This window comes from Serratia sp. 14-2641, assembly GCF_001692375.1.
Classification (GTDB): Bacteria; Pseudomonadota; Gammaproteobacteria; order Enterobacterales; family Enterobacteriaceae; genus Chania; species Chania fonticola_C.
Genome location: NZ_LXKR01000077.1, coordinates 115018 through 172311, shown reverse-complemented (window position 1 = coordinate 172311; position 57294 = coordinate 115018). Strand labels below are relative to the sequence as shown.

Sequence of the window (57294 nt, the reverse complement as noted above, 5' to 3'; positions counted from 1 at the left end):
CTCCAGCTCTAATTGATAAATGTCCGGATCGGTATAGATCCGTGGCAGAACTTGCCCATTCCGGGTGTCGATCAGGCTATAAACATCTAATTTTGCGTTGGTGGTCATATTATTTGATCCTCATCCAAGAGATGTATTGACCTTCGTAGGGGTTACGCAAAGGATGTTGCTTTCCAGTTACTATTTTGTGAAATAGTAAAAAACGACCGTACCAGACATTTTTTCTATGATGGGAGAAAAAGGCATGGAGCTAAGACACTTACGTTATTTTGTCGCGGTAGCCGAAGAACTCAATTTCACCCGGGCCGCCGAGAAGCTACATACGTCGCAGCCCTCATTGAGCAGCCAGATAAAAGATCTTGAGGGTTGTGTGGGCGCGCCATTATTAATAAGAAATAATCGCCAGGTTTCGCTAACCCGCGCCGGAGAAGTATTTTTACATCAGGCGATCAATATTCTTGAATTGTCAGAGCAGGCAAAACAGTTGGCGCGTAAGGCCATGGAACAACAGGTTCGGCTGATCATTGGCTTTGTGCCCTGTGCGGAAGTGAACATCCTGCCTGACGTTCTGCCCCAGTTACGCCTGCGGCTACCGGCGTCCAGTATCGAACTGGTGAGTATCATTACCACTCAGCAAGAAGATAAGTTATTGAAAGGAGAGATTGACGTTGGTTTTATGCGCCGCCCGATTATCAGTAATCAACTGAACTACCGGGTAGTTTATCGTGAGCCCTTGGTAGTAGTGATGCCCATTGATCATCCACTGAGTAAAGAATCGCAGCTAGAGCCGCAACATCTTGATGGCGAAAATTTTATCAGCACCGATCCGACACACTCCGGCGCGTTGCACCAGATGGTGACTGCCTACCTCGCCGAATCCCACAGCAAGCCCAAGATCGTGCAGGCAGCAACCAACATTCTGGTCACCATGAATCTGGTAGGAATGGGGCTGGGCCTGTCTATTGTGCCGCGCTATGTCAGCCATTTTCAGTCATCGAACGTGGTCTTCCGCCCGCTACCGGCCAGTGCACCACAGATTGAATTATTGATGGCATGGCACAGAGAGAACAGCAGCCCGGCGCTGGCACAAATGATTGACCTGGTGGAAGAGCAACCTGAGGTTTAGCTGTATCGAGCCTGCTTCTCCTTCAAGTGGCCACCTCGGTTTTAGTGATTTTTGCCTCCCCCCTCCACAAGGTCACATAGTGACTTATGGCAAAGAATACAGAGCTCACCATTATGAAAATGGGTACTACACAGTGGTTACTCATCTAGCACTCGTTATCTCAGCTCATGTTTAGTGGCTGATTTTCGCCAAATCGTCTGCGGAGAGGCCGGTCAATTTCATCACCTGGGCACGATCGAAGCCATCAGCCAGCATGGAGCTCGCAATTTTCAGGACGGCCTCCCGACCTTTCTCAATACCTATCTCGATACCTATCTCAATACCTTGTTGTTTGAGATATTCTGCAATAGTCATCAATTCCTCCTCGTGCTGTGGTGCACGCCTCGCCAACTCATGGTATAGGGATAAGGCGTCACCTGACCGTGATAAAAGAGCATTGGGATCACCAGCGGAAGCTGGTCATGACTCGCTTCCAGATGGCGATGCATCGCGGCAATGGCATAGCGTACGAGTCGAAATGCCATGTGCTTATCGGGTGAGCTTTGATGCTCAAGCAAAACGTACACATAACCGTCCCCCTGCTCCGTGTGCAACGAATAGAGTACGTCGGAGTAGTAAGCACGCAGACCACTCTCGATAAAACTACCAGATTCTAGTTTTAGCGTATTCAGATCGCAAAATTGCAGCAAAGCAGGCGGCAAGTGCAATTCCAGAAAATCTCGGGCCGTATCTTGGTGAGTCAGAAACTGTTTAAATACCGCATCGTGCAGTGTAGGAGTGGTTTTTTTCATGTTGGTCATCCTGGACTTAACATAAAAAAACCTACCACAGGCATTCGCCCACTCACATTATGACAGTATTTATATGGAATTTGACTCGCATGCGGGCGCCCCTACGATGCCTCTTTGCGCACCACGTTGACCCGCCAGATACCAAAGCACACCAGCATCAGCGCCACGGCATAACGCCATTCCATGATGCTTTCCTGTAAGAAAATGGCCGATAGTACCGCACCGGAAACCGGGATCAGGAAGTTGAACGGCGCGATCATGCCCACGCGGTTATATTTCAGCAGCAGGCTCCAGAGCGCAAAAGCAACCGAGGACAGCAGCGCCAGGTAGCTCAGGATCGCCACCGATGCCCAGCCGTGGAACTCTAACCGGCCCCCCGCCAGATATCCTCCAACCGTCAGCATCACACCGCCGATGGCCAGTTGCCAGCCGGTCATGATCGTCGGATCGACGGTCTGCGAAATGCGCTTGCCATACAGCGTAGCGGCCGAAAGGATAAACGCGGCGATCACCACAAAACCGTCCCCCAGCCAGCTAAAGCTGAAATCCATCAGTTGACTGTTGAAGTTCACCACCATCACCCCGGCAAAACCCACCACGCAGCCGACGATTTTATTCATGCTAAGACGATCGTTTTTATAAATGAAATGCGCCAGCAACACGCTAAAGAAGGTGCCGGTCGCATTCATGATCGATCCTTTTACCCCTGTGGTGTAGGCCAGACCGATATAGAAGAAGACGTATTGCAGTGCCGTTTGCGTGCTCCCTAACACCACCAACTGTGAATACTGGCGTCGTGACAAACGGCCGATGGGCTTACCCTGCAAGATAGCAAACAGCAGTAATAAGGCCCCTGCAATCACAAAGCGGTAACCGGCAAAGACGATCTTGCCGGGGAGATCGTCGGTGGCGATCTGGAAAATGTCATAACCGTTTTTAATCGCCGGGTAGGCACTGCCCCACAGCAAACAGCAGAAAGCCGCACACAGCCAAACGAACTTCGGCTGGGTAAACAACGACAGGTTAGTCTTCACGCCCCTTTCCTTCCAAAAAATTAAAATCCCGTTTCATAATTACGTATTATCCGTAAAAACAAAAAAATAGCCCGTTGTTTAATCAATAATTTGGCTGAGCCATTCTCTGTCACAACGCGTTATGATAGGGGCAAGAAAAGCAAAACTCAGGAGAGCATGGCGTGTCTACCGCAACCTTTAGTCGTTTAACCTCCCTTCTTGACCAGCAGCAGGCGCGCTATCGCGTGGTTGAGCATCCCACGGCAGGAAAATCCGAAGAAGTCGCCAAGATTCGCGGCACCCAGTTGGGGCAAGGGGCCAAAGCGTTGGTGTGCCACGTCAAGGGCAACGGCATCAAGCAGCACGTGCTGGCCATCCTGCCCGCCGACCAACAGGCCGATCTCGGCGCGTTGGCACAGGGTGTTGGCGGTACTCGCGCCTCACTGGCCAGCCCGGTTGAAGTCGACCAACTGACCGACTGCGTCTTTGGCGCGATCCCGCCGTTTAGCTTCCACCCGGATTTGCTGCTGGTCGCCGACCCGCTGCTGTTTGAACGCTTTGACGAGTTGGCCTTTAATGCTGGCACGCTGGAGCGTTCGCTGATCCTCAACGCTGGAGATTATCAGAGGATTGCTCAGCCTAGATTGGTGAATTTCATTCGCATGGCGTGAGCTCCGGCCCCCTCACCCAGGAGAGGGAGCTGCTACGGTGTTGTCGTTTTGTGCAGAGATTAACTTTAATATATTGATATATAAGATAAATAAATTAGCCAACAGGTGGCACGTACGGTCCCCTCTCCCTTTGGGAGAGGGTTAGGGTGAGGGGAAATCGCTCAATTTTATTGATTCTGTAACAGCAGTTTGGCCATATTGATGGCCTCAATTAGCTGTGGCCGGTTAACCCGTAGCGACTGGCTGTCCAACAGGCGTTGCCATAAGCTTATCGCCTTGGCATATTCCGTATGCATAAAGGCATCGGCAGCCAGCAACATCAACGCCGAGACCTCATCCTTATCCAGTGCCAAAGCCTTTGCTATATTGCTCTCCACCTGCGGGGTAATACGCTGGCCTGCCTGGTAATAAAGCACCGTTGCCAACGCCGAGTAAAGTTCGGCATTCGCCCCCCGCAGAGCCAATGCCCGCTGATAGGCCGCCTGCGCATCGGCAAAATTATCGTTAAAAAGATAATATTCCCCCAGCTGCGCCCACAACACGCTGTCCTGCGGTGACTGGTCGATCTTCTGCTGTAACGTCTGTAACTCGCTTTCGGCCTGCTGATGAGGCGTGAGCGGTTGGACGGGCGAGCTGCGCTTATGCTGTTCGGCCAACACGGTAACCGGGCGGCCGCTGGCCACATACCAACCCGCGGAAAGGCCAAGCACCAGCACGATAAACAGCAGAGGGTAAGAACGCGATTTCATTCCGCTTTCCTCCGCCGCCATAACACCAGCCCAATCGCCCCTAACATCAGCGGTGGCAGCCCCCAGAGTAACAACGTCGAGGGCTCAAAAGCCGGTTGGTAGCGGACAAAGTTACCGTAGCGTGCAGTCATAAAACTCATGATTTCCGCCTGCGTTTTGCCTTGTTCGGTCATGGCAAATACCTCATGGCGCATGGCGACCGCCGCAGGGGCATTGGACTCCAGCAGGCTCTGATTCTGGCATTGCGGGCAACGGATCTGGCCTGCCACCGTCAGCGCCCGCTCCTGCATTTCCGGCGAGGTGAATGCCCAGGTATCGACGATCTGGGCCGCCAGCGGCAACGTGATGCTCCCCCACAACAACAGAGCAGTTAACCAGCGCATGCTTGCCTCCTTTGCCAACCGGCGGCCAACACGCCAATCATCATCAACGCCCCACCCCACCAGATCCAACGGATGCCGGTCTGCACATAAAAGCGCATGGCATAACGCTGCTCGCCACTTTTTTCGCCCATCACCACGTACCATTCATGGAAAGCGTTCCAGTCGATGCCTGGCTCAAACATCTGTTGGCGGCGGGCGGTGTAAAACCGCCTTTCAGGCGTTAACTGGGCCACGGGCTTGCCTTGCTGGGTAACCTCAATCATCGCCTGTTCACTGGTGAAATTAGCCTGAGCCTGTAGATCTACCGAACGCAACGTAAATTGGTATCCCGCGAGGCTAACCGTCTCGCCCACGGTGACGTTCAGGCTGATTTCATGGCATTGCAGCGCCGAACTGGCAATGCCTAATGCCGTCAGCAACACTCCGGCGTGAGCAATCCACTGGGCATAGCGCCGCCGCCTGAATCCGCCATAACACATCAATACCAACCCCAGCAGCCCAAACGGCAGCAGCACCAGATTGAAATAAGGCGCGCCAACAGAGATCTGCCCCCACCCCATTATCCGATAGAGCATCGGGTACAAAGTCCCCACCAGCACGATCAGGGCGGCGGAACTGAGAAGCAACAACGCGCCGAGCAATGCAGGTTTCACCGGGGACATAACGGCTTTCCCCCGGTTGGCACGTAATGCATAAATCAAAAACGATGAACCACTAAGGAACGCAAACAGGATAAACAGCGGCAATGCGCGCTGCTCATCCAGCGCAAAGGCGTGCACTGAAACCAGGATGCCAGAACGCACAATCAGGGTGCCCAACAGGCTGAGAACAAAGGTGCCTAATGTCAGCAATAGCGACCAATGCCGCAATCCTCCGGTACGCTGGCCGACCGCCAAACTGTGTAACAAAGCGGTCGCGGTCAGCCAAGGGAGCAGTGAAGCATTCTCCACCGGATCCCAGAACCACCAGCCGCCCCAGCCCAACTCGCTGTAAGCCCACCAGGACCCCAAAATAATCCCGGCAGTGAGGAAACACCAGGCCGGTTTGGCCCAGCGCAGGCACTGCCCGGCAATCTCGGCGCTAAACTCCCCTTGCAGCAAAGCAGCAAGCATCAGAGCACTACAGGTGGCAAACCCTGCATAGCCCAAATAGAGCAGCGGAGGGTGCAGGATCAGGCCGATATGTTGCAGCATCGGGTTCAGATCGCGCCCTTGAACCGCGGCGGGGAAAAGCCGAACGAAAGGATCGGAGAAGAACAGGATGAAAAGCAGAAAACAGCCGACGATCAACGCCAGAATGGCCAGCGTGAGCGGCTGTAGTGAGCGCATCGATTTAGGGCTGAACAAGGCAAAGCAGGCAGACCAACCGGCCAGGCACAGCAGCCAGAGCAGCAGCGAGCCTTCGTGGCCACCCCACAGCGCCCCGGCCTTCATCAGCGGTGGCAACTGGCTGTGACCATGTTGGGCTACGTACATGACCGAGAAGTCATTACTCAAAAACAGCTGTAGCAGAATGGCGAAAGACAGTGCGATTAACACAAAAATGCTCAGGCTCCAGCCACGCACTGGCAACAGCCCACCCCAACGGCGATCCATCAACGTCAACAGCGTAATGCCAGCCAGCAGCAGCGACGCCGTGCAGGCCAGCAATAACGCAATAAATCCCAGCTCGGGTAACCACAACACATCTACCGCCTTATTCTCTTCTATCTGTCCTGCTCTACCCTATGGATTTCAAGTCAGCCGCTCATGCGCATCCCTGCGCTCGCGGCATTCGTACATCCTTGTACAGCACTACCAGGCGACAAGCTTGTTCATCCCCAGGAGCTTACTTTTAGTAAGTGACCGGGGTGGGTAAGTGCAGGTAACAACGCTGCGGCTTGAAAGACGACGGGTAAGCACTCAGGCAACCGTCATCTGCCCGGCATACAGAATAAAATAACGCAGCAACAGCACGCCACACAGGCTAGCGCCGCTGATCAACAGGATATGGAAATGCGCTTTCCCCCAGCCCAGAGCTTTCAGCAGCAATGGCATAATCAGCCCGCAACCAACAACGCCCAACCAGAACCACCAGGACCAGAACCCACCGCCAAGCGCGGCCGACAAGGCACGGAGTTTGCCGTCATCCCCCAGCCACAGGCCGATGAAGAACGCCGCCAGCAGGAAGATCTCCAGCCACACCACCGGCGTCTCCAGGCGATGCAGGAAATGCACTTCCCGGCTGTGCAGATGACCTTTAGGTCCGAAGGCCGCCACCAGCAGTGCCACCGCGATCCCGGACGAAACGCCAGAGAACAGGAACAGCACCGGTAACAGCGGGTTATTCAGCATCGGGTACGACTTCAGCGCCGAAAGCAGGAAACCGGTATAAGCCCCCAACAGCACCGCCAACACCAGCATCACCGTTTCTATTAGCCGCAACAGCGGCAGCAAGCGCTGCAGCAGACGTGGGATTACCGCCAACTTGGGTAACCAACGCTGTTGCAGCGCCGCCACCTCGTCACGGAAGATCAGCGCCAGCCAGACCACCAGCACCACCATATAGACCTGGAACAGCATCACCCCCATCGACATCACCGAGGTGACGCTATAGTGGAACATCAGTTTCCAGAAGGTCCACGGACGGGTCAGGTGGAAGATCAGGATCACCAGCCCAAGCATGACCGAGGTTGGGGCGATAAACAGCGTGGTTAACATCACCCGGCTGTTTGAGGCCCCCTCTTCTGGATGATAACGGCGCAACAGGATAGCCAGAGTGACCAAACCGGCAGAGATGCCGATCAGGAACAGGTAAATCGCAATGGGCCAGTCCCAGACCAGAGAGTCAAAATGAAAGGCAGAAGTCATTGACTTGTCTCCCCATATTTAAACGGCACGCGATACATTTTTGGCCGTGTCCCCAAGGCTATCTTGTAGCGATAAGTGGTCTTTTGCTGCAACAGACGCGAAATATCACTGTGTGGATCATCGAGATTGCCAAAGGTTAATGCCTTGGTGGGGCACGACAATACACAGGCTGGCTGCTTGCCCTGCCGCAGGTTGGTCTTGCGGCAAAAATCGCATTTATCCGCCGTTTTGCTCACCGGATGAATAAAGCGTACCCGGTAAGGGCACGCAGCGATGCAGTATTGGCAACCGACACAGAGATCCGGGTTCACGTCGACAATGCCGCTGGCGGCATCGATAAACGAGGCCCCCGTTGGGCAGACATGCACACAGGGAGCATCATCGCAATGCTGGCACGAATGGCGGAAAAACCGGTATTTCACGTCCGGAAATTGGCCTATCGGTTCGCTACGGACGATCTCCAGGCGTGAAACGCCCACCGGCACCTGATTGACTTCGCGGCAGGCATCGATACAGGCGGTACAGCCGATGCAACGCGACTCATCGTGGATCATGCCGTAACGGATGCCATTGACGTTCATGGTGCGCGCCAGCAGTTTTTCCGCCAGAGTCGAGCCAGCCGCCAACACGCCAATGCCTACGATAAAACGGCGCCGTGAGCAGCTCATGGCTGCCCCTTATCCAGCCTTACGGACGCTGGATTAAACGCGGGATCATCCTGTTGTTGACGGTGGCAGTCTACGCAGAGCTTGATCCGCCCCTTGTCGTTCAGCCCTTGTACCTTATCTTGCTGCGGGTGCAAGGTATGGCAGCTGGCGCAGCTCACCTTGGCCAAATGCACATCATGTGGCCAGAAGGCTTTTTGCAATGTCTCTGGCAAATGGCAGGACAGGCAAACGCTGTTTTGCTGTTCCACGCCGAACATCGGCTCGTTGAAACGCATTACATCCTTCACGCCCTCACGGTGATGCAGCGAAGGTGAACCGTGACAATTGGTGCAGGTCAGTGGCAATTTGTTATTCGGGTTAATGGCTCCCGCATGTTTACCGTGCATCGCATTTTGTTGCGGCTTGTGGCAGCGCAGGCAGGCCTCATCCGGATTACGTTGCAAGGTGACTTCCGCCGATTTCTGTTGAACAGCGGGGCTGTCGGTCTGGGCCGATACCGGTAATACTGTCAGCCAAAGGCTACAGGCAAGCACCCCGGTAGTTAATAACGAACGCAGTACGCTCATATTGACTCCATTTGTTTACGCCCCGCACACGGGGCGGAGGGGTTATTTGCCTAACAGCCCGGTTTTACGTGCCTGTTCTTCCCACTGCGGTACCACCGTCTTGAGGAATTCCTGCTTTTCGGCGTTCAGTTGTGGCATATCCATACCCAGTGCCAACTGCGCTTTTTCCTTGGTGGAAATGTCCGGCAACTTGACTTCAGTGGTGATGCCCTTGGTCGCTAGCAGACGGATCAACTGAGTCCGAGCCTGTGCTGCCTGATCGAGCGCGGTACCCAAAATGCGCAATGCAACTTCTGGCGCATGCATTTGAATACCGTGGGAAGCAATGGAATAATCCCAGCGCCATTGCGCATGACGGATGTGGGTCAAGATAGGCTTCATCTCAGCTTCGGTGGCACCGGCATCCCAGGCTGCTTTCGCCTCAAAGTGCGCGTGAACCAGTTGGTCTTCTACCTTCAGCTTGATCTCGTTGATATCCTGCTTACGTTTTTCCACCACCGCCTGCATGCTGGCTTTATCCTGGGTGTGGCAGTTCTTACAGGTTTGTTCGTAGTTATCGAACGGGTTGCCAATTTTGTGATCGGTGTAGATCTTGCCTTGGGCGTTTTGCACTTTCGGCATATGGCAGTCGATACAGGTGACGTTGTTCTTGCCATGAATACCCGCGCTCCAGGTTTCGTATTCTGGATGTTGGGCTTTTAGCATTGGCGTCTTGGACAGCGGGTTGGTCCAGTCGGAAAACTCGATGTTGTCGTAATACACTTCCATGTCATCAACCGTGGTGCCCTTGTCCCAAGGGAATTTCACCGCTTTGTCTTTACCATCGAAGTAATACTCAACGTGGCACTGCCCACACACCATCGATTGCTGATCGAAGCGGCCTGCCTTGTCAAACGGCTTACCTATCGTTTCCATGGCTCGAGCCGCGTAAGGGCGGGACAGTTGCAGCGCAGGTTTACCGGCGGCAAAATCGGCGGAAGCGGTATTGTGGCAATCCGCACAGCCGAGGTTATTGACGATTTCCGGCCCGCCACGCGCCCATTTACCATGGAAATAACTCGCTTCGCCCTGTTCGGCGATCACCCTGGCAACGTCCGGGCTTTTGCAGCTCCAGCAGGCCATTGGCAACGGACCCTCTTCTGCCGTTTTCGGTGCACCGGTACGTAAGGATTCACGGATATCCGTGATGGCATAGGCATGCCCACGCGGCTTGTTGTAATCCTTGGCAAACGGGTATCCGGCCCAAAGAATGACCAGACGCGGGTCGCCAGCCAAAGCGTCTACCCGATCGGACTGCTCGGAAGTCGCCTGCCAGGACTTATATTGGTCAGGGTGAGGTGCAGAGAAGGTTTCATTCTTGGCTTCAACCTTCTGCGGCGTGGCGGCAGGTGTCGCATCTGCCTGTGCCGAGAAAGAGAGAAAAACCGCGTACATCCCTGCCAGAAATAGCATCAATAACTTGCTTACCTTATTCATAAGCATCCCATCCATTTTGCCTGCTTGAGAGCAGTGCTTTTATTAGTCGTTAAGTTCTTGTTAGAACAGATTTTCGCCATTACACCGTGCGTAGGGATACCATAGACCCCACAAAAAATGTTGTCTTTGGTCAAGTTCCGGCAGGTTGTTCAGTTGTTGATTGAATTTTGCGAGGCAGCGCAAACTCGAACTAACTCTAATTAGTTATTGAAAGATAACGAGTTGGATGGGGGAAACAAAATGATGACACATACTCGATGTTCCCCTCTCCCCCAAAAATGAGAGGGACTAGTTCAGAACGGTAGTCTGATACGGAAGGCAATCTGCGGAATGTCTACCCCGGCCATTGCGTGCAAAAAAACTGCATTTTTTTATTGACTGACCGTCAGTCAATTAATACCGTAGCGCTACTCCATACGAAAAAGAGGGATTTACTATGGTACGTACGGTGAAAACGCCAGAGGTGCGCCGGGCTGAAATTTTGCAGGCGGCCAGCGAGCTGTTTCAGGAAATCGGGTATGAGTCGACCTCTGTTGATTCCATTGTCCGCAGCGCTGGCATCGCCAAGGGGACGTTTTATTACTACTTCAAATCCAAAGATGAAGTACTGGCAGCGTTGGCACAGCAACTGTGTGCCGAGATGGTTGCCCGCTCACAAATCATTGCCGACGATCCGCAACTGGGGGCGATTGAAAAGTTCTGCGCCATCATCGCCGCGCAGAATCAAACTGTAGAAGCCGGGCAGGCTTTGGTTGAGGACTTACACCGCCCAGAGAACCGCGCATTGCATGAGCGCAGCAATATTGAAACGGTGTTGGCCTTTGGGCCGATCCTGGCAACGGTGGTGGAGCAAGGAAACCAGGAAGGCGTTTTTCAAGTTGATGATCCGCTATCGACGGTGCAGTTCATTCTTGCCGGTTCGCTGTTCCTGTTCGGCCACCAGATGTTTAGCTGGACGCCTGAAGAGCAAGCCGCGCGTATGCAGGCCATGCTGCTGCTGATTGAGCGTGCCTTCGGTGCCGTTGCCGGGTCTTTTGCCGCCGTTTTAGGGGCCAGTATTCAAGGAGAGGATTAAGCGATGATCCCGGTAATCCGTTATTCTCCGCTGCGCTTTTTTGGTCTGGTTTTTGCGTTTTCATGGTTAGCGTGGGCCATCGCAGCCTATCTGAGCCATTTACCGGATAGGCAACAGTCGGCGTTATTTGTGGCTCTGCTGGGATTACTTGGCCCAGCCCTGGCAACAGGGGTGATGATATGGACGGCCAAAGACCGGCGGTTGTGGAGGGATATTCGCTGCAGGGTATTTTCTTTGGCAGGGATAACGCTGGGCCGCACGCTAACCATGTTGGGATTAATCCTGCTGCCGTTACTGATGGCCATTTGGCTGTCAGTACGGCTAGGTTTGAGTACCACCCAGTTTGCTTTTTCCAGCGGTTTTCTGGCCATGCTACCGTTGGCACTGATCGCTTCAATACTAGAGGAACTGGGCTGGCGCGGTTATGGCGTCGATAGCTTAAGGGGCCGTTGGCCAATGTTGCTGCCCACCTCGTTGATATTTTTTGGGCTATGGGCACTCTGGCATTTACCCTTATTCTTTATTGCAGATACCTATCAGCATCAACTATGGCAGGCCGGGGGAATATACGTTACCAACTTTTTTATCAGCATGTTTCCTGCCGCCGTGCTGGCCAATTGGTTCTACTATCATTGTCAGCGTAGCATTCCGGCAGCCATTTTATTTCACTTTACCCTGGTGATGATGGCAGAGCTTATGCCGGTCGCACCGTTGACCAAATGTATCTGGACAGCCCTATTATTGCTGATAGCCACCTTACTGATTGCCATTGAACAGGAGCTGTTTTTCAAAGAGTAAGCAATATTAGTTCATTAATACCTTAATAAGAATGTAATTTCACTTATCGGCTCATTAGAAGCTGATGGCAACCTTTTGACCTAAATCTGGGATATCTATCATGATGGAATATAATTTTATATCTGTTCGCAAGCCACTATTTTCAGTTAATGCCCTTTCGCTGACAGCCATATTATTAACGGGTAATGCCTATGCTGGCGATTGGTCGGTAGGTGTTGGTGTACTGGCAGAACAGTTACCCTATCGCGACTATGATGCACAATATATACCGCTACCGATTTTGACTTATCAAGGAGAGCAGTTTTTTATTAACGGCCAAGGGATCGGCATTAATCTACTGAGTTCTGAGAAGCACAATCTGCATTTGGCGGTTAACTACTCCCCACTAAGCTTTAAACCTACGGATAGCGACGATCCGGCGATGAAGAAGCTGGATAAGCGGCGAGCGACCGCCATGGCGGGCATCGGGTATCAGTATCATGCCGATTGGGGGAGCATCAACGCTGATATTGCAACCGACGTGCTGGGCTATAGCGACGGCGTAATTGCCGATGTCGGCTATCAGTACCGCTTCCAGTTTGGCAAATTGCAACTGGTTCCCGGCTTCGGTATGCGCTGGCAAAACCGCGCCTTCAATAATTACTATTTTGGTATCAGCGAACGGGAGTCGCAACGCAGCGGGATGCAACAATACCAGGCGAAAAGCGGCGTCACATCTTACATTTCTCTCGCCAGCTATTATGCCATTAATAACGACTGGCAGCTGTTCCTGATGGGATATAATGAACAGATGAGCGACACGGTGAAAGATAGCCCGATGACCGATCGTGATTATAGTATCAATGCAGTGGCTGGCGTTTTATATAGCTTCTGATTGACCCACTATTTTATTTTATAAACCAGCGATGGATCCCAATAATCATTTATGGGAAGGGACTGTTTTGCCATAACCCACTGCACCTTAATTTGTGACTAGCCAGCGTTTAAGGTGCAGTTTACTTTCTGCCAGGGTAAGGGGATTTTAGGCACCAAGATCCCCGAGTCACTCCCGATAAAGCAAATCCCCATAAATCCCAGTCAGCACCCCACCCGGAGCGAACTGCTTTTTGATCCACTGGGTGACCTGCCCGGTTGCCGCATGCTGTGTCGCCAGCAACATGCTGGAATCCTGCCGTGGGTTATGAATGGCGCGGGTTGCCAACAGCCCCTCTGCTACCGGTTCACGCGCCATATATTCCGGTAAGAAACCAATCCCCTCCCCTAAAATCTGGCATTGGCACTTGGTGTTAAAATCCGGCACCAGGATCGCTTCCTGCCCGTGCAGCAACCACCCCACTTTCTTGTTGATGGTATGCGCGGTGTCTTCCACCATGATGTTGGGATAAAGCCGCAGCTGGCTCTCTGAGATCGGCTCTGGCATAAACGCCAATGGATGATCGGGCGCAATGGCGAATACCCAACGGATGGCGCCAATTTCGGTGTAATCAATGCCACCGCCGTCCAGCAACGTATCCGGTGCGCCAATAGCGATATTGGCCTGGTTGTTGATGATGGAATCCCAGACGCCATTGTATACCTCGGTGGTCACCGTAATGTGGCAGGTGGGGAATTGCTTCTTCAGCACCTGTAACAGCCGGGCGGTATGCCTTGGGGTGTAGAGCAACTGATTGATACAGATGCGCACCCGCGCCTCGATACCCTGCGAGATGGTATCAATACCGCGCTTGATGGCATGGAAGTCGTTAAGCAGATCGGTCGCTTTACGGTAGAAGTAAAAACCGGACTCGGTGAGTTCGATGCTGCGCGTGCTGCGGTTAAACAGTACGACGTCCAGCCCGGTTTCCATCCTTTTGATGGTATAGCTGATGGCCGAGGTCGTCAGATCCAGTTCCTTGGCCGCCTTGCTGAAGCTGCCAAAACGCGCCGTGGTGGTAAATGCCAACAGATTTTCTTCGGTAAAAATAGAATTCATGACCCCTCCTCCCCCCTGGACGCATTGTTGAATGTATTTGTAAATCCTATGACACGCAACCAGTATTGAACAAAATTTAACACTGCGATTACAACTGATTTGAAGACAATCACACTTCTGATTATTAGTTTAGAGCCTGATGTGGCGCGAGGTGAAAGCCCATTCCCCGCAGGGACGTTTACCGTGGCAAAAGGCGCAAAACATAAGAGAAAGATTGCGCCGCCGCACAGTTTGTCTTTATTGTTGAATTATTTTCAATAATTACACCCTTTGCGATGAATGATTCTTAAGCGGATGTTTTTATCCAGCATCTATTGCTATTCTCAGTAGCAATGAAAGCATCCAAAGCCCACTGGAAAAATAGGGAGCCAGAATATGTCTGATAAGGCGTTAATCACAGAATTTCTTTTTGCAGCGGAACAGGGCGACAGCGACGCGCTGAAAAGTTGCCTGAGTAAAGGGGCAGATATCAACGCCACCAACCGCCAAGGCCGCACCGCAATTACGCTTGCCAGCTTGAATAAACATTACGACTGCGTGGAATTATTAATCGCTGCCGGTGCAGACATTGATAAGCAGGATCAGACCTGTTTTAACCCCTTCCTGCTGAGCTGCCTGAATAACGACTTAACGTTACTACGTCTGGTATTGCCAGCAAACCCGGATTTGGACCGTTTAACACGCTTTGGCGGCGTGGGTATTACCCCAGCCAGCGAAAAAGGTCACGTCGATATTGTACGTGAATTGTTAACGCGTACCGAAATTAACGTCAACCACACCAATTTTGTCGGTTGGACGCCGCTGCTGGAAGCCATTGTGTTAAATGATGGCGGCGCGAAACAGCAAGAGATTGTCAAATTACTGCTCGATCACGGTGCCAATCCTCATATGACCGACAAATATGGTAAATCGCCTCTGACGCTGGCCCGTGAAAAAGGCTATCACGAAATTGCTGAACTGCTGGTTGCCGCCGGCGCTTAACCGAGGAGAAATGCCATCGCACAGCCGCAACGGCAGTGCATTACAGCGTTATCGGCGGAGGCGGCGTTCCCCCGCCAGAGGCTAAGTGGGCAGGTCGAACAGGTTTTTTCCCGCGCGGTAAACCTGTTCGTTCCCGAGCAGAACATGCTCTACACGTTATTAAGCGACGAGTACGATAACGCCCCCAATAGTTGCCGCATAGCGCTCAGGCACTGTGACCAGATATTTAGCCCAGGAGACCGCGTCGAGTTTTCTCAGGGCAGCATTGAAATAGGTCAGCATAGTTGGATTGATTTATCTCACTGCCAGACATGGCAGCAGCCTGACCTGTATTTAACCGAAGCAAGCAGAGCATCAATTGCTTGGCACCAATGGGGGGCATGCATTAATCAACAGGCTTCATCCGGTAATTCGCTGTTTAATTACCGTGGCGAGAATATATTTTATCGGGAAATGGCCAGATTATTACAACTTCATCGTGATGCGTTATTTCTAGCGATACGGCGCAATGAAGATCCCGACGAGGCCTTACATTCTCTCATTGGTTTGGGAATTGGACTGACGCCGTCCGGTGATGATTATCTGGTTGGGCTTTGCTCTATATTATTGCTACCCGGTCACCCGGCGCAAAAATATCGCGAGGTTTTTCTGGCGGTGCTGAAGAAAGCACAACATAAAACCACGCTGCTAAGCGCTATTACCTTAGAGACGGCAATCAATCAGCGTTACCGACAGGTGATTAGTCACCTGTTAGAAAAATTAGTACACGACGATCGTCACCTTATTATCGATACCATTAACAAGATTAAACAGATCGGTTCAAGTTCGGGTTGCGACATGCTGTATGGCATGGCCGATGCCTGTCTCTTGACCTCATATTTTGGAGAAAAATATGCCCATCAGGATCGTGGTAAAAAACAACACCTGGTTTGACTCAGTTTCGCTGATGTCTATTTCTACCAAAGCGAACAAACTTGAAGGCGTTGAACAAGCGTTTGTGGCCATGGCCACGGAGATGAACAAAGGAGTGCTGGAGAACCTGGGCTTGTTAACCCCAGAGCTGGAAGCCGCCAAAAACGGCGATCTGATGATCGTGATTAAGGGTGCCAGCGATGAAGCTAATGAGGCGACTCTGCAAGCGATCGAAGCCTTGTTCACCCACAAAGATAAAGGTGGCCGCCACGAAGCGCGTTACGCCACCCTCGCCAGTGCGAAAACTCATATCCCGGAGAGCAACCTCGCGGTGATCTCGGTAAACGGGTTGTACGCGGCACGTGAAGCCCGTCAAGCGCTGGAAAACGATCTCAACGTGATGTTGTTCTCCGATAACGTCTCCATCGAAGATGAATTAGCGTTGAAACAGTTGGCGCATGAAAAAGGCCTGCTGATGATGGGGCCAGACTGCGGCACCGCCATCATTAATGGCACCGCCCTGTGTTTTGGTAACGCGGTTCGCCGTGGCAACATCGGAATTATCGGCGCATCCGGCACCGGTAGCCAGGAGTTGAGCGTACGTATCCATGAGTTCGGCGGTGGTATTTCGCAGCTGATTGGCACCGGCGGGCGCGATCTGAGCGAAAAAATTGGCGGCCGGATGATGCTGGACGCGCTGGAGATGTTAGAGAACGACAACGGTACAGAGGTGATTGTACTGGTCTCCAAACCCCCTGCCCCTGCCGTGGCACACACCGTGCTCGAACGCGCCCGTGCCTGCCGTAAACCCGTGGTGGTTTGTTTCCTTGGGCGCAATGAGCCACCAGCCGATGAACCAGGGTTACAGTTTGCACGTGCAACCAAGCAGGCAGCGTTAAAGGCCGTGCTGCTTACCGGCATCAAAGAAGAGTCGCTCGACCTGCATCCACTGAACTGGCCGCTGATTGAAGAAGTGCGTGCCAAGCTGACGCCACAGCAAAAATACATTCGCGGCCTGTTCTGTGGCGGCACTTTGTGCGACGAAGCGATGTTTGCCGCGCTGGAAAAATACGACGATGTCTACAGCAATATTCAACCCGACCCGGCCATGCGCCTGCAAGACCTCAACCGCAGCGTGGCACACACCTTCCTCGACTTTGGCGATGACGACTTCACCAATGGCAAACCGCACCCGATGATCGACCCGACCAACCGCATCCAACGTCTGTTGCAGGAAGCGCGCGATCCCGAAGTCGGCGTGATCGTGATGGACTTCGTGCTTGGCTTTGGCTCTCACGAAGATCCGGTGGGCGTAATGATCGAGGCGATCAAAGAGGCCAAGGCCATTGCGGCCAGCGAGAGCCGGCAGTTGGAGATCCTCGGTTATGTGCTGGGCACCGACCTCGATACGCCGTCGCTACAGCAGCAGTGCCAGATGCTCACCGATGCGGGAGTGATCTGGGCGAGCAGCAGCACCAATACCGGATTGCTGGCGCGTGAATTTGTTTGTAAAGGAGGGAAAGCCTGATGAGCAACACGTTATTTAACCAACCGCTGAACGTCATTAACGTCGGTATCGCCATGTTCAGTGATGACCTCAAAAAACAACATGTGCCGGTAACCCAGCTCGATTGGACTCCGCCGGGCCAGGGCAATATGGCGGTGGTTGAGGCTCTCGATCAGATTGCCTCCCCTGCGCTTGCCGAGAAAGTGGCTGCCGCGAACAAACTGGCGCTGGAGCGCATTATTCAGTCGCATCCAGTGTTGGTAGGTTATGACCAGGCGATCAACGTCGTCCCTGGTATGACGCGCAACACCATTTTACATGCTGGCCCACCGATCACCTGGCAGAAAATGTGCGGTGGGATGAAAGGCGCGGTCACCGGTGCGCTGGTGTTTGAAGGACTGGCAGCCAACCTCGACGAGGCAGCAGAATTGGCAGCATCTGGCGAAATCATCTTCTCGCCGTGCCACGAGCATGATTGCGTGGGTTCGATGGCAGGCGTGACGTCCGCGTCAATGTTCATGCATATCGTCGAGAACAAAACCTACGGTAACCGCGCATATACCAATATGAGCGAGCAGATGGCGAAGATCCTGCGCATGGGGGCCAATGACCAAAGCGTGATTGACCGACTCAACTGGATGCGCGATGTGCAAGGCCCGATGCTGCGCGATGCCATGAAGCTGGCCGGTGAGATCGACCTGCGGTTGATGCTGGCACAGGCGTTGCATATGGGCGACGAGTGCCACAACCGCAACAATGCGGGCACTTCACTGCTGATCCAGGCGCTGACGCCGTGGATTATCCAGGCGGGCTACCCGGTTGAGCAGCAGCGCGAGGTCTTCGACTTTGTCGCCAGCAGCGATTACTTCTCCGGCCCGACCTGGATGGCAATGTGTAAAGCGGCAATGGATGCGGCGCACGGTATCGAGTACAGCACCGTGGTCACCACCATGGCGCGTAACGGCGTTGAGTTTGGTCTGCGCATCAGCGGGCTACCAGGCCAGTGGTTTACCGGCCCAGCGCAGCAGGTTATCGGCCCGATGTTTGCAGGCTATAAACCGGAAGACTCGGGGCTGGATATCGGTGACAGCGCCATCACCGAAACCTACGGCATTGGCGGTTTTGCCATGGCAACCGCTCCGGCCATCGTTGCACTGGTAGGGGGCACGGTGGATGAAGCGATCGATTTCTCACGCCAGATGCGTGAAATCACCCTGGGCGAAAACCCCAACGTCACTATTCCCCTGCTGTCGTTTATGGGGATCCCAACGGCGATCGATATTACCAAGGTCGGCAGCAGCGGCATCCTGCCGGTGATCAATACCGCCATTGCCCATAAGGATGCCGGGATCGGCATGATCGGTGCCGGGATTGTGCACCCGCCGTTCGCCTGTTTTGAAAAAGCAATACTGAGTTATCGCGACCACTACTGCCAATAAAAAAAACGGGGCTAACCTAGCGTTAGCCCCACCTGACACCAGAGAGTTGTTCACCTGCAGGACCAATGGCGATCCCGTTGATCGTCGAGAGTTGTTAAACGACCTGTGAAGGATTTTCCATGAACAAAATGAAATTAGAGTGGAAACGCGGTGACTGGGCAGCCTACTTCGGGCTGATGACCAATAACCTGACCAACCTGCTCACCATGATGGGGTTACTCATCTTTGTGGTGGGTATTCCCAAAGAGATTGTCTACGGGCGTATAGCCCCGGCCTTTGGCCTGGCCGTGATGATGGCCAGCATCTGTTACACCTGGTTCGGCCTGCAAATGGCTCGCCAGACCGGGCGGAGCGATGTGACCGCGCTGCCTTCTGGCCCGAGTGCGCCGTCTATTTTTACCGTGACCTTCCTGGTGCTGATGCCGGTTTATCAGTCGACCGGCGATGCGGACTTTGCCATTGCGATCGGCCTGGTGTGGTGCTTTGTTGAAGCACTGATCCTGGTGGGCGGCTCTTTCCTCGGTGAAACCATCCGCAAGATGATCCCGCGCACCGTGCTGCTCTCCTGCCTTTCCGGCCTGGGGCTGTTGCTGCTGGCGATGAACCCGATGCTACAGGCGTTTGAAGCGCCAACCGTTTCGTTCATCGTGCTACTGCTGATCTTTATCAACTGGTTTGGCAAAAAGCCAATATTCGCCCGCATTCCGACCGGTTTACTGCTGCTGATCGCCGGTACCGCGCTGGCGTGGATCTCCGGCCTGCAAAGCCCAGATGCGATTAAAGCCTCGATGTCTTCCTTTGGCTTTAACCCGCCTGGGTTCCATGTCGACAGCTTCATGCAGGGCCTGCCACACGCGCTGCCGTATCTGGCCTCTGCCGTCCCGCTGGGGCTGGCGAACTACATCTTTGACCTGGAGAACATCGAGAGTGCGCACGCCGCCGGGGATGAATACAACACCCGCAAAGTGATGATGGCCAACGGCCTCTCCTCCATGTTCGGCTGCCTGCTGGGCAACCCGTTCCCGGTGACCGTGTATGTTGGCCACGCCGGCTGGAAAGCCATGGGGGCCAGCATTGGTTACACCTTGGCGTCCGGCGTGACGATGTTCCTGGTTCCGCTGTTCGGGCTGGGTGCCTTTATGTTGGCGGTGATCCCGATGACGGCGATCGTGCCTATCCTGGTGTTTATCGGCGTGGTCACCGCCAACCAGGTGGTGAGGGAAACGCCAAAAATTGAGGTCCCGGTGATCTTCATCTGCCTGTTCCCGTGGATCGCCAACTGGGGATTAACCATGGTTAACAGCGTGCTGGGGGCGGCGGGCACCTCGGGAGCCAAGCTGGGCGCTGAGTTGCTGCATAGCAAAGGCGTGTATTACCAGGGGCTGGTGCATTTGGGTAGCGGTGCGCCGCTGGCCAGTATGCTTTGGGGATGTGTCGCGATTTTCGCCATCATCAACAAACCGCTGCGTGGTGCGGTGGCGGCGGCAACCGGTGCTCTGCTGGCGCTGTTCGGTGTGATCCATGCGCCAGCCGTGGGCTTTGCCGAGGGAAGCTCATTGCTGTTCACGCTGGCTTACCTGATGATGTCGGCCATGTTTGTGGTGAAGCATTTTCTCGATAGCCGTGAAACGGTTACAGCTCCAGTGCAAGAGCCAACCAAGAGCGCCTGACCCCTACCCTCTCCCACAGGGAGAGGGAGCTGCCCCGAGTGCACAACCAGCCCGGACAGTAGGGAGTAATAAAAACAAGGTATTACACCGAATAATCAACGAACTCGATCGGTTCCCTCTCCCTGTGGGAGAGGGTTAGGGTGAGGGGACATTCATAGGCTCCCGCCCCTATTTAAACGGCCTTTTTAATCGGAAGACCCAAATGAAAGAACTCGTCGTCGTCGCCATTGGTGGCAACAGCATTATCAAAGACAACGCCAGCCAGACCGTGGAACATCAGGCCGAGGCGGTGAAAAAGGTCGCAGACTCGGTGCTGGAAATGCTGGCATCGGATTACCACATCGTACTCACCCACGGCAACGGCCCGCAGGTGGGGCTGGAATTGCGCCGTGCAGAAGTGGCCCACGAACATGAAGGACTACCGTTAACCCCGCTGGCCAACTGCGTGGCGGATACCCAAGGTGGTATCGGCTATCTCATTCAGCAGGCACTCAACAACCGTCTGGCACAGCATGGCGGGCAGAAAGCGGTAACCGTCATCACGCAGGTTGAGGTGGATAAACAGGATCCCGCCTTCACCACCCCCACCAAACCGATTGGCGCTTTCTTTAGCGAACAACAGCGCGATGCGTTATTACAGCAATACCCCTCCTGGCGTTTTGTAGAAGACTCCGGGCGCGGCTATCGCCGGGTGGTCGCCTCACCGGACCCCATCAGGATCGTGGAAGCCGACGCAATCAAGGCACTCACGCAACAAGGGTTTGTGGTGATCGGAGCGGGTGGCGGCGGCATCCCTGTCGCACGTAATCCACAAGGGGATTATCAAAGCGTCGATGCGGTAATCGATAAAGATCTGTCCACTGCCCTGCTCGCCAGGGAAATCCGCGCCGGCGTACTGGTGATCACCACTGGCGTGGAGAAAGTGTGCATTCACTTTGGCAAGCCGAACCAACAAGCGTTAGGCCAGGTGAACGTGGCCGAAATGACCCGCTATATGGCAGAGGGCCACTTCCCGGCAGGCAGCATGTTGCCGAAGATCGTCGCCAGCCTGGCGTTCTTACGCGACGGCGGCAAACGCGTCGTCATCACCTCGCCGGATTGCCTCCCCGCCGCACTGCGCGGTGAAACGGGCACCCATATCGTTAACCTCTGAGAGGCAACAACAGATGAATGAGAACAAAAGCCGCCGTGAGTTTTTGAGCCATAGTGGCAAAGTGGCTGCGGCCTGCGCACTATTGGGGGCAACCTCCTCCGTCGGTTATGCTGCTAACCCGGCAACCGCGAACTGTGAGGCAGATCGGCGCATGAAAATTACTGACAAGCACTATTATCTGGATAACGTTCTGCTAGAGGCGGGTTTTGAGTTTGACGGAGCAACCCCGGTCAGCACTCATACCGAACTGAAAACGCTGGAGATCAATAAGGGCAAGATCGTTGCCTTGCGCGATAACCGCCAGCATGCGGACAGTACGCTGCCGGTTTACGACGCTGGCGGCAAACTGATGCTGCCCGCCATGCGAGATATGCACATCCATCTGGACAAAACCTTTTACGGCGGCCCATGGCGTTCGCTGAATCGCCCGGCGGGCACCACCATCAAGGATATGATCAGGCTGGAGCAGAAGCTGCTGCCGGAACTGCAACCTTACACCCAAGAGCGGGCCGAAAAGCTGATCGATCTAATTCAGTCCTACGGTTCCACCACCGCCCGTAGCCATTGCAACGTTGAGCCAACTTCGGGGCTGAAAAACCTGGAGAATCTGCAAGAAGTGCTGGCACGCCGCAAATCTGGCTTTGACTGCGAGATTGTCGCGTTCCCACAGCATGGCCTGTTGTATTCAAAATCAGAGCCGCTGATGCGTGAGGCAATGCAGGCAGGAGCGCACTATGTCGGTGGTCTGGATCCGACCAACGTCGATGGCGCAATGGAAAAATCGCTCGATAGCATGTTCCAGATCGCGCTGGATTATAACAAAGGGGTGGACATCCACCTGCACGAAACCAGCCCGGCAGGCATTGCGGCGGTGAACTACATGGTAGCAACCGTCGAGAAAACGCCACAGTTAAAGGGCAAGCTGACCATTAGCCATGCCTTTGCGCTGGCAATGATGAATGAACAGCAGGTGGATGAGATTGCCACCCGTATGGCAGCACAGCAGATTACCATTGCCACCACGGTCCCTATCGGCACTATGCACATGCCGCTCAGCCAGTTGCGTGAGAAAGGCGTGTTTTTGATGACCGGCACCGACAGCGTGATCGACCACTGGTCGCCGTATGGCTTGGGCGACATGCTGGAGAAAGCCAACCTTTACGCTCAGCTTTACGTACGCCCGAATGAGGGAACCCTGTCACGTTCGTTGGCGCTCGCCACCGGTGATGTCTTGCCGCTGAATGACAAAGGGGAACGCGTATGGCCGAAAGCCCAGGACGATGCCAGTTTCGTGCTGGTTGATGCCTCCTGCTCCGCCGAGGCGGTAGCACGCATTTCCCCAAGAACCGCTACGTTCCATAAGGGCGAGATGGTTTGGGGCCACGTTGGGCAAGGTAGTAAGGCCTGATAGATGTGGTGACACCAGGGGTGCAGCACGCTGCGCCCATTTACATCATCATTGGCTTAACCCGTACTTGCATTAACAATCCACCAGCAGAACAGACCGAGCAATGCCAAAAATACCAATAAGGTGATTAACACCCGTCTTCGCGTGCGCCCTTTGGTAAAAGAATAAATGAAGTTCACAATTTCGTAGATGGCTTCCAGTATCCCAAAAATAATTCTGAATACCAGGTTCACCAACTCACCGATACTTTCAAGCATTCCCTGCCCCCTTGCTATCCATATTAGGGCATACCGTACCAGCTAGGCACATGATAAGCCACTGACCTGCGCTGGCAGGCCAACTGATTGCCCACTCTTACCAGCGCATTGTGGCTTACACGGATCATAGTCCGCATCCCCGTGTAAACTTATCGCTCTTCACTCAGGCAAATCGTTTAAAAACCGTGGATCGGTGGGAAATAATGCCTTTGCTTCCTGATGTAAACGCCGGTAGGTGGCGCTATCCTGTTGATAATGCGTGATAGCCAACCATGAGGCATAAACATTTTTATCGATCCGCTGAGCAAGATAGCCCTGTGCCCATTGAGCATAGTTTTCAAGCAAGCGGGGGTCGCGGGACTGGTTATACATTAGCAACGCATGGGTCTGTTGATCGTAATGCCAACGTTCGGTATTCACCCAGGGGTCAAACGCCATCGCACGGCGAGCGGGTTGAATATCCGCAAAATGATTACGTTCAAAGGCGGTTAAAGACAAATTGGCATATAGCCCAATACTGGCCACTATGCAGATGGCGGCTGAAGCCATAGGCACTACAGTTCTTAAAAATGAGTGAGTTACTGAAGATAAAATGGTGCGCTCTGTGGCCTTATCGGTTTGGCAATCCCACTGTGCCAGCAGCAGTAAAAAAATGGCCCAATGTGCGCTAGACAGCATAAACGGGTATTCCGTTTGGCTGTGTAACAGCAAAGGGAGCAGCACGATGGCCAACGCCAGGCTTGCGCCTTTTTTTCGCCAGGATAGCAGGAGCAACCTGATACCGGCACACAGTAAGACTATCATGCCAGCCAAGGCAACCATGCCCCCTTCAACCCACCACAGCAAGAGTTCATTATGCGGATGGCGCACCACGCCAAGACCCAATGTGGATAATCCGGCAGCCAGGCGATAGTGCTGAAAACTATATTCGAATCCACCGTAACCCCAACCCAGCCAAGGCTTTTCGGCAATCATCTTTATGCTATCCTGCAACATGATCAACCGGGCCTGGTTTGATGTGGTGTGTTCAATCGTTTCAACTCCTCCATTTATTTGAAAAATGAATGCGATAGTGATACCCAAAAGCATTAGGCCTGTTGCGGTACCCGTGAGCTTTTTTGCCTGCCGCCATCCCAACCAGAGCAACAACGCCCCGCTAATACCGCCGCCAAGCCAGCCGATCCGTGACTGTAACCACACCAACAATGCGGGAAACAGCACCAGCACCAACCCCAAGGCATAACGTCTGTATCGTTCTGCTTTTGGCTGGGTTAAGGAAAAATCAGGCAACAACAACAGCATCAATGCCAGTGCCAATCCGCAAGCGATAAAGCTGGCCAGAACATTCACCTGTTGGAAGACCCCATAAGGCCGGCCGTTTTTCATTGGGTAGTCAAACCAGGCTGGTACGACTTCCGGTAAGGCCAATTGCAACAGAGCAATAAGCGCCTGGAATACAGCGGCCAGCAGAATGGCGTAAAATAGCCAATGCCGGGCAAAGTGCGGTGGGCGATATTGCATCCATGAGACGTAAAAAACCCAACCGCCAGCTAACCCAAGCCAGCGTGCCATTCCCGCACTCTGCCAATGTGGCGAGGTATATAATAGGGGAATTGCCAGGATCACCACGGCCAGCAGCAGCCAACGGGCAGTTACGCTAAGCGAGATGGGAGAGTTGGCCGATAGTGTCAGCCAGAGGGTGGCAGTGACGGCAGCCATCACCGCCCAAGTCAGGATATTATGCGGCAGTTTCAGGCCACTTCCGCCCATATTGGGCAAGGCAAGCGGACTAAGAAATATCAACCAAATCAGTAACAGCCCTAGAGGCAATAAGGATAGTCCCACCGGGCTAGCCAATGGTAAAGGACTTTGTGGATGATGCATTTTTCACCTGATAAAATAAGCTTCAGTGTTGAGAGCGATGGTATTACTTTTTTATGCCTATCACTCTTCAAATTACGGGGGAATAATAAATTTAACGTCAATTATAGTCATTGATGCATAAGAGTCTACAACATCGTGGAAAAACCAATCAATTTAATAATTGACAATTAAAAAAACATAATATCTTTAATTTTTTATAGCAAAAAATTAAATGTTGGCTTAAAAGCAGAAATCGCAAACTCAATAGCAATATTGCTGAATTTGCAGGGGGATGTATACATGCCAAGCTTTAGTTAAATAATTGATTAATTGAGAGATATGAAATATACGGCGCCCGTTTTAGCGTAGCCGCTTAGGAGTGTCTGGCCCGGTAAACCGGGCCATCGTGTGATGAGAGTATTAAATCAACCAAAAACAAGTTAAAACAAATTAAATCAGCTTAAATCAACATCTTTACTGCCAAACAACCAGGTCAGAATAAATCCAGCGATATAGGAGATCAATATACCGGCGACATAAACCAACATGCCGGCGAAAATTCCCTTGGCTGAGGTCATTAATGGAATCGACACCAGACCCGAAGGGCCAAACACCGTATTCAGCCCCACCGGCAACCCCATCCAGGCAACCAGACCGATAAAGAAACCACCGACCGCGCCCCCCAGGCAGGCGGTAACGAAGGGCTTCAAACGCGGTAAGGTAACGCCGTAAATCAGCGGCTCACCAATCCCCAGCAAGCCGGGGAAAATGGCACCTTTAATCTGGGTACGCAGCAAAGAACCTTTAGGTGACCGAGCAAACAGCGCCAGCGACGCCCCCACCTGCCCTGCACCGGCCATCGCCAGAATAGGGAACAGCGAGTTAAAGCCCTGCGCATCCATCAAGGCAAAGTAAACCGGCACAAAGCCCTGATGAATGCCAAACACTACGGCGATCAGGAACAACCCGGCCAGAATGGCGGTGCCAAACGGGTTGCCGTTCAGGTGCATAAACAGCCATGACATGCCCTTAAACAACTCACCGCCAACCGGCATAATCACCACAAAGGTAATGGCGCCAGTGATCAGCAGGGTAATTGACGAAGTCAGGATCATATCCAGATTATCGGGGATCACCCGGCGCACCTGCCTTTCGATCCATGCGCCCAAGATACAGGCCAGTAGAACCCCAATAATGTTACCGCGTGGGTCGATCGCCAACCCAAAAAAGTCGCTCATCCCTGCGTAATAGCCTGTAGTTCCTTCAGGGACATAGCGTAAAACAAACAGTGAAGCGATGATCGCACCGTTAACCCCGGTGCCACCAAAGGCCTTCTGAGTGTTAAAGCCGATCAGAATACTGAGGAAGGTAAACAAACCGATGCTGAACACTTTCATGTAAGCGATCAGCCCTTTGAGCCATGCGGCCGGTGCCACGCCCTCCACGATCAGCGTTTGCTGCATCAGGGTAGCGATCCCCAACAACAGCCCTGCGGCAATAAAACCTGGGATCAACGGCGTAAAAATCGTGGCAAACTTCGTCAGGAAATTATGTACCGCGCTATTTTGCTTGGCTTTCATCTGCTGCTTGTTTTCACTTGCCAGGGCCTGCAAGTCAGCTTGCTCGGCATTCCCCCGTTCCTGCTGCGGCTGCGCCGTTAACAACGCATTCATCATCTCGCTGGCAGTTTGAGCTTTGCCAGGGCCGAGGATAACCTGCAGTTGATCGTCGCCGTTAACTACCCCCATCACGCCAGGGATCTTCTTCAACTCATCGAGCCGTATCTGCTGACGATCTTTTAACGTCAGACGCAGCCTGGTCATGCAGTTACCGCAGATAATGATATTTTTACTGCCGCCGACCAGAAGTAAAATTTGCTCTATCATAGGAACGGTTATTTTCGCCATGGTTATGCCTGTATCCCTTGCAGTGCTTGACGGATAAATCCTTTGTTTTTACTCAAAACCGCGCTGGCCTCAGGGGCAGACAAGCCGCCGAGGATCATCACAATCGCGGTTTTGCAGTGACGCTGACATTGATTAAGTGCCTCTTCCGCCTCCTCTGGGCTGCACTCGGTGGCTTCAACCACGATATTGACCTGGCGCTGTATCAGCTTGGCGTTGGTGGCCTCTACGTCGACCATCAGGTTGCTGTAAACCTTGCCACTGCGGATCATCGCGCCGGTGGTGATCATATTCAGAATTAACTTCTGCGCCGTTCCCGCTTTCATGCGCGACGACCCCGTCACCACTTCTGGGCCTACTACCGGTTCAATAGCAATATCGGCTGCCTGGCTCATTGCGCTATTTGGATTGCATGAGATGGCCACAGCTGTCGCCCCAACGCTACGGGCATACGCCATTGCCCCCAGTACATAAGGGGTGCGGCCACTCGCCGCGATGCCAACCAGCACATCACGCGCATTGAAATCGAGATTACGCAGATCCTGTTCGCCCATTTGCGGATTATCTTCGGCATTTTCCACCGCCTGCAAAATCGCGGCATGCCCCCCGGCAATCAGCCCAACGACCTGTTCACGCGGCGTACCGTATGTTGGTGGGCACTCACTGGCATCCAGGATCCCCAACCGACCAGAAGTACCCGCACCGCAATAAATCAATCGGCCACCGCAGGCAAAAGCCTCTACCACCAGATCTACTACCTTGGCGATTGCTGGCAAGGTGGCAGCTACCGCCAGCGGCACTTTTTGGTCTTCGCTGTTGATCACTGCGAGCAAATCCAGAGTGGGCAACGTATCAATTTGCGAACTGGCCGGATTGCGGCTTTCCGTCACCATCTGGCTTAAATTTATCTTCATAGGGGCTTCCAATGGGTTAAGATTTTCGACAATGTTAAGGAATTATTTATTCGGCAAATGTGATAATCGTCACGGTAAATCTATTCTCGCCGATGGGTAAATCAGGAATAAAACGGAAAAATAACCGCCATTTAAACTTTAATTTTCAACAATTTCAAATAAATAAGTCAAAGGAATGAAAAACCCCCTAACTGGAATAATCTATTACACACAGTGGAGATATTGTTGATGTCAGTCCTGAACGAAATCACCTGGTTGTTGCCAAGCCTGGCCGAAAACCAGCAAAAGATCGCTAAATATATCCTTGAGAACCCGGAAGCCGTCCTGAGTATGTCTTCTTCCCAGTTTGCTGAAGATGCGGGGGTCAGCCAGTCAGCCATCGTCAAGTTTAGCCAGAAAATCGGCATGAAAGGCTTCCCTGCCCTGAAAATTGCCATCAGTGAGGAGCTGGGTAGAAATAACCTGTTCAAGTCCTATCCGCACAAGGCCTTGCATAACGCCATCTCGTCGGAAGATTCATTGATGGTGGTGGCACAAAAACTGGCCCATGAGAAAAATGCCGCGATCGTCGAGACGACAAAAAGGATCAATTTCGCCATTTTCCAACAGGTGGTCGATGCCATCGATAACGCGCAACGCGTACAGATCGTAGGCATTTGGGGCTCGGGTCTCACCGCCAAAGATTTGAGCTACAAATTACAGAAGATCGGTATCCTGAGCCTGGTGGAAGCCGACCTTCACGTCCAAATTGCCACCGCGCAGGCGCTAACCGCCAAAGACGTTCAAATCGTTATTTCTTTCAGTGGCCGCAGGAAAGATATGCATATCGCCGCCTCGATGGCCAAAGCACAGGGAGCGACGGTGGTCGCCATAACCGGCAGCAAGGACAATCCTTTAGCCAAAATAGCCGATTATGTATTGGAAAGTGTCTCTGATGAAAACGAGTGGCGTAGCTCTTCGATTTCGTCCAGAACCGCACAAAATACCCTGACGGATTTGATTTTCCTTGCGTTAATGCAACGACGCAAAGAGATTGCCAAACCTCTGGTGCTGAATGCGAGCATGACCATTAATAACCTGGACGACTGACCCCCAGAAAAAACCGAATACCATTAAAACAATGATAAGAATTATCTTAACTTTTTATGACGGGATTAAAATAATTACCGCAAGATATTCTTGCCCTTAAAGGGTTATTCTTTGCTCGCCCCCTTTACCAATCAAGCTGCGCGATACAATGCTGGTATAAAAAACCGGCATTATTCCTTTCCGCGCCACAAACACGAATCGATCAACTGTGATAATTATCACTTTATTACCTGGTTTGGAATGTACAATCGCCGGAAATTGATACCTCGGAGTCATCCCATGAAAAAAATAATACCGGCCATCTTTTTATTTAGCGCCGGAAGCTATGCTGCCGCTATTCCAGAAGCCCAACTAAAAGAGATGTGGCTTTCCCCCAAAGGTGCAGCTGAAAAACTCATTGCCGACATGAGTTTGGCAGAAAAACTCGGACAAATGTTGATGATTGACATTCGTTCCTGGGATGAAAATAGCAGCGAAAGCAAAACGCCTTTTATTGAGATGAATACCCACGTCAGTAAAATGATGACGGACTATCATTTGGGTTCGGTGATCCTGTTTCGGGAAAACCTGATTAACACTCCACAAACGGTTGAGTTGATTAATAATTTCCAGCACGCACGGACTAATTTACCGCTGTTTATCAGTACCGACCAGGAAGGTGGCTATGTTACTCGTCTGCGTGTGGGCACCGAGATGCCGGGTAATATGGCGCTAGGCGCTACCGGTGTGGTCGATTTAGCCAAACAAGCCGGGAATATCCATGGCTATGAGTTAACCAGCCTTGGGTTTAACTTTAACTTTGGTCCGGTAGTGGATGTGAATAACAACCAGAATAACCCAGTCATCGGCGTTCGCTCTTATTCGGACGATCCCATTCTGGTAGGACAATTAGCCCGCAGTTATATTGAGGGTATTCATCAATATCCGGTACTCACCTCTTTGAAGCATTTCCCCGGGCACGGCAACGTCGCCTCGGATACCCATTTTGCCCTCCCCAGCGTCAACACGGATAAGGCTTCATGGCAACAGACCGAACTGAAACCCTTTGTCGACGTGATGCCCGATACCGATGCCATCATGACCGCCCATGTGGTGGTGCCAGCGCTTGATAGCACCATCCTGACCAACATCAAGGGAGAGAAAATCGGTACCCCGGCCACCTTATCCAAAGCGATCCTGACCGATACCCTGCGTAATCAACTCAAGTTTGACGGGCTGATCCTGACGGATGCCATGGACATGGGGGCCATTACCGGCAATTTTGATCGTCATTGGTCCATCAAGCAGGCTATTTTAGCCGGTAATGATATCGTCTTGATGCCAATAGGGATTAAAGACAGCGCCAGCATTGAACAACTCGGCGAACTGTATGCTTATTTGCAGGCAGAAGCGGAAAAAGACCCGGTGTTGAAGCAACGCATTGAAGATTCTGCGCAGCGGGTGATTTATACCAAGCTCAGTAAGCGCATCTCCCCTGCGCCTCATGATGCTGCCACGGCTGAAAGGATTGTCGCCTCCAAGGCGCACAAGGATCTGGAAAACGCCATTTCAGAGCAGGCCATTACGCTGATCAAAAATGAGCAGGTTCTACCTTATGCGCTGAAACCACAAAACAACATCATGGTCTTTTCGGACGAAGGCCCACGCAATGAGTTAATCAACAAGCATCTGGGCCAGATTGCCAATGAGTTGAAAGTGGGATTAAACGTAAAGGATCAGGTGGTTAAGCTGGATCAGGATACATTAACGACAGAAGAAATTGAGCAGCAACTTCAAGGTCAGCAGTTGGTTATCCTGGCCACCTACAACCTGAAGCTCAACCCAGTCAATGCCCAGCGCATCATCGACGTCGCCAATAAGCAAAACATTCCTCTGGTAGTTATTGCTACGCGCAACCCGTATGACATTGCCTATTTATCTGACGTAAAGGCCAATATTGCGATTTATGGCATCACCGGTTTTGATGTGACCAATAACGTCCGCAACAGCCTGGAAACTAACATTCGCAGTGGTTTAAGAACGCTGTTCAAGGGGCCTACAGGGGATAGCCTTGCAACGCCTCACGGTAAATTGCCGGTTGATATTAAAACACCAGATAATAATAACGTGCTCTACCCACGCGGTTACGGATTAACAGCATTATAATATCTTTGAAGGTAAAACATGAAGATCTTAACAGGGCTAGTGATTTTCAGTGCTATTCTTATGGCACAACCAGTATTAGCTGATGAGTCTGAGACCGATTATGATCAGGAGATCATCAAACTCAATAAACGCATTCAGCAAATAGAAAAAGAAAAGAAAGAAGCACAGGATAAAATTAAACAACAAACCTGGCGCTTCGATACCTATATTGGCACCGAGCAGGAGATAGACAGTGACGACCGCTGGAAATATATCCGTGGCAGCGTAGCAACCTCGCCTTATGTCGGTGCCTTTATTTATCAGAATGATTCATTGTGGCTGTATGATGTCCAATTTTTGAAAACCTATCTGGACAATACGCCAGAATATGACCGCACTCGTTGGCAGGCAGGCGTCACCAGAACGTTTCCCTTCACTTTGGGAGGAAAAACTGGCAACACCAAATTACGCCTCGGTTATCGTAACGACAACTGGCATTATCCTTCCATCAGCAACCCAGCGCTGGCAGCACCGGAATACAAAGGGGATATCCGCAAGGGCGAGGAGCGGCACGAGATCTGGATCCGTCCGCAAGCCTATTACAAATACTCTGATAGCCTGAGTTTTAATGCCAGCCTCTCCTTCCGCCTGATTGACCGCAAGTTGGATTATGCGCGGGCAAAAGGAGATTATGGGGTTTACAAACGCGATTGGAGCCAGATCAATGAGCACTTTGCGGGAGCAAACCTGACGTTTAACCAGAAAAACTCCCTCTGGCTGAACTATCTGTATATTGATGAGCAACTGGTTAATACGCTGTATAACAAGGAACATTTCCTGTGGGCGATTTACCGTTACAAGTTCGACAGTGGCGTGATGTTAATGCCTTATACCCGCCTGGCACTGACTAAAGGGACGCAAAGCTTCCGCGACTCCAGAAACCAGGAAACGGTTTATAAAGAGAAAGACCGTAGCCGTTACGGCTTCCAGGCAATCTATCCGTTTAACAAACAAACGTCGCTGTTTGTCGACAGTTATTACCGCCCGGAACAAACCTGGATGAACGGTGATAAAACCAGCAACAACTTCTGGTTCTGGGCGTTGGAACTGCGGCATAACTTCTGACGGGTATTTGACCCTATTAATGGAGGGAAACAAGGAATGAGACACCTGCTACTGACGGTATTATTCCTGTGCTCGTCGTTGGCTATCAGCGCTGGCCATGCCAGCGCTGGACCAGGCATAGTGCTCGGCGTCGATCAGGAACACATTTATGGGCCGCTGCTTAAAAACCAGCGCGTCGGCCTGATGGTGAACCAAAGCTCAATCAACAGACAGGGCCGCCACACCATCGACAAATTGCTCTCCGAGCAGGATAAATATCAGTTTACCGTGACCACCCTGTTCTCGGTAGAACATGGCATTCGCGGTAATGCCGATGCCGGGCTGGGCGACGATAATCATCTCGATAAACATAGCGGCCTGCCGATCGTGTCTTTGTATGGCCGGGATGAGGATGGGCGGTCTCGAGCCCATCCCACCGAGGCACAGTTAGCCAATGTCGATATCGTTATTTACGATCTGCAGGATGTGGGCGTTCGCTTCTTTACCTACACCATTTCCCTGCACCACATGCTGGAAAGCCTGCAAAAATACCACAAGAAAATGATGGTATTCGACCGACCTAACCCGCTCGGCAGCCATGTATATGGCCCTATTCTCGAGGAGGCAAACATCTCGGGGATTGGTATGCATCCGATACCGATGGTGCACGGGCTCACCTCGGGGGAGTTTGCCCGCATGATCACCGGCGAGGGTTGGCTGACAAATTTCAACGATACCAACTGGCAAGCCTTTGGCATCAAAGACTATCAGTTCCCCGCTAAAGACCTGATGGTGATCGGCATGGCTAACTATACCCATGACACCCCTTATTCACTGCCAGTACGGCCATCGCCGAACCTGCGCAGCGATCTGGCCATCCAGCTCTACCCTTCTTTGGGCCTGTTTGAAGCCACCAGCGTTAATATGGGCAGAGGTTCAGACCATCCATTTGAACAACTGGGTTTTCCTACGCGCCAGTTTTACGTCAATACCTGCTATCAGGTGGATATCAACCAGCAGAAAACCGGCTGGCCACAGGCCGGAAAGGAAGTGTGCGGGGAGATTTTGACCGCTACCGACATCGGCCAGGTTAAGCCAACGATACGTTATCTGGTCGACTGGTGGTTCAAGTTCAAGACTGCGGGCTATGAGATGGTGATCCCTGCAGCAAAAGAAGCGCAGTACCTCGATTATCAGGAGGAGTTCTTCTTGATACGCCCCCAGTGGCTGGCCAAGCTCACCGGCACCAGCAAACTGGTTACGTTGCTGAATGACGCAAGCGAAAGAAAGCTGTCTGTTGATGAAACGGTTAAATTCATCGAGGCCCAGTGGCAACCCGGTGTGGATAGCTATTTGCAGCTGCGGGAAAAATATAAGCTTTACCCTTAACGAGGCTGCGATGGCGCAAGGGGCGCCACATGTTGCGCCCCCTACAAATTCAGTCATTGCCACGTTGTCATTAACCCTTCCCTTTTCCTATGACTTTGACTTTTGGTGGCGGTAGTCTTTGCCACCTCTTTTTTTGTGAGCCAGTTATGAGGCGCAGCATGCCGCTGAGATGAGGTTTCTATAGCCTCCTCTCATGTTCTACTCTCCTTAACCCAGCTCAGCGCCAGAACGGACGGCTGTAGTCTCGCTTGATATCATCCCGGCGTAGACCGATATCCTTTAGCTGATCGCCATTCAGTCTTGCCAGCGTATTGGCTGCTTTGCGCCTCTCATTCCAACGCTTTACCCATCTGTATGCTTTTAGCCATAAACGGACAACAATATTACGGCGTTTATTTCCTGTTTCCTCAGCTGACAAGCAGCCGCCATCAATTTGATTTTCAATAACATTACTCATAATCAGCTCCCCGTCAGTCGATGAGCCATTAGCATGATGCTTCGGTGAAAAACATTACAGATGCAAAAGCTGGCTATTATTTCCATACAGATATGTGCTAAACAGTCTGAATGGTAAAAATCAACGCCATCTGTACTGGTCCCTTCTCTTTATCAGGTGATATCCATGACTCGCTACCAACAATTGGCCAATATCCTTAGCCAACGCATCAAAGAAGGGCTGTATGTGCCCGGAGAGCGGCTGCCTTCCGTTCGGGTGCTGAGTGACGAACACGGGGTCAGTATCAGCACCGTACAGCAGGCCTATCGGCAACTTGAAGAATGCCTGCTGATCGAGGCGCGGCCGAAATCGGGATACTTCGTGCGTTGTAGCTCAAATCTGCCTGCTCTCCCCGCGCTATGCAGCCATGCACAAAGGCCGGTCGAGATATCTCAGTGGGAAAATACGCTGGAGTTTTTAAAGGCTAGCGCTCAGGACAATGTGCTACATCTGGGCGTCGGCACGCCGGACCTGTCTGGCCCAGGCCTGAAAATACTCAACCGTTTGCTCGCCCGTATCAGCCTGCATCAAAGCGAGGAAGTGCTGGATTACGACAGTATTTACGGCACTCTGGCGTTGCGTGAGCAGATTGCCCGCCTGATGCTGGACAGCGGCAACCATCAATCGGCAGACAATATCATCATTACCTCTGGCTGCCATGGCGCACTGGCGATTGCCTTAGGGGCCGTTTGCCAGCCTGGCGACATTGTGGCTGTGGATTCCCCCAGCTTTCATGGTGCAATGCAGACGCTGAAAGGCATGGGGATGAAGGTGATTGAAATCCCCACCGATCCGGTGGTGGGTATCAGCCTGGAGGCGTTGGAAATGGCGCTGGATCAGTGGCCGATCAAAGCCATCCAGTTGACACCGACCTGCAATAACCCGTTGGGTTACAACATGCCGAATGAGCGCAAGAAAGCGCTGTTGACGTTGGCTCAACGCTATGACGTAGCGATTATTGAAGACGATGTGTATGGTGCTCTCGCTTATCAATACCCACGCCCGCCGACCATTGCCTCCTTTGATGAGGATGGCCGCGTATTGCTGTGTAGCTCCTTCTCTAAAACCGTTGCGCCCGGCCTGCGGGTTGGCTGGATTGCACCAGGCCGTTACTTAGAAAAAGCGTTACATATAAAGTACATTTCCGCCGGGCGGGTGCCCACCTTACCGCAGTTGGCCATGGCTGAATTCATCAAGCAGGGGCATTACCTGCAACATTTACGCCGCATGCGCCGCCAATATCAACGTAATCGCGACATTATGACGGGTTGGATCATGAAGTATTTCCCGCCGAATACCTGCCTGAGCAGGCCGCAAGGGAGCTTTATGTTATGGGTAGAGCTGCCTTATGGGTTCGATAGCCTGCGCCTGAACCGCTGTTTGCTGCCGCAGGGCATACAGATTGCCGTCGGATTTATCAGTTCTGCGGCAGGAAAATACCGCAATTGCCTCCGGCTCAGCTACAGCAAGCCCATGACCCGCGAGATTGAACATGCGATCCAAAAGGTGGGCAAGACGATTTATGAATTGCTGGAGGTGGAACAAGCCTCGCCGGAGATTCAGGTTCTCAGCCCCTAGGCTCTTTTTGGCAGGAACAACTCCGTTCTGACCCAGTTTGTAACTAAGGTCAAATAACGGACACGGCCCCTTCTCAACGACTACACTTGTAAAATTGGTTTGATCGCGTGTGATCTCTTGATGCTACGTTGCTTACCAACAACGTTCTCCCTACGATCCCACTAACGGACTTTGTATGAAGATTGAAATTCTTAAACAGGCAGTTATGGATTCACGAGACGGCATCACTATCTCTGACAATACCATAGACGACAATCCTTTGATTTTTGTCAATCCGGCTTTTGAGAGAATGACCGGCTACTCCTTCGAAGAAATCACCAACATCAACTGCCGATACCTACAAAATAACGATCGGGAACAGCCAGAACTGGAGATTGTGCGCAACGCCGTTAAAAAAGGCGAGTACTGCCTTGTAACCTTGCGAAACTACCGCAAGGATGGAACCATGTTTTGGAACGAGTTAAGCATATCGCCAATTCATGATGAGAGTGGGACTGTAACCAATTTTATCGGGATCCAAAAAGACGTAACACCAAGAATGATAATCCAGCAACAGCTTCGTGATGAGCATCGGTCCCTCGAGGAAATGAAAATACACTTCGAGCAACTCTCCATAAAGGATGGACTCACCGGGATTTATAATCGTCGCTTTTTTGATACACAGTTCGACATTCAATGCAAAATTGCCATCCGTAATGGCGACTCATTGACGCTCGCCATGATCGATGTCGATCACTTCAAATCATTCAATGATATTTATGGACATCAGGCAGGCGATGAAGCGCTAATACGTGTCGCGGATTGCTTGAGTAAGTCCTTCAAGCGGGGTTCTGATTTTGTAGCCAGGTATGGCGGCGAAGAATTTGTCATTCTTTCCAATGGCATGACGAAAGGTCAGGCAACGCTGTATGTGCAGACGCTATGCCAACTGGTGCGAGATTTGAGAATACCGCACTCCGCTTCCAGTACAGGATACTTGACTATAAGCATAGGTTTTTCAGTTCATACATTTGGCCAACTGCCCTCGCCTAACGTACTACTGACACATGCCGATAAAGCTCTCTACGTAGCTAAAGCCCGGGGCAAAGATCAGTTTTTCAGTCTTTAGGTTCTGTACGAAAATCTGAGGGGCATGGAGATGAACTGGAGATCTCCTGGCATATTGCAAACGCAACCGGGGTTTTACGTTCACCTTCAGCCATTGTGGAATGCCGCGATGCGCGGAGAGGTAAACCGGGAAAAATCAGCAAGGGGCAATTTTTTAGTCTGGATCACGAAATGATGAAACGAGGTACAAAAGTTGTAGCCCGGAAGCGAGCGCCACCGGGCGAGGGAAATTAACCCACCCGCATTTTCACAACCACTTTACGCACCTTCGCGGGAGTCCCCACAGCGCACAGCGGCTTACGGATGATTAATCCTATTGCAAAATAACCCGCGTCGCCTGGTTTGCCAGGCTCAGCCACGCGAACTTTTGCAAATGTAGTCATACAGGCGCTGGGTGTCCGCCAGTGAACAGAGCCGCGTTCCAAGATTAAGCGTGGCTGCACTGCCCGCTGCGACGCCGAACCGAACCATATCCACCAGGTCTGCCCCGTTCGCCAATTTCAGCACCATCGCGCCTACCATGCTGTCACCGGCCCCGACGGTGCTAAGTTTCTTCACCGGTGGCGGGACTATCTGTATACAGGTGTCACTATCAACGGCGAGAGCTCCTTGAGGGCCGAGTGATACAACAACCCGCTCAGCTCCCCCCTGTTGCACCAACTCCTTAGCGGCAGCCCGGACATCATCAGGGTGCTCCAATGACCGCCCGATAAGCGCAGACAGCTCATTCTGATTCGGTTTTACCAAAGCCAGCCCCCCTACATCCAGGCAGGCCTGTAAAGCATCCCCAGAACTGTCGACGATACAGTGCAATCCCATGGCTTGCGCCTGCTTAATCAGGTCGGTTAATTTTGCCAGCGTGGTGCCCGGTGGCAAGCTGCCACTAATCACCAGAATCGAACCATGAGGGATCTTCTGCACCTGCAACAAAATCTGGTCAAACTCGGCATCATTAACCCTTGCCCCTGGCATAACAAAGCGAAACTGTTCACCGCTATTATCCACATGGACATGCAGGTTCTGCCGTGTCCAGTCCTGAGCTTTCAGGGTTTCTGTAACAATGCCTTCCCGATCAAGCAACTCTTTTAAATGCTCGCCCGTTGGCCCGCCAATTGGAAAGATCGCACTGGCTTGCCCACCAAGATAAACAACGGCACGGGCAACATTGATGCCACCCCCACCAGGTTCAAAAATGGGGGTGGTGCAGCGTAGTTTCCCTTCAGGGTAGATCCTGGGAGTTGTCGTCGCGCTATCGAGAGAAGGAGAAAGTGTTAAAGTAAAAATCTGAGTCATGATGGTCAAATCCTCTTATTTTGATTTTACTTTGTTGATTTGGTTGAGGAAGAAAAGGGAAAATGTTGGTCATGCACCGAGACTGGGAGAATTTACCCGAGCCAGAATATATCCGTACACCACAAGTATATACCCTTGTTCTCTTAAGCAGCAGGTGGGCGGGAAACGCTGTTTGAAGAGGCGATATCATCATCTCTTTTCGGATCCACCAGGGCATAAAAAAGACGTCGGTTGACGTCTGTTTACTTCGAAATGATCCCGTACAGGAATAAACACTACGGCGTCATCTTATTGGGCTTGGCGGTGTCTACTTGGCGGGCATTTAACTTCATTGGGGTGCCCACTTCGTTGAGCCTGGACATACCACCAGATATACCCCCACATACATGTAGATTTCAGTAGAACCAGGTAGACGTTGGGATACGGTGATATCAGCTGTAATAGGCAGCCTAAGAGTATTTGGTAGATTTTAATAGACGTTGGGAGAAGTAAAACCCTACAGGAGTCGATAAAAACTCATAATAGAATGATTTATATTAATATTTTTATATTCAATTTCATATCATACCCCCAATCATACCCCCAAATGTTTTTGTGCCCGCCTAGATTGCTCACTTTTCACCCTACGGTGTCACTGATTGAAACCTGAGTACCTTGAACGGGGATCCGGCCACAGGGGCATTTTTGTCCTCTGGTACATACGGGATAATCCCGCATCATGGAACGGTTAACCCCTACACAACATCTTCGGATAGCCGCTCCCTGAGGTATAAAAAACCGCCCGTAGGCGGTTGATTTAAGATTTCAGAATTTGTTCATAATTAGTCGGGAATTCCACCCCGGGCTCGACCTTCAAAGATTCAACCTTTTTGATGATTAGCGCCTTAACTTCTTCGTTACCGTTTTTATAGTATGGTGACATAGCATCGAGTATCGGCTTGCTATCCCACCCGGTAAGCTCTTGCCCACGAAGGATTGAATACAGCTCTTTATTTAACTTTTCCATGCCTTCTCCAGTCTTGTTTTTGAGAGCGCATTATATCACCACATTCACATCGAGACTGAACAACACGATCAGCTTTACCCGCTCACGGTCATGTCGACATGGGTTGCAACGTGACAATCTAAATAAAACTAATCAGGTCAATTTATTTTAGACAAGCATAATCGTTTATCAAGGCATGAAAACAGCTCAAAGCCAGAGGGGGCGCGGGCTAGTAGTAATTGATGTTGCTGCGCTTGGTGCTCATTCCGTCCATAACTGTCTAGTATTTAGCTGCCCGAAGTTGCCACGCTGAAACATGTTTTCGGCAATCCTCAACGTGGCTGCTGCCCGCAAAGCCCCATTCCACCGTTTGAAAGCGTTTTCCCCCTGACATTTCTCTATATATAAGCAAAAGTATGTTGGTTCAGTCGGTTCAGTTGGTTCAATTTGTAAAGATGCTTGTTTTATAAAGCTTTATTTTCAAAAAGTGAACCAACAAATGCCAATTTTGAACCAACAAACGGGTTTTATGTGTTGGTTCAGTTCCAATTCAGCTCTTTGGCAACCAATGTCACAGATCTCTTCAGAAAATCAGATTACTGAGGCCGATCACTGTCTACATCTCTGGATAGTTAATCGCAAATATGGAGATATATCTATGAAAGCAGCAATTGGGAAACAACAACTCCTGGCAATGGTGCCTTTGAGCTGGTCAACGATCGAGGCGCTGGAGAAAGCAGGCGAATTCCCTGAACGTTTTCGCATTACCCCACAACGCGTAGCCTGGAACCAAGACCAGATTGAGCAGTGGCTTGATGAACGGCAGGCTAAATTTTCTGGTGTCGCCATTACCAACCACCCTCGTGCCAACATGAGGCGCCACGATAGTTTCGCTGAGTTGACCACAAAGGAGGTCAACGATGAAAACAGCGATTGATAAAAAAAAGCTCCTGCAAATAGTACCGCTGTCCTTTTACACCATCAATGCACTGGAGAAGGCAGGGGAGTTCCCTAAACGGTTCGCTATCACCGAGGGTCGCGTCGCTTGGAATGGGGACGAGGTTGAGGTGTGGCTTGATGCCCGCCAAGCGGCAGGCACAGGGACGCAGCCAGTAAACATGCCAGATGTTAGGTTACGTAAGACGCGTCCGGTAACTAAAGGGATTGCAATACAAGCCGCGGTAAGAGGTGATCCAGGCTTTGCTCTGTGAGGAGCATAATTTGTAGATCATCGCCATGGTAGATGACTAGGCAGATAATGGTAACCGACCAACTCATCAAACCATGGCTCTCTGTTGTCTAAAATCTTGCGGAATTAGCCGCAAGGAGATCAACGATGAAAGCAGCAATTAATAGGAAAAGGCTTCTGCAAGTGGTGCCGCTATCTGATTCCACCATTGGCCGCTTGGAGAAACAAGGCAAGTTCCCGGCCCGGTTCAACCTCGCAGGCGTCGTCGCCTGGAACCTTGAAGAAGTCGAAACCTGGCTAGACTTGCACCAAGAGCAGGGGACCGGCATGGAAACCAACAGAAAGCCTGACGTTAGGCTGCGTAAGGCGAGGCCTGTGCCTTTATAGATGGCAATGTGAACCAGATCATACAAGCCTCTGTAAAATTTGACCACGCCTGCTCCGTGAGACCCGCAACTTTCCCCCCTAGCGGATAAGTTGGCAGGTAATAGTCACTATGCAGCTGGTGTCGTCAATGAAGTTGAGGTGATGTGCTAGCCAAGTGCATGGCTAAAATTGCGACACTACAGAACAGAGTTCATCGAACAACAGACAAAGATCAGCTACCACTTATTGCCGCTAGCGCTGCATTGGTTGTAAGTCTTCTGTCTGCTAAAGAATTCTGTACACATTACATGTTTTGTGGCCGGGGCAAAAAAACGCATGTGGATTTTTGGGAGAGATTGAGCAAAAGAAAGCACTTTCTAACAGATAAGAAAAAGCCCGCATCATGCGGGCTTGCTTCTATAAGCTGCTTACAAAGCCTAAAATTAGGCAACTTTGCGCTGACGGCGCGGCCCTTGAACTTCGCGTGCTGGTGCTTTCGCGCGTTCTAACAGGGTTGGAGCGGCTCTAGTTAGAAGCTCGATAGATGCACCAATGCGAGCATAAGTGTCGACTGTATCGAACTTAGCTTCTTTAGCATATGACATGTGACATCTCCTTAGCGTGTGGGTAACCCCACGTGACTCTCTTTACAAGAAAAACTGTAAAACTGGTTGTAGCCGTTCCACAGTGATGATGATAGTAGTTGTTGTGTCGACAAAGATCCACCGTTTTTGTCACCATAAAGGTAACTACTTGTTGTGCTGTCGACAGGTAAAACCTAGAAAGCATTCTCCGGATTACCAAGTGCCGCCTGGAGTTCCTCAATGGTGCATATCATGCGGTATGCGCATGTAGGATCATCCTTAAACCCGAACTTACCGTAATAGCCTCGGAGTTCTTGGTCTGGTTCTGACACAACTACATTGGCTCCATGGACAGCATCAGTAAATATGTAGGCTGCCATGAAGGTAAACAAGGCCATGCGTTTGTAAAGAGGGTGACCTTCATCGTCCCTAACGAAATTCTCTATCATGTAGACTTCAAAAGATTGAGTATCTGTGCGGTATGCACAAAGAGATATCCCTGCTGGGTAACCTTCTGATTCAGAAAGTATTTTGAAACATAGATCGATACTATTTTCTTTCCCCGTGTACTGACCTATACCCCATTCCCAATTCAGATCACCGTACATCCCCGATGCAAGAAGCTTGTAATCAGCATCTTTCAGTGGGCCAACAGCCAAACCCAGTTCCATTCGGTCTATCAATAGTTGTAGCGCATTTCTGGTCTGTTCACCGACTTCTTGTAAAGTAAGCATCGATAACATCCTTTTTTAGCAAGTCATCCATGGTAACTTTTTTGTGAGAGAATGAAAAATGCAGAAGTGCCTTTCATACGGCCACTCCAAACCAGGTGAAGATGTTGATCGGCGATGCGGTTGTGGATAACTGGGGAGCAATGGACTATTGAGGCTTGATCATGAAAATAAGGAACATCCACGCCCCGAAGCGGGACAATAATTTATTAGCACTACCGCGACCAGCCAAAGGTAATGACCAGATTAAGAATGCTACAATCATGGGGATGGCTCGTTATAGCCAAGCGATGAAAGAGCTTGCAGAGGTGTAAGCCCGCCTAGCGGGCTTTTTGTTGGATTGTAAGCAACTAATCCACCATAGGACCGGCGACCGCAAGCAACGTCAGGACGACTGCAACGGCAAATTGCCCATCATCAATAATCCCTCTTCTTTCCATAATCCCAAGGGCAATAATAAAAATTACCCCCAGACAGAAAAGCACCATTTAGTACTCCTTACTGCGGTAACCTATCCTGCGGCCGCCACCAGTACGTCTGGTTAAACTCTTTCTTGGATCTTTTCTCCATTCGGCGCAGGTAGCCGGGAGAAAAATATTCCTGCATCTGATTGAATATCAGATGATCCAACACAGCTTTTGTGTACCACAGGTTTTGCCCAGGTATCAATCCTTTGCCAAACTTCACCAGATCCCCACCAGTTTGCTCTGGTTTCCCTTCTACAGCATTCAGCGGGATACCCTGAACCAATTTGACCGCATCGTCAACAAGACCAGCCACAGGGCCAAGAAGTGATGCCAGCGCACCGCCACCGTATCGAGTGTGATCAGATAGAAGGAAATCCCCGTACAGTCCCAAACCACCACCTTTAAGCAAAGCGTTAATCCAGAATTGTGGTGCCTTATCTCCGAAAGCTTCGCGAGGGTTGCGACCAGAAAGCATATCGTTTATCTGCTGCGACATTGCGCCAAGGATGGTCGTACTGGCCAGGAACGCAGCAAGGTAAGCGGCACGGCCGCCAGCAGATGGCATTGCTGCTGCTCGCGCCCAATGGCGCATTACTACAGAGATAGGGAACGATTTAAAAAGAAATACACTGCGGTGTAGTTCGCCACTAATTGAGCCACGTTGCTTGTAAGCACCGGTGATCATGCGATCCCTGGCTCCAGGTGATATTACCGCCATATCCACCTCTTCTGCCACTGAACCCAGCAGCTTACGCATTGCCTCGAACCTGACGCGCTCCGGGTTACCGAACGCCTGCAGTTTGCTATCCGGTATGCGCATAATACTTTCAGGGGTAAGCATGGTTGAGTTGCCGTTGCCCCAATCCTCCTGGTCTGCCAAACGCCATACAGTCCAGTCTCGTTCGGATATACCTTTGCTCTTCAGGATGCGGGCATCATCATCTGCGATCCTGGCAAGGTCAGCGTGCTTGCGAACTAGGTTACCGATCCCGCCCATCATCGTAACGCCGTAGGCACGCTTACCCGCGTCACTCCATGCAGCCAAGCCGCTGGCACGCATTACCGCTGTTGCCGCCCACCGGGACGCTGACGGCCCCATATTATCCGTGGCCCATCGATTGACGCTGCCTATCAACGTATCCATAGAAAGACCGGCACTGCGGGCAAGTTGCAATTCCGTAGCATTAGCCGGGTTTAATGCCGCCAGTTGATTACGTAGCAACTGGGCCATTGGCAGGTTGTTAACCTTGGCCGTCAAATACATGGTGCCGTTATCCGATAGTGACGAGATCAACGCAGAGCCAAGACGGGTAGCAATGAGCCAATTCCTAACATGATTAGACCAACGGGCGATATGGGGGTTAGCTACCGGCTGCGTTTTTCCCGCGATAAAGTTGTAAAGGTTTTCGGTGCCATCCCTTAGCTTTCCTATGCTCGTTGCCTTTTGTGGATCCGCCTTCGCTGCCGCTCCTGACAACTCATCAAGCAGAGATCGGAAAACATGGTCCGGGTTTGGCCCGTAGGTTTCCACCAGGGCAATATCCTTACTGATCCCCTCAAGGTGGTTAACCATCACATCCCACATTGATTTTTCACCAAAGCGCTGCTGGTACTCCAGGTACGTTTCAGCATCACGAAAATGGATCTGCCGCTCGGCGTTACCACGATTGGCACGTGCACCAGAAATACGCATACCTGAATCGCCAAGTTTATTCATGCCGCCGGTAGCTATCGTTTCATAGGCATTCCCCAGGAATGCGGTAACTTCGGCGCCATTCATCAGTTCGCCGTTTTCTTTCACATATTTATTTCGGTCGAGTTTACCGCTGACAAAGCTAACCCACTCGCCCTGAGTGGCCTTTGCCACTTTGGCCATAGAGTGGTGCTGCGGTAAGCCCCAATCCTCTAGGCGCCCTATGTCGCCGCCCATATCGTTGAAGCGCTGGCGCAGTAGTTCCGACACATCCCGCCATGCTTTAGCGCCTTTTTTCGCTCTCGCGTTTAATGTGTCCTGCCCTCGAATTTCATAAACCAGATCGCGAACACCCTGAGCATCTTCAAAAAGTTGGAAGAAGCGAGGATCGATGGCTTCGAATAACTCATCAAGCTGGCTCAGCGAATAATCGCGAGTTGCTTTGGCTCTGGACTCGACAGAAAGAAAGTTAGCTCTCCCGTCAGCATGAAAGGCAATAGTGCGGTTTAGAGCTTCTAGTTTACCACCCTTCCCCTGATAGCTGTTGATGTAGGAATCAAGACGCTGACGGGCAGCTATCGTGAGTGCCACCCTGCGCTTTTTCAGGGCCGCCTCTGCTTGGAGTTCATCGGCGGCAGCCTGGCCAGCGCGTTTCATACGCTCAGCAGCACTGAGGCTTTGCCAAGCGGCCGGGTCATTGCGAGCCAAATTGCGCATGTTTTTAACAATGCGATCCTCAATCCCTTTAATCTCTGCCATGGTCAGCGATCTGTTTGCTGCATCTTTAACGGCTTGAATACAAGCATCTTTCATTATTATCCCCTCAAGAAACAGCTTACGGCCACGTCAAATAAACTCGCGTCATGCTTGGCGTTTTCTACATCGCGGTTTGCCTGCTCCAGCAACTCGGATGCCCTCACCGAAGTAATGGTGTCGTCCGGATTTAAGACATGAATTTGCAGATCGGGATTTTCAGCAACTGCGCGCTCTGCATCGCGAATATCCGTTTCAACATTGGTCGTTTCATCAGCACCACGAATCAGCCGCTCAACTGCGGCAATCTCATCTTGCTGGATTTGTTCGCGGGATCTTGGCTTCGGTGTGGAAAAGAGGGAAAGCCCATGAGCTTCGGTTTGCTCAATTGCTTGGCGCTGGCGCTCCAGTGTTGACCGTGCATCATGGAATCGTCCACCTGGTGAGCTATCAGCAAGCCTGGTTTGACGGGCTGTAATGTCTGAACGTAATGCCTCAATCTCCTTGGTAAGCCGCTGTAGCTCGCCCTGGCGCTCTTTGCGTGCCTCCGCCAACTTGCGACCGCTTCCCGACAAAGGTTGCTCCTGCAGGCGTTGCAGTTCGGATTCCGCTCGGGTAGCTCGGTGTGATAGATCATTTATTTCGCGGGACAATACCTGCCGTTCGCCGCGGGGAATAACCTGCGAGGCCAGTTCCGAAAGATCCGTCGTTTCCCTGGCGCGGGCGGTAATGCCTTCATCGACAAGGCCCAACGCTTCACGGACAGAAAGCGATGCCATGTCTACGCGCGGTGTTCTCTGTAGAAACTGTGCCCCATCCATCAGCGCCCCAACATCAACAGGATGCCCGGCCAGAACGTCAGCCATTGCTTTGTTCATGGCGTTATAGTGCGCATTGCGGGAAAGCACGCTGACAGGAACACCAGGGGAAGCTGTAACTTCATAATTGAGATGTGAGCTGGTTGTCAGTGCTGCTGACACCTCATCAGAAGTAACAGTACGCGTGGGGACGTTTTCACCGCGGCTATTGAGGAATCGGCCCAGGCCACCAAAGGCAACGCCCAGCACTGCATCTGTTGCCAGTGCGTGACCATCCAGGATGTCATACTGCCTGGCCATCTCATCATACCCGCCACGCCGAAGGGTTTCGGCAGACAAGCCACGTTGCGCCATGCCGAGGGCAACGCTGGTACCGGCTGCGTAGAACATATCAGGGGCAGCTCTTACGCCTGCCGCCGCGATAGCTCCAGCCCTACCGCCTGCGCTGGATAATGCCGCGCCAGCACCTTCAGCTACAATCCCACCCGCACGTAATCCCAACGACATTGGAAGCACCGCCCCCAGGGCAGATGTGCCGCCAGTAACCAGAGCTTTTTCAACTGCGGTACCATAATCAACACCATCAGCGCTGGATTTTTCATAATCGGAAAATCCCTGCGAAGCGCCCACCGTTGCCGCGGCGCCTGGTAGCCCCCCCACCAGCGAACCAGCAACAGCTTGGCCGCCGATCTCTGCGAGTGAAAACAACACCTGCCCGGCGGTGCCGGTGGTACCACGATCGGGGGTCAGCGCTCTAACCTGCTGCTCGGCCAGCCTGCGCTGTTCCTTTATGAAAGATTCCGATGTGTCGTTAATGCCGAAGGTGTCATTCACCGCACTTGCAATCGGTGAGACAACAGCATCAACGCCAGCCCAAGCAACTTGATCGGCCTGAGTTACCCCGGCATACAACCCTTTGAACGGCGCTGTGAATGCACCATCGAAGAAATCTGCATCGGAACGAGAGGAAGAACCAATCAAATTTTCTGCTGCGGCCGCCAGCTCTTTATTCGTTTGCGCCTGATTGAAGCCAAAATAACTCATTCCGGAATACCTCCATGCCCAAAGCGCACGCGCTCGTTGTTCAGACGTAGTACAAATGGGTTTCCGTCTTTTCCTGGCAGATAAGCTCCACCATTTTTAATAAGATATTGGCCATCACCAAGGCTTTGTAATCCATACTGACCAGGAGAGGCTTTAATGCCAGCATCAACTATTTGCTCTTTCCATGCCTTATCCACCTCCTGATCAAATTGGCTTTCAGACATCCCCCAAGGCAAGAAAATATCGCCCATTCCGTTGTAGTCATAAACCCCACCAGTCGCGACGTTGATAGCCTGCGTCCAGGCATTTTTATCATACTCACCAGAGAAAGTGCCTTTACGCGCCATCAGCCCCGCATAGTAATCTTTAGCGACCTCAAGAGCCTGCTCAGCACCTGCAGCGTCACCAGCAAAAGCATTGCCTACTGCATCAACAAAGTCAGGGCGTAGATCGGTGTCTTTTGGCATTGGAATACCCTTGGTTTCATTAACGACACCATTGATATTGGTCTTGATCCCCTTTCTTGCATTGGCCCCTTCAATTATTGTTTTGGCTGCCACATCAGGGCTAACCATCGTGTCAGAGACCAACCCCCAACCCCACCCAGATTTAGCAACCACGTTGCTACTCTTACCCATGATTGCCCCGGCAACTGCGGCGGATGGAGCATGGTTGCTGATCTGCTGCATGGCTGCAGAATACTCCGCACCGGTGCCCAACCCTTGCCGCATGGAGTCGAGATAGGCGATTGATTGAGAAGAGGGCGCATTAGTCAACATGTCGCCAAGTTGAGCCGCCTCCTGCTTGGAGAATATTGTTAGCGGCGTTCCGTATTGCCGTGATACCTGTACAGCAGATGAGGCACGGCTCACAAGGCCCCCTTTCAAGACTACCGGGTTACCGATATTGATGGGGTCAACTTGGCTTAGCTCAGTTGCATACTGGATAGGATCGGCCACCCTTGCCTTGTTAACCGTGTTCACTGCTTGGGCTAAGATCCGTTGACGCTTTGATGCTGCATCAAACCCATCACCAGGCACCGGCTCACGCATGGTTAATAGGTCCTGCTGCGCTGTAAATGATAACTTCTGCACAGCAGCAATATCAGAGCCAAGCTGTTGCGTATCTCGAAATTGCTCGTATGCCGTTGGCCCGTTACGCTCACCGTAAGCAGTGATGAACTCACCCAACTTTGGTGGGTTAGGTGCTTCCTTACCCATCAAGTAAGCAGCCTCAGCATCCTTGACACGCAACTCCAGTCCAACGCGATATTCTGATTGGTACTGGTTCCGCATCGATTGCATTTGACCGAGGTAAGACGCCTGATCTACTGGGCTAGACATATCGAAAGCCAGATCACCAGTGCGCCTCTTGGAGCTTGGCAGTGCTGTTATTCCAAGCGCGGCGCTGACGCCGTTATTAATCTGATCGGCGCTGATATTACTGGCCCCCTCTTTACCGTTCTCCTGCCGAATTATCCCGGCACACAGCTCGGCCAGCGTGCGCGGGTTGGTTACATCGATCTGGTCATTGGCACCAACACCGAGCCGGGCGCAAATGGCTTGGATATATTCAGCGGTTTTATTCTCTTTCGGAGGTGCCCACCGTGTAATGATCCCTCCAACAGTATCCAGCCCGTGCAGCCTGTTGTATGACAGCAGATTTTTGCCCAGGGCACGGATCCCATGTTCAGGCGTTTCGAACTTGGCAAAGCGGCCATCGCTGCCGGTCTGACCTTCCCATGGGTTTTTATCACTGAATTCTATGTTGCCTGGGTTGTTGTTACGCAGGCCAAGAGGATCGGAAGGTTTACCGACATACATATTCTCTTGTTGCTTATGAAGGGATTCAGCATAAGCTGTAGCGTCATCAGGGTTATCAAAAACGCCAAGATTCTTGCCTGTTTTTTCGTATAAGGCGATGGCTTCATCATCAGATAACAGCTTTCCATCATCGCTTACGGTTGGTATTAAAACCTCACCATCATCGGTGCCTATAGAAATACTTCGTACAGTGCTGATGCTTCCATCATCATTTTTAACCGTTGGCCGACTTAATAGATCGATGTTCCCAGCCGATACCATACCTTTTGTGGTTCCTGGTTGGCCGCCGTATTTGCTGCTTTCAGATGCCCTGGCCACACCACCAACATCTGACGGCTCACCATTGCGATCAAGATATTGCTGGAATTTACCGGACGCTACACGGGCCTGAAGGACACCGCGACCCATACTTTCACGGTAATCATTCCAGTTTGATTCGATCTCTTCATCACTCTGTCCGTGCGCTCTACCGTAGGAAAAAATCTGTTGCCCACCAAGAGAGAGGGAACTTTCGATTATTTCAGGATTGTCATAATTATCCCGCGCCTGACGCATCTGGTTAGCGATCATCCCCTGCTGCTGCCCTACTTCAAACTGCTGGCGCTGACCAACTTCATACTGGCGTGCACGGTTGGCGAGAGGCTTTCCAGCTATCTCAAACTGGTTTCTAAATTGCTCTTTGGCGGGCCCGTCTGGGATAGAATTAAAAGCTTCTGCCGCCATAGTGCTTAATTTTCTGGCAACCTCATCTCCCTGGCCGATGGCTTGGGCACCCTGCTTTGTGATCAGACCGGTCTGCGGATTGTTGATCAGGTCGTCACCATCGCTCTGAAATTTAACCAGCCTATCCTGAGCAAAGGCCAGATCCTGCTTCTCTTTCACCTGGCCCAGCGCCTGCAAATAATTGCCGCCTACCTGGGCGAGTTGTTCACCAAGCCCCTGCTGTGGCAACCGAAGATTGACGTTGTTGACCGGGGCCATTTCTGGCGCTGTTTGGCGTTGGGAAATCGGTACTGTTGGCATGGAGCTATTCTCCTACTTGCTGTAATGCTTTGCGGATGAGGCCGCGGGCGATGTCTTGGAGGGATGGCGCAACACCAAGTGGGGATTTACTGCGTTCCTGCTCTTGAAGGCGTTTCATCGCCTCAACGCAGTCATGCTCGATAAGTATTGGTTTAGGGTTAAAGCGGGTGTTTTTCATGTATGCATTCCCATGGCTGGTTATTCATACAATGATACTCCAGACCAAAAAACACGCAAAATAAATTAACCATAAAAAACACAATAAAGAGAAAATATTTCTACCAAAAGTTATATTTAAAGAATTTTATCGCACCGGATTATCAGTTATTAACCATTTGAAAGTGATGGATAACGTAATGATTTTGCGTATAAAAAATGATAACTATTGTGATGAAGGTTGGTCTGGTGGGATTCTTTCGAAGGTGTGAACCGCCAAGAGGCGGGTGATCTGCTGTGTGACTTGTCGTGACCAGTCACGCTTTATCGTGTGACACGTCACAGGTGAGTCTGGTGTAAAAATCTTATGGGCGCACGTTCCTCCATTACAACCATCGTTCATGGCCACCGGTAAGCCAGTGGCTTGAAGATTGAGCGTCAGGATTGCTGACTCACAACCTCCTAAGTTCGCTCAATCTTTCCTGTCAGTCGTTCGATAATCGGTATAAATACCTTCCAATATCTTTCCTCCAGCCGGAACAAATGCCAGCGTTTACGCTCGAACGTTTCCCACCTCATGCCCTTGGGCTTTGCGAATTGAAAAGGCGTCTTGACCAGGTTCATTAGGTCCGGTGTGTCATAGTCCCAGATGGCAAGGCGCTTGCTTCTGATTAACCGGCGCATTCTGGTTATCCGATCCTCGCTCTGGCTGGCGTAGTGAAGCCCCCAGCACTTACGGCAGGCGATACTCTTACGCCCGATATGTAGCTTTGCGCATCGCTGGTGGCAGTGAGGGCATAGATACCAATGCCGCACACCATAACCGGCCTTGGTGATTGTCAGTGATAGCCTGAACGAATGCCCGTTGATGGTGGCCTTGTATCCGTTGTCGCTTCTGGCGATCCACAGCGTCCCGCTTTCGGTGGTGGTGTAGATGGCGTAGCTGTCTGGTACATCTGCCAAGTTTTGGCGCATATTCCCCAGGAACGTCAATCCGATGCGGGGGAGTGCATCTGCGTAGCTCCGGGTTCGCTCTCTCATTTTCGCAATCTCCAGATTTTTGAATACGAAATAATATGGGAGTTGTAAGCAATGCGAATCGTGCGCAATCGTGCTTATCCCTGTCGTGGTGCGGCTTCTAGCCCGGCTTGCGCAATGTTTCAGGTTTCGTTTTGCGGGCCCATGAATCCAAAAAAATCGGGTTAGCGTTGAAGTGTGAGGGATCTGGTGGTCTGTCAGGTGAAGAGGGTAGTATTTATCTACCCGCCCCAGCTTCTCCAGTATTGCCAACCTCACGAACTCCGAACGGTTCCGCGCTGCGAGCATAAAAAACCCGCGCGAGGCGGGCCTGTCACAAATTAAAGAGCATTTCCCGGAAATTTGCCTCTCGGTCAGGAAACTCACCAAGTTTAAAATATCTGCACTCATCTTTTGTCAGCATGATGGCAATAATATCCCCACCAATATATATTCTTGACTCTATTGGCATACTTTCCTGCAATCGCCTTTGTTCACTCATCATGGATGGGATGGTCTCCATCAGATTTCCATCGATGATTTTACAATCTGGCTTTACTGCTGTTCCATAACCAAGTCTCTCAGACATGAACGAATTAGTTGACCTATAAGCGAATACAGTAACATCACCTGTTTCCTCACTGAAACCAATATGATAAACAGTTGTTGTCGATGATTCCGGGTCTATAGCCTCAGCATTTTTAAAATCATCCCACAAGGAAAGCAGCCCGTCTTGTGCATGGCAGTCAAGGTTTTCTATGCCAGACAGAAGCATCCTGCTGCTAACATGCTCCGCCCATTGGGAGGAAAATCCAGCCACCCCAACCCCAGCAATTATCATTCGTAAAGTTGGGATATAGGCAGCCTTATTCGTATAAAAAGCCGGACGACCATTGCTATCAACAGCCAACGTATCTGTTGCCACAACAGCCAAATCTGGCTGTGTATAAAAGATTAGTGATGACATAATTATCCTTAATCGCTATTTTTCAATATTGTCAGTGTCTTATCAGTAACAATCATACTCTCAAGCTCTCGATCTCGCATCGGTGTAAGCGACCATAGTTTGTCTTGTTACCCCCCTCTTCTTTAATGCTCTAGCACCAGATACGCAAAACATCATGACCGGAAAGCCCTTTATCTATCTGATAATATCCCCCTACAAGTAAGCGTTTGAGTGATTTTCCCTCTTATTCCGCTGGTTTTATGGCTCGTTATTTAAGCCACCAGCCAGAAACACAATAATTTGTTGGTTCAAAATAGGCATTTGTTGGTTCAGTGTTGGTTCAAAATCAAAGATAATTACCTTTAAAAACAAGCATCTTTACAAATTGAACCAACTGAACTAACTGAACCAACATGTTTTCTCGCACGTAGAGATTTTATTCTTCTGACTGTTCGCCGTCTGGCAGGTGGTGGATCACATAAACATTGATCTGTCGCCCATTGATACGCGGTGATTTCCGTTGAAAGCCTCGCCCACTGGCCGGCGGTGTCAGCATTCCGGCTCCCGCCAGCGCCTTTGCGAAATGCTTCGAGTTGAACCCTCGAGCTATCTCATCCTCAAACGCTGCCGGGAACGTGTAGAACACCACCGCATCACAATCATGCTTACCCTTGTCCCGGTACCCGGCCAAATCTCGAATAGGCAGGCTCTGAGGGTCATATGGCAGCGGCGCAAAGCGGCTCAGGCCGTAGGCATTCAAGAAGGCTTCCGTCTGCTCGATGATCTGTTGGTGCTCTTTGTTGCCGGTGCCGAACTCTTTTATCCAGGCATTGAAGTTGTGCTGTATCGCGTCCCGACACTCCTGCGCATCCCAGCCGGTAACAATGCCCCCGAACAACAGCGCCGCCTCCAGTACAGCGAACCGCGCTGCTACCCGGTGAACCTGCTCCCCATAGTCTGCCGGTATCAGTGAGCGCCAACGTTCCTCAGCGGTTCTCACCGCGGCTATGGCCTGTTGCTGGTGGTCGGCGAGGTGCTTAATCCAAAAGCGGCCAGCGGCCCCGTAGTTGTGTTGATAGGCATCTTTCAAAGCGTCAGCGTGGGCCTTGCCGTTGGCTGTTTCATGGTGTTGCTGTGATTTCTCCAATGGGATATTCAGCAGGCGCACCAGTTGCCCGGCCTTCACTTTGCGGCCAGCGGTAGCGATGAAGGTTTCAATATCCATTTCCCCGGTACTGAGCGCCACGGTACGCCAGCGCTTCAAATCGCGGTTGCCGCCCTCTTTGGCCCCTTGGAGCTTACCCACGCCGTTAAACAGGGTGTAGGCCGATTTCGCCACGCTATCCGGATCAGCGCCTTGGCCCACCTCATCCAGCGGCATCAGTCCGTCATTGTGCGCGGCGGCCTCGTTGGCTATCCCTAACGCCGTACCGAACCACGTCAGGCGCAAGGCGTCAGGCTCACCGTACAGACTGCTGGCAATATTGGCGGTCGTGGTCTTGCCGGCGCTGGATTGCTCGTAAAAGTGAATGCCGAATCCGTCAGCACCGGCCAGCCCAATGAGTGGCGCGGCCAGTGCCGCACCGATACCGGCCATCATGGAGGGATTGCCACGCGCCAATCGCGCCACAGAATCACGCCAGCTCTTCGGCGTTCCTTTGACGGTGTACCCCGCAGCGGCAGCACTGCGACCATTGAACAGCACCGGCCTTTCAGGTGAACCAATGACCTCACCATCCGGCATGATGTATGCCCCGCACTGCCAGCCTGTAGCCTGTGCCACACGCCAAATCTCATGAGAGCCAGCGCGTTGGAACCAGTCGGCCAGGGTAGCCCTGAGCGCGGTTTTCGTGGTCACGTTCACACCGCCCGCTTTCAGTGTGCGCCAGCCTTCACGCTCGCCAATGTCGGCTAGGGGAATGGCTGCGGTTGTTGGCAGGGGTTCGCCTACCGGTAGCCAACGGATAATCAGGTATTGGTCTTTGTCATCCCGACCGGTGCCGATCACTTCCAGTGGTGAACACAACCACGATTCATTGTTGATCACCTCACCGCTCACCTGGTCTACCTTCGGCGTGATCCAGAAAACGCCATCCTTGCGACTCTCAATGCGAGGTTTTAGCGGGTCAGCCTCTTGGTGGCCTTTTTTACCGCCCTCAATGGCTTTCAGTTGGACGCTCACTCCTTCCCCCTTGGGTTGATACAGTGAATTGTTAAACGCCAGTACAGCAACCTCTATCCCGTTCTGTTGGCGATAATCATCCCAATCAGCCTTGTGCTCTGTCGGTGGTATTGATACCCACCCGGCGACAGCGGTAGCGGCTTTCTCTGCGGCGATCCGGCCGGTGTTGGTGCTGCCGTCTGCGTGGTGGTCGTTATCTCCGGCAATGATGATTTGTGCCTCTGGGTACTTCCGGCGCATCACCTGAGCAACGTGTAGCAGGTTTCCGGCATCGATAGCGGCCACCGTTAGCGCATCATGGCGCATCAAGTGGGCGGTTAAGGTAGTTGCCAGCCCCTCGGCAATAATCACCGTGTGCAGCTGTTCTGGGGTGTTTACGGCATGGTATGCGCCGCGCTTGGTGCCATCCGTTACCTGCAGTTTCTCACCAGCGGGGGTGATGGTCTGTGCTGCCGTGACTGTGCCGATTTCGTCGGTCAGTGCCACCAGCAAGCGGCCATCTTTCAGGGTGGGGAAGGTGAAACCGGTCAGCCCCTTGGCCGCAAGGTAGGCCGATCCCCCCATCGCGGCGCTGTTACATAACGCGGTATAACGACGATTGAACCGCTGGCGCTTTTGCTCCAGTTCGGTGGCTTCTGCCTGCTGGCGATCCTGCTCACGCTGTTGGCGCTCAGCTTCGATTATTGCCTTGCTCTGGCTGGTGGCCTCTGGTGCTGTATCTGCTGTCCGGTAATCAATACCCAGCACATCAGCGACCATCCGTGCAGCTTCGGTGGCGTCGCACCGGTTCACCTTCTGGATGAGGTCTAACCCGTCACCCGCTCCGCATTGGTTGCAGAAATGCGAACCGCGCCCGTTATCATCGAACCGAAACCGGTCACGCCCACCGCAAGCAGGGCAGGCTACTTGTGCGCGTGGGCTAGCAGGAACGTCGATCCCCACCATCGGCAACACGTCAGGCCATCGGTTAGCTGCTGATTTGGTCACTTCGCGGATAAGGTCAATGTTACGCATCAAGCCGCCCCCCATTGCCTAGTACGGTCTGCGTACATATCTTTCTTTATGCTCTGCCAGACCGCCAAACCTCGCGGTGTCAGGTTGTCATCGTCTAAGCATTTGCTAATCATTTGAATAACTAAAAGATCCAACTGCGGGCAATTCAGCTTTAATGCACCCAAAAGGTAAGAGTCAACCAAGTCACGGATGCCAGGCACACCACCCATAATGGCAACATAGCTAGCTTGCCCATTCATGCCAAAATCGAACTGGCCACCCTTGTTCTGCTGCATTACGTGCCGATGCACAGCAAGCGCATACTGGTTTGCGATGGCATTCAGACGGGGATCATTAGTGATGAGTTTCATTAGGCAAGTCCACCCTCTGATGCTGTGTCCTCGATAGCCTCGTTGCACTGCAATTTACTCAGAAGATTGCTACCTATATTTTCGGCGGCATCGACTAAAAAGCTCTGGCGCTCGGGATCGTCAACATCGTTGATCGTGCGCAAGATTGCTAACAGGCACTCGGTGTCATGAATCAGTGCTGCGGTGAGAAAATGAGTTGTATTAGTCATGGGCTTTCTCTCCGACAAGGGTAAATTCAGACTCAAAACGATTGAGCGGATACGTGCATTCAGCCTGATAACCAGCCCGGGCAAATATCACACGATTGAAAATGCATGATTTGATGGTAATGATCTGGCCACGCTTATCTTGATAGCGTTCTTTTGGCATCGGTTTACGCATGGCTCACCTCCTGAACCGGCAGGCGGGCGGCCAATGACAGGATGAAGTGAGGGGCCAGCACTTGGCGGGCTTCGCGCTCGGTGTATGCCTCTACAGACATGCGGCAAAGCTTGGCGTTACGGTCTGAGCGTGATACCGCCAGAAAGCGCCAGGTGAACTTATTCGGGGTGAAGGAATTCCGCCCGGTTAAGGGTGTGGTATGATCTGACATAGCTACCTCGTTACTGTACTTAACGTTGGTGGTAAGACGCCTCGGTAGTGTTCCACCACTCCGGGGCGTCGCTATTTTGTGTGTTGCCTGTGCCTTACCTGTGGATAAGGTGTTAGAACACCATAGCCGTAAGTGTTCTAACACGTCAAGTATTTTATTTCCTCCACTTTTGTGTATAGTGCTTACACACCATCTAGGAGAAAAGCCAATGGCGACTAAGAATGTTAATAACAAGTCAAGCTTGAAGGGAATCCGCTTTCCACACGAACTAATTGAAGAAATAGACGCAAGCGTAGAGCGAGAGAAGCCAGAAAACCCCAGCGCCAACTTTTCCGCCTGGGTACTTGATGCCTGTGGGCGAAAGCTCAAGTTGGAGCAGCGCAAGAAACCAAAAGAGTGACCAAAGTGCGATTTTGCACTTTGCCTCACACACTCCGGGGTGGCAGAAATGCCGCCCTTTTTTATGGACTCAAAAAACCCAATCGCTACCGCTTTGCATACCCGGTGCGCAAAGGTTGCCGCATGTAAAAACCCATGCATAACAGCATTATCCAAAACTGGATAATGACCGGCAGCACTCAGAGACTTAGGAATTGTTAGGATCGCGCCACCAGCTACCCGGCTGCGTGTGTCAGGTTTTGACAGGTTCCAGGCATACCGGGTGCCGAGCTGTGACAAGCGGGCAGCCAGGGGAAAGGCTTCTTTCTGGCAGGCTGTAGTTATCGCCATCATCCCAGCACCTCCAGACGAACACCCTTAGCCGTATAGCCCTGAATACGAACACTATCAACACGGTGGCGTTTTTTGGTCAGAAATCGGAGGTGGTCGTCATACACGTACAGCCGTTGACCATCGACAGCCACCGGCTTGAAGGCTTTTTGAGGCTTATTTGACGCCTGGACAACTCGCATTAACTCTTTGTTTTTATTATCACAATCAAGCGACGACCCCTTATCATTCCCGGTCTTGCGATAGAGCCAGAAACGAGCATCTTTGCCTGTGATTTTTTTAGTACGAACCGGGACATAACCAGCACCGCGCATAGCCTTACCGAATGCCGCATCGTCCGGGTAATACTGGCGGCGTAGCTCAGTTGGCACCGACACAGCGAAACTCTGCTTAGTCCAGAATTCAGCCCATTGGCGCACCAGTTCAATCGGCAGGCCGTTAACCTGCACACCGCTTATGGCTGCTTTGTTGCTGCTATTCATCCTCACCCCCGGCGATAAGCTGATA

General features: G+C 51.8%; 55 protein-coding genes and 1 pseudogene (2 of these 56 cut by a window edge). 22 read left to right on the top strand and 34 right to left on the bottom strand.

From position 1 onward, the window contains the following. Positions 1–108 carry the start of a 3-phenylpropionate/cinnamic acid dioxygenase subunit alpha gene (gene hcaE / locus A6U95_RS24325; protein WP_065686367.1) on the bottom strand. 1254 nt of this gene lie to the left of the window's left edge, so only the first 108 of its 1362 coding nucleotides appear in the window; it begins with the start codon at positions 106–108; the stop codon falls past the left edge of the window. A gap of 136 nt (positions 109–244) precedes the next feature. Here hcaE and hcaR point away from each other — a divergent pair, with 136 nt between their 5' ends. Beyond that, positions 245–1126: a DNA-binding transcriptional regulator HcaR gene (gene hcaR, locus A6U95_RS24320; RefSeq protein WP_065686366.1), complete on the top strand. Its 882-nt coding sequence runs from the start codon at positions 245–247 to the stop codon at positions 1124–1126. Between the two features lie 171 nt (positions 1127–1297). Here hcaR and A6U95_RS24315 read toward each other — a convergent pair. Both A6U95_RS24315 and A6U95_RS24310 read right to left on the bottom strand, forming a co-directional pair. After that, positions 1298–1917: pseudogene (locus A6U95_RS24315) on the bottom strand (Rpn family recombination-promoting nuclease/putative transposase). 101 nt (positions 1918–2018) lie between these two features. After that, a complete protein-coding gene (locus tag A6U95_RS24310) occupies positions 2019–2951 on the bottom strand; it encodes a DMT family transporter (protein WP_065686365.1) in 933 nt (310 codons plus the stop codon). A 161-nt stretch (positions 2952–3112) separates the two neighbouring features. On the opposite strand from A6U95_RS24310, the gene A6U95_RS24305 reads away from it, so the two are divergent. Beyond that, positions 3113–3601, top strand: a complete 489-nt coding sequence (locus A6U95_RS24305) for a YbaK/prolyl-tRNA synthetase associated domain-containing protein (RefSeq protein WP_065686364.1) — start codon at positions 3113–3115, stop codon at positions 3599–3601. 167 nt (positions 3602–3768) lie between these two features. Here A6U95_RS24305 and A6U95_RS24300 read toward each other — a convergent pair whose 3' ends face one another. The 7 genes from A6U95_RS24300 to nrfA all read right to left on the bottom strand — a co-directional run bounded on the left by A6U95_RS24300 (position 3769) and on the right by nrfA (position 10250). Continuing rightward, positions 3769–4350 (bottom strand): hypothetical protein, encoded by a 582-nt coding sequence (locus A6U95_RS24300; protein ID WP_065686363.1) that lies wholly within the window; start codon positions 4348–4350, stop codon positions 3769–3771. Continuing rightward, positions 4347–4733 (bottom strand): cytochrome c-type biogenesis protein CcmH, encoded by a 387-nt coding sequence (locus A6U95_RS24295; RefSeq protein ID WP_024530325.1) that lies wholly within the window; start codon positions 4731–4733, stop codon positions 4347–4349. Before A6U95_RS24295 ends, A6U95_RS24300 begins: the two co-directional genes overlap by 4 nt. After that, positions 4721–6418: a heme lyase NrfEFG subunit NrfE gene (gene nrfE / locus A6U95_RS24290; protein ID WP_198927325.1), complete on the bottom strand. Its 1698-nt coding sequence runs from the start codon at positions 6416–6418 to the stop codon at positions 4721–4723. The genes A6U95_RS24295 and nrfE overlap by 13 nt, the downstream gene beginning before the upstream one ends. Positions 6419–6634: 216 nt before the next feature. Further along, a complete protein-coding gene (gene nrfD, locus A6U95_RS24285; protein ID WP_065686361.1) occupies positions 6635–7582 on the bottom strand; it encodes a cytochrome c nitrite reductase subunit NrfD in 948 nt (315 codons plus the stop codon). After that, positions 7579–8250, bottom strand: a complete 672-nt coding sequence (gene nrfC / locus A6U95_RS24280; RefSeq protein WP_021180036.1) for a cytochrome c nitrite reductase Fe-S protein — start codon at positions 8248–8250, stop codon at positions 7579–7581. Before nrfC ends, nrfD begins: the two co-directional genes overlap by 4 nt. After that, the gene (gene nrfB, locus A6U95_RS24275; RefSeq protein WP_065686360.1) at positions 8247–8816 is read right to left on the bottom strand and encodes a cytochrome c nitrite reductase pentaheme subunit; all 570 of its coding nucleotides are present in this window, start codon (positions 8814–8816) and stop codon (positions 8247–8249) included. Before nrfB ends, nrfC begins: the two co-directional genes overlap by 4 nt. Before the next feature lie 42 nt (positions 8817–8858). Further along, entirely contained in the window at positions 8859–10250 is a 1392-nt protein-coding gene (gene nrfA / locus A6U95_RS24270) for an ammonia-forming nitrite reductase cytochrome c552 subunit (protein WP_256388603.1), read from the bottom strand. A gap of 478 nt (positions 10251–10728) precedes the next feature. Here nrfA and A6U95_RS24265 point away from each other — a divergent pair, with 478 nt between their 5' ends. The 3 genes from A6U95_RS24265 (at position 10729) to A6U95_RS24255 (ending at position 13039) form a co-directional block, all read left to right on the top strand. Beyond that, positions 10729–11367, top strand: coding sequence for a TetR/AcrR family transcriptional regulator (locus A6U95_RS24265; RefSeq protein WP_065686359.1), 639 nt, complete (start codon positions 10729–10731; stop codon positions 11365–11367). 3 nt (positions 11368–11370) lie between these two features. Further along, the gene (locus A6U95_RS24260) at positions 11371–12165 is read left to right on the top strand and encodes a CPBP family intramembrane glutamic endopeptidase (protein WP_065686358.1); all 795 of its coding nucleotides are present in this window, start codon (positions 11371–11373) and stop codon (positions 12163–12165) included. A 100-nt stretch (positions 12166–12265) separates the two neighbouring features. Next, positions 12266–13039, top strand: a complete 774-nt coding sequence (locus A6U95_RS24255; protein ID WP_083196456.1) for a MipA/OmpV family protein — start codon at positions 12266–12268, stop codon at positions 13037–13039. A 168-nt stretch (positions 13040–13207) separates the two neighbouring features. Here A6U95_RS24255 and A6U95_RS24250 read toward each other — a convergent pair whose 3' ends face one another. Further along, positions 13208–14137, bottom strand: coding sequence for a LysR substrate-binding domain-containing protein (locus A6U95_RS24250; protein WP_021180041.1), 930 nt, complete (start codon positions 14135–14137; stop codon positions 13208–13210). 375 nt (positions 14138–14512) lie between these two features. Between A6U95_RS24250 and A6U95_RS24245 the strand changes: the two genes are divergently transcribed. The 7 genes from A6U95_RS24245 (at position 14513) to A6U95_RS24215 (ending at position 23207) form a co-directional block, all read left to right on the top strand. Further along, positions 14513–15118, top strand: coding sequence for an ankyrin repeat domain-containing protein (locus A6U95_RS24245; RefSeq protein WP_021805376.1), 606 nt, complete (start codon positions 14513–14515; stop codon positions 15116–15118). Between the two features lie 39 nt (positions 15119–15157). Continuing rightward, positions 15158–16051: a DUF2877 domain-containing protein gene (locus A6U95_RS24240; RefSeq protein ID WP_074423399.1), complete on the top strand. Its 894-nt coding sequence runs from the start codon at positions 15158–15160 to the stop codon at positions 16049–16051. Then, positions 16011–17558 carry an acyl-CoA synthetase FdrA gene (gene fdrA, locus A6U95_RS24235; protein ID WP_065686357.1) on the top strand — a complete coding sequence of 516 codons (1548 nt, stop codon included), beginning with the start codon at positions 16011–16013 and terminating at the stop codon, positions 17556–17558. Before A6U95_RS24240 ends, fdrA begins: the two co-directional genes overlap by 41 nt. Beyond that, on the top strand, positions 17558–18976 hold the full coding sequence (locus tag A6U95_RS24230) for a DUF1116 domain-containing protein (protein ID WP_065686356.1): 1419 nt from the start codon (positions 17558–17560) through the stop codon (positions 18974–18976). The genes fdrA and A6U95_RS24230 overlap by 1 nt, the downstream gene beginning before the upstream one ends. A 119-nt stretch (positions 18977–19095) precedes the next feature. After that, positions 19096–20646, top strand: a complete 1551-nt coding sequence (locus tag A6U95_RS24225; RefSeq protein WP_065686355.1) for a xanthine permease — start codon at positions 19096–19098, stop codon at positions 20644–20646. A gap of 202 nt (positions 20647–20848) precedes the next feature. Continuing rightward, on the top strand, positions 20849–21799 hold the full coding sequence (locus tag A6U95_RS24220; protein ID WP_065686354.1) for a carbamate kinase family protein: 951 nt from the start codon (positions 20849–20851) through the stop codon (positions 21797–21799). 13 nt (positions 21800–21812) lie between these two features. Further along, positions 21813–23207: an amidohydrolase family protein gene (locus A6U95_RS24215; protein WP_065686353.1), complete on the top strand. Its 1395-nt coding sequence runs from the start codon at positions 21813–21815 to the stop codon at positions 23205–23207. A gap of 56 nt (positions 23208–23263) precedes the next feature. Here the strand turns inward: A6U95_RS24215 and A6U95_RS24210 are convergent, their stop codons facing one another. The 4 genes from A6U95_RS24210 to murQ all read right to left on the bottom strand — a co-directional run bounded on the left by A6U95_RS24210 (position 23264) and on the right by murQ (position 28145). Further along, on the bottom strand, positions 23264–23464 hold the full coding sequence (locus A6U95_RS24210) for a hypothetical protein (RefSeq protein WP_024530338.1): 201 nt from the start codon (positions 23462–23464) through the stop codon (positions 23264–23266). A 159-nt stretch (positions 23465–23623) separates the two neighbouring features. Continuing rightward, a complete protein-coding gene (locus A6U95_RS24205) occupies positions 23624–25348 on the bottom strand; it encodes a Wzy polymerase domain-containing protein (RefSeq protein WP_065686352.1) in 1725 nt (574 codons plus the stop codon). 434 nt (positions 25349–25782) lie between these two features. Next, on the bottom strand, positions 25783–27234 hold the full coding sequence (gene murP, locus A6U95_RS24200) for a PTS N-acetylmuramic acid transporter subunit IIBC (protein ID WP_065686351.1): 1452 nt from the start codon (positions 27232–27234) through the stop codon (positions 25783–25785). A gap of 2 nt (positions 27235–27236) precedes the next feature. Beyond that, a complete protein-coding gene (murQ, locus tag A6U95_RS24195; protein ID WP_065686350.1) occupies positions 27237–28145 on the bottom strand; it encodes an N-acetylmuramic acid 6-phosphate etherase in 909 nt (302 codons plus the stop codon). Between the two features lie 228 nt (positions 28146–28373). On the opposite strand from murQ, the gene A6U95_RS24190 reads away from it, so the two are divergent. The 4 genes from A6U95_RS24190 to A6U95_RS24175 all read left to right on the top strand — a co-directional run bounded on the left by A6U95_RS24190 (position 28374) and on the right by A6U95_RS24175 (position 33851). Beyond that, positions 28374–29234 carry an SIS domain-containing protein gene (locus A6U95_RS24190; RefSeq protein ID WP_065686349.1) on the top strand — a complete coding sequence of 287 codons (861 nt, stop codon included), beginning with the start codon at positions 28374–28376 and terminating at the stop codon, positions 29232–29234. Between the two features lie 279 nt (positions 29235–29513). After that, the gene (locus A6U95_RS24185) at positions 29514–31379 is read left to right on the top strand and encodes a glycoside hydrolase family 3 protein (RefSeq protein ID WP_065686348.1); all 1866 of its coding nucleotides are present in this window, start codon (positions 29514–29516) and stop codon (positions 31377–31379) included. 18 nt (positions 31380–31397) lie between these two features. After that, entirely contained in the window at positions 31398–32483 is a 1086-nt protein-coding gene (locus A6U95_RS24180) for a hypothetical protein (protein WP_065686347.1), read from the top strand. A 36-nt stretch (positions 32484–32519) separates the two neighbouring features. Then, on the top strand, positions 32520–33851 hold the full coding sequence (locus A6U95_RS24175) for a DUF1343 domain-containing protein (RefSeq protein WP_065686346.1): 1332 nt from the start codon (positions 32520–32522) through the stop codon (positions 33849–33851). A gap of 217 nt (positions 33852–34068) precedes the next feature. Here A6U95_RS24175 and A6U95_RS30195 read toward each other — a convergent pair whose 3' ends face one another. Beyond that, positions 34069–34308 (bottom strand): DUF1127 domain-containing protein, encoded by a 240-nt coding sequence (locus tag A6U95_RS30195; RefSeq protein WP_074423398.1) that lies wholly within the window; start codon positions 34306–34308, stop codon positions 34069–34071. A 165-nt stretch (positions 34309–34473) separates the two neighbouring features. Between A6U95_RS30195 and A6U95_RS24170 the strand changes: the two genes are divergently transcribed. Together A6U95_RS24170 and A6U95_RS24165 are read left to right on the top strand one after the other, a co-directional pair. Beyond that, the gene (locus A6U95_RS24170; RefSeq protein ID WP_065686345.1) at positions 34474–35925 is read left to right on the top strand and encodes a PLP-dependent aminotransferase family protein; all 1452 of its coding nucleotides are present in this window, start codon (positions 34474–34476) and stop codon (positions 35923–35925) included. 175 nt (positions 35926–36100) lie between these two features. Further along, positions 36101–37033 carry a GGDEF domain-containing protein gene (locus tag A6U95_RS24165; RefSeq protein WP_065686344.1) on the top strand — a complete coding sequence of 311 codons (933 nt, stop codon included), beginning with the start codon at positions 36101–36103 and terminating at the stop codon, positions 37031–37033. Between the two features lie 350 nt (positions 37034–37383). Here A6U95_RS24165 and pfkB read toward each other — a convergent pair whose 3' ends face one another. After that, positions 37384–38325 carry a 6-phosphofructokinase II gene (gene pfkB / locus A6U95_RS24160; protein WP_065686343.1) on the bottom strand — a complete coding sequence of 314 codons (942 nt, stop codon included), beginning with the start codon at positions 38323–38325 and terminating at the stop codon, positions 37384–37386. 796 nt (positions 38326–39121) lie between these two features. Further along, a complete protein-coding gene (locus A6U95_RS24155) occupies positions 39122–39331 on the bottom strand; it encodes a hypothetical protein (protein WP_065686342.1) in 210 nt (69 codons plus the stop codon). 637 nt (positions 39332–39968) lie between these two features. On the opposite strand from A6U95_RS24155, the gene A6U95_RS24150 reads away from it, so the two are divergent. The 3 genes from A6U95_RS24150 to A6U95_RS24140 all read left to right on the top strand — a co-directional run bounded on the left by A6U95_RS24150 (position 39969) and on the right by A6U95_RS24140 (position 40886). Continuing rightward, positions 39969–40247: an AlpA family phage regulatory protein gene (locus A6U95_RS24150; RefSeq protein WP_065686341.1), complete on the top strand. Its 279-nt coding sequence runs from the start codon at positions 39969–39971 to the stop codon at positions 40245–40247. Next, positions 40231–40521, top strand: coding sequence for an AlpA family phage regulatory protein (locus A6U95_RS24145; RefSeq protein ID WP_065686340.1), 291 nt, complete (start codon positions 40231–40233; stop codon positions 40519–40521). Before A6U95_RS24150 ends, A6U95_RS24145 begins: the two co-directional genes overlap by 17 nt. A 125-nt stretch (positions 40522–40646) precedes the next feature. Then, positions 40647–40886, top strand: a complete 240-nt coding sequence (locus A6U95_RS24140) for an AlpA family phage regulatory protein (protein ID WP_065686339.1) — start codon at positions 40647–40649, stop codon at positions 40884–40886. Positions 40887–41308: 422 nt separating this feature from the next. Here A6U95_RS24140 and A6U95_RS31140 read toward each other — a convergent pair whose 3' ends face one another. From A6U95_RS31140 to A6U95_RS24085, 14 genes are all read right to left on the bottom strand, one after another. Then, positions 41309–41470, bottom strand: coding sequence for a hypothetical protein (locus tag A6U95_RS31140; RefSeq protein WP_158006240.1), 162 nt, complete (start codon positions 41468–41470; stop codon positions 41309–41311). A gap of 173 nt (positions 41471–41643) precedes the next feature. Then, positions 41644–42183, bottom strand: coding sequence for a hypothetical protein (locus A6U95_RS24135; protein ID WP_065686338.1), 540 nt, complete (start codon positions 42181–42183; stop codon positions 41644–41646). Positions 42184–42530: 347 nt separating this feature from the next. Then, entirely contained in the window at positions 42531–42668 is a 138-nt protein-coding gene (locus A6U95_RS31315) for a hypothetical protein (protein ID WP_198927324.1), read from the bottom strand. A 10-nt stretch (positions 42669–42678) separates the two neighbouring features. Beyond that, positions 42679–45153: a hypothetical protein gene (locus A6U95_RS24130; RefSeq protein WP_065686337.1), complete on the bottom strand. Its 2475-nt coding sequence runs from the start codon at positions 45151–45153 to the stop codon at positions 42679–42681. A 2-nt stretch (positions 45154–45155) separates the two neighbouring features. Further along, entirely contained in the window at positions 45156–46955 is a 1800-nt protein-coding gene (locus tag A6U95_RS31310; protein ID WP_065686336.1) for a hypothetical protein, read from the bottom strand. Then, complete coding sequence (locus tag A6U95_RS31305) at positions 46952–49801, bottom strand: hypothetical protein (protein WP_065686335.1); 2850 nt, start codon at positions 49799–49801, stop codon at positions 46952–46954. Before A6U95_RS31305 ends, A6U95_RS31310 begins: the two co-directional genes overlap by 4 nt. 4 nt (positions 49802–49805) lie before the next feature. After that, entirely contained in the window at positions 49806–49979 is a 174-nt protein-coding gene (locus tag A6U95_RS31300; RefSeq protein WP_171407030.1) for a hypothetical protein, read from the bottom strand. A gap of 440 nt (positions 49980–50419) precedes the next feature. Then, complete coding sequence (locus A6U95_RS24115; RefSeq protein ID WP_065686334.1) at positions 50420–50998, bottom strand: hypothetical protein; 579 nt, start codon at positions 50996–50998, stop codon at positions 50420–50422. A 310-nt stretch (positions 50999–51308) separates the two neighbouring features. Beyond that, positions 51309–51941, bottom strand: coding sequence for a hypothetical protein (locus tag A6U95_RS24110; RefSeq protein ID WP_065686333.1), 633 nt, complete (start codon positions 51939–51941; stop codon positions 51309–51311). Between the two features lie 415 nt (positions 51942–52356). Beyond that, a complete protein-coding gene (locus tag A6U95_RS24105; protein WP_065686478.1) occupies positions 52357–55116 on the bottom strand; it encodes a TOPRIM and DUF927 domain-containing protein in 2760 nt (919 codons plus the stop codon). Then, positions 55116–55466 carry a hypothetical protein gene (locus A6U95_RS24100; RefSeq protein WP_065686332.1) on the bottom strand — a complete coding sequence of 117 codons (351 nt, stop codon included), beginning with the start codon at positions 55464–55466 and terminating at the stop codon, positions 55116–55118. The genes A6U95_RS24105 and A6U95_RS24100 overlap by 1 nt, the downstream gene beginning before the upstream one ends. Then, positions 55466–55675 (bottom strand): hypothetical protein, encoded by a 210-nt coding sequence (locus A6U95_RS24095; RefSeq protein WP_065686331.1) that lies wholly within the window; start codon positions 55673–55675, stop codon positions 55466–55468. Before A6U95_RS24095 ends, A6U95_RS24100 begins: the two co-directional genes overlap by 1 nt. Further along, complete coding sequence (locus A6U95_RS24090) at positions 55668–55847, bottom strand: DUF4222 domain-containing protein (protein WP_065686330.1); 180 nt, start codon at positions 55845–55847, stop codon at positions 55668–55670. Before A6U95_RS24090 ends, A6U95_RS24095 begins: the two co-directional genes overlap by 8 nt. Next, positions 55840–56058 (bottom strand): host cell division inhibitor Icd-like protein, encoded by a 219-nt coding sequence (locus A6U95_RS24085; protein ID WP_065686329.1) that lies wholly within the window; start codon positions 56056–56058, stop codon positions 55840–55842. Before A6U95_RS24085 ends, A6U95_RS24090 begins: the two co-directional genes overlap by 8 nt. A gap of 208 nt (positions 56059–56266) precedes the next feature. On the opposite strand from A6U95_RS24085, the gene A6U95_RS24080 reads away from it, so the two are divergent. Beyond that, positions 56267–56458 (top strand): YlcI/YnfO family protein, encoded by a 192-nt coding sequence (locus tag A6U95_RS24080; RefSeq protein WP_065686328.1) that lies wholly within the window; start codon positions 56267–56269, stop codon positions 56456–56458. Between the two features lie 328 nt (positions 56459–56786). Here the strand turns inward: A6U95_RS24080 and A6U95_RS24075 are convergent, their stop codons facing one another. Both A6U95_RS24075 and A6U95_RS24070 read right to left on the bottom strand, forming a co-directional pair. Beyond that, entirely contained in the window at positions 56787–57269 is a 483-nt protein-coding gene (locus tag A6U95_RS24075; RefSeq protein WP_241810722.1) for a hypothetical protein, read from the bottom strand. Then, positions 57262–57294 carry the end of a DUF4222 domain-containing protein gene (locus tag A6U95_RS24070; protein WP_065686326.1) on the bottom strand. Its footprint extends 159 nt past the window's final position, so 33 of the gene's 192 nt are visible here — the last part of the coding sequence; its start codon lies off the right edge, out of view — the gene reads right to left on this strand; the stop codon is at positions 57262–57264. Before A6U95_RS24070 ends, A6U95_RS24075 begins: the two co-directional genes overlap by 8 nt.

What these genes read in the sequence shown, in the direction of transcription:
- hcaR (WP_065686366.1), top strand. Translation starts at nt 245, where the DNA reads ATGGAGCTAAGACACTTACGTTATTTTGTCGCGGTAGCCGAAGAACTC.
- A6U95_RS24300 (WP_065686363.1), bottom strand. Translation starts at nt 4,350, where the DNA reads ATGAAATCGCGTTCTTACCCTCTGCTGTTTATCGTGCTGGTGCTTGGC.
- A6U95_RS24295 (WP_024530325.1), bottom strand. Translation starts at nt 4,733, where the DNA reads ATGCGCTGGTTAACTGCTCTGTTGTTGTGGGGGAGCATCACGTTGCCG.
- nrfD (WP_065686361.1), bottom strand. Translation starts at nt 7,582, where the DNA reads ATGACTTCTGCCTTTCATTTTGACTCTCTGGTCTGGGACTGGCCCATT.
- nrfC (WP_021180036.1), bottom strand. Translation starts at nt 8,250, where the DNA reads ATGAGCTGCTCACGGCGCCGTTTTATCGTAGGCATTGGCGTGTTGGCG.
- nrfB (WP_065686360.1), bottom strand. Translation starts at nt 8,816, where the DNA reads ATGAGCGTACTGCGTTCGTTATTAACTACCGGGGTGCTTGCCTGTAGC.
- nrfA (WP_256388603.1), bottom strand. Translation starts at nt 10,250, where the DNA reads ATGTACGCGGTTTTTCTCTCTTTCTCGGCACAGGCAGATGCGACACCT.
- A6U95_RS24265 (WP_065686359.1), top strand. Translation starts at nt 10,729, where the DNA reads ATGGTACGTACGGTGAAAACGCCAGAGGTGCGCCGGGCTGAAATTTTG.
- A6U95_RS24260 (WP_065686358.1), top strand. Translation starts at nt 11,371, where the DNA reads ATGATCCCGGTAATCCGTTATTCTCCGCTGCGCTTTTTTGGTCTGGTT.
- A6U95_RS24255 (WP_083196456.1), top strand. Translation starts at nt 12,266, where the DNA reads ATGATGGAATATAATTTTATATCTGTTCGCAAGCCACTATTTTCAGTT.
- A6U95_RS24250 (WP_021180041.1), bottom strand. Translation starts at nt 14,137, where the DNA reads ATGAATTCTATTTTTACCGAAGAAAATCTGTTGGCATTTACCACCACG.
- A6U95_RS24245 (WP_021805376.1), top strand. Translation starts at nt 14,513, where the DNA reads ATGTCTGATAAGGCGTTAATCACAGAATTTCTTTTTGCAGCGGAACAG.
- fdrA (WP_065686357.1), top strand. Translation starts at nt 16,011, where the DNA reads ATGCCCATCAGGATCGTGGTAAAAAACAACACCTGGTTTGACTCAGTT.
- A6U95_RS24230 (WP_065686356.1), top strand. Translation starts at nt 17,558, where the DNA reads ATGAGCAACACGTTATTTAACCAACCGCTGAACGTCATTAACGTCGGT.
- A6U95_RS24225 (WP_065686355.1), top strand. Translation starts at nt 19,096, where the DNA reads ATGAACAAAATGAAATTAGAGTGGAAACGCGGTGACTGGGCAGCCTAC.
- A6U95_RS24220 (WP_065686354.1), top strand. Translation starts at nt 20,849, where the DNA reads ATGAAAGAACTCGTCGTCGTCGCCATTGGTGGCAACAGCATTATCAAA.
- A6U95_RS24215 (WP_065686353.1), top strand. Translation starts at nt 21,813, where the DNA reads ATGAATGAGAACAAAAGCCGCCGTGAGTTTTTGAGCCATAGTGGCAAA.
- A6U95_RS24210 (WP_024530338.1), bottom strand. Translation starts at nt 23,464, where the DNA reads ATGCTTGAAAGTATCGGTGAGTTGGTGAACCTGGTATTCAGAATTATT.
- A6U95_RS24205 (WP_065686352.1), bottom strand. Translation starts at nt 25,348, where the DNA reads ATGCATCATCCACAAAGTCCTTTACCATTGGCTAGCCCGGTGGGACTA.
- murP (WP_065686351.1), bottom strand. Translation starts at nt 27,234, where the DNA reads ATGGCGAAAATAACCGTTCCTATGATAGAGCAAATTTTACTTCTGGTC.
- murQ (WP_065686350.1), bottom strand. Translation starts at nt 28,145, where the DNA reads ATGAAGATAAATTTAAGCCAGATGGTGACGGAAAGCCGCAATCCGGCC.
- A6U95_RS24190 (WP_065686349.1), top strand. Translation starts at nt 28,374, where the DNA reads ATGTCAGTCCTGAACGAAATCACCTGGTTGTTGCCAAGCCTGGCCGAA.
- A6U95_RS24185 (WP_065686348.1), top strand. Translation starts at nt 29,514, where the DNA reads ATGAAAAAAATAATACCGGCCATCTTTTTATTTAGCGCCGGAAGCTAT.
- A6U95_RS24180 (WP_065686347.1), top strand. Translation starts at nt 31,398, where the DNA reads ATGAAGATCTTAACAGGGCTAGTGATTTTCAGTGCTATTCTTATGGCA.
- A6U95_RS24175 (WP_065686346.1), top strand. Translation starts at nt 32,520, where the DNA reads ATGAGACACCTGCTACTGACGGTATTATTCCTGTGCTCGTCGTTGGCT.
- A6U95_RS30195 (WP_074423398.1), bottom strand. Translation starts at nt 34,308, where the DNA reads ATGAGTAATGTTATTGAAAATCAAATTGATGGCGGCTGCTTGTCAGCT.
- A6U95_RS24170 (WP_065686345.1), top strand. Translation starts at nt 34,474, where the DNA reads ATGACTCGCTACCAACAATTGGCCAATATCCTTAGCCAACGCATCAAA.
- A6U95_RS24165 (WP_065686344.1), top strand. Translation starts at nt 36,101, where the DNA reads ATGAAGATTGAAATTCTTAAACAGGCAGTTATGGATTCACGAGACGGC.
- pfkB (WP_065686343.1), bottom strand. Translation starts at nt 38,325, where the DNA reads ATGACTCAGATTTTTACTTTAACACTTTCTCCTTCTCTCGATAGCGCG.
- A6U95_RS24155 (WP_065686342.1), bottom strand. Translation starts at nt 39,331, where the DNA reads ATGGAAAAGTTAAATAAAGAGCTGTATTCAATCCTTCGTGGGCAAGAG.
- A6U95_RS24150 (WP_065686341.1), top strand. Translation starts at nt 39,969, where the DNA reads ATGAAAGCAGCAATTGGGAAACAACAACTCCTGGCAATGGTGCCTTTG.
- A6U95_RS24145 (WP_065686340.1), top strand. Translation starts at nt 40,231, where the DNA reads ATGAAAACAGCGATTGATAAAAAAAAGCTCCTGCAAATAGTACCGCTG.
- A6U95_RS24140 (WP_065686339.1), top strand. Translation starts at nt 40,647, where the DNA reads ATGAAAGCAGCAATTAATAGGAAAAGGCTTCTGCAAGTGGTGCCGCTA.
- A6U95_RS31140 (WP_158006240.1), bottom strand. Translation starts at nt 41,470, where the DNA reads ATGTCATATGCTAAAGAAGCTAAGTTCGATACAGTCGACACTTATGCT.
- A6U95_RS24135 (WP_065686338.1), bottom strand. Translation starts at nt 42,183, where the DNA reads ATGCTTACTTTACAAGAAGTCGGTGAACAGACCAGAAATGCGCTACAA.
- A6U95_RS31315 (WP_198927324.1), bottom strand. Translation starts at nt 42,668, where the DNA reads ATGGTGCTTTTCTGTCTGGGGGTAATTTTTATTATTGCCCTTGGGATT.
- A6U95_RS24130 (WP_065686337.1), bottom strand. Translation starts at nt 45,153, where the DNA reads ATGAAAGATGCTTGTATTCAAGCCGTTAAAGATGCAGCAAACAGATCG.
- A6U95_RS31310 (WP_065686336.1), bottom strand. Translation starts at nt 46,955, where the DNA reads ATGAGTTATTTTGGCTTCAATCAGGCGCAAACGAATAAAGAGCTGGCG.
- A6U95_RS31305 (WP_065686335.1), bottom strand. Translation starts at nt 49,801, where the DNA reads ATGCCAACAGTACCGATTTCCCAACGCCAAACAGCGCCAGAAATGGCC.
- A6U95_RS31300 (WP_171407030.1), bottom strand. Translation starts at nt 49,979, where the DNA reads ATGAAAAACACCCGCTTTAACCCTAAACCAATACTTATCGAGCATGAC.
- A6U95_RS24115 (WP_065686334.1), bottom strand. Translation starts at nt 50,998, where the DNA reads ATGAGAGAGCGAACCCGGAGCTACGCAGATGCACTCCCCCGCATCGGA.
- A6U95_RS24110 (WP_065686333.1), bottom strand. Translation starts at nt 51,941, where the DNA reads ATGTCATCACTAATCTTTTATACACAGCCAGATTTGGCTGTTGTGGCA.
- A6U95_RS24105 (WP_065686478.1), bottom strand. Translation starts at nt 55,116, where the DNA reads ATGCGTAACATTGACCTTATCCGCGAAGTGACCAAATCAGCAGCTAAC.
- A6U95_RS24100 (WP_065686332.1), bottom strand. Translation starts at nt 55,466, where the DNA reads ATGAAACTCATCACTAATGATCCCCGTCTGAATGCCATCGCAAACCAG.
- A6U95_RS24095 (WP_065686331.1), bottom strand. Translation starts at nt 55,675, where the DNA reads ATGACTAATACAACTCATTTTCTCACCGCAGCACTGATTCATGACACC.
- A6U95_RS24090 (WP_065686330.1), bottom strand. Translation starts at nt 55,847, where the DNA reads ATGCGTAAACCGATGCCAAAAGAACGCTATCAAGATAAGCGTGGCCAG.
- A6U95_RS24085 (WP_065686329.1), bottom strand. Translation starts at nt 56,058, where the DNA reads ATGTCAGATCATACCACACCCTTAACCGGGCGGAATTCCTTCACCCCG.
- A6U95_RS24080 (WP_065686328.1), top strand. Translation starts at nt 56,267, where the DNA reads ATGGCGACTAAGAATGTTAATAACAAGTCAAGCTTGAAGGGAATCCGC.
- A6U95_RS24075 (WP_241810722.1), bottom strand. Translation starts at nt 57,269, where the DNA reads ATGAATAGCAGCAACAAAGCAGCCATAAGCGGTGTGCAGGTTAACGGC.